General features: G+C 50.5%; 43 protein-coding genes. 14 read left to right on the plus strand and 29 right to left on the minus strand.

Going from position 1 to position 46,989, the window contains the following annotated elements:
* Window positions 1-46: 46 nt before the first annotated feature.
* From rpiA to dnaQ, 4 genes are all read right to left on the minus strand, one after another.
* On the minus strand, window positions 47-718 hold the full coding sequence (rpiA, locus tag HMPREF2726_RS07725) for a ribose-5-phosphate isomerase RpiA (RefSeq protein WP_003756885.1): 672 nt from the start codon (window positions 716-718) through the stop codon (window positions 47-49).
* Between the two features lie 70 nt (window positions 719-788).
* Window positions 789-1,268, minus strand: coding sequence for a 2-C-methyl-D-erythritol 2,4-cyclodiphosphate synthase (gene ispF / locus HMPREF2726_RS07730; RefSeq protein ID WP_045073373.1), 480 nt, complete (start codon window positions 1,266-1,268; stop codon window positions 789-791).
* A gap of 43 nt (window positions 1,269-1,311) precedes the next feature.
* Window positions 1,312-1,998, minus strand: coding sequence for a 2-C-methyl-D-erythritol 4-phosphate cytidylyltransferase (gene ispD, locus HMPREF2726_RS07735; protein WP_070602883.1), 687 nt, complete (start codon window positions 1,996-1,998; stop codon window positions 1,312-1,314).
* A complete protein-coding gene (gene dnaQ, locus HMPREF2726_RS07740; RefSeq protein ID WP_070602885.1) occupies window positions 1,995-2,717 on the minus strand; it encodes a DNA polymerase III subunit epsilon in 723 nt (240 codons plus the stop codon). The genes ispD and dnaQ overlap by 4 nt, the downstream gene beginning before the upstream one ends.
* A 381-nt stretch (window positions 2,718-3,098) precedes the next feature.
* On the opposite strand from dnaQ, the gene HMPREF2726_RS07745 reads away from it, so the two are divergent.
* The gene (locus tag HMPREF2726_RS07745; protein WP_009311747.1) at window positions 3,099-3,581 is read left to right on the plus strand and encodes an NGO0322 family iron-responsive protein; all 483 of its coding nucleotides are present in this window, start codon (window positions 3,099-3,101) and stop codon (window positions 3,579-3,581) included.
* Window positions 3,582-3,746: 165 nt separating this feature from the next.
* Here HMPREF2726_RS07745 and HMPREF2726_RS07750 read toward each other — a convergent pair whose 3' ends face one another.
* A complete protein-coding gene (locus HMPREF2726_RS07750; RefSeq protein WP_070602910.1) occupies window positions 3,747-5,315 on the minus strand; it encodes a YdgA family protein in 1,569 nt (522 codons plus the stop codon).
* 197 nt (window positions 5,316-5,512) lie between these two features.
* Here HMPREF2726_RS07750 and uvrC point away from each other — a divergent pair, with 197 nt between their 5' ends.
* Window positions 5,513-7,348: an excinuclease ABC subunit UvrC gene (uvrC, locus tag HMPREF2726_RS07755; protein ID WP_070602887.1), complete on the plus strand. Its 1,836-nt coding sequence runs from the start codon at window positions 5,513-5,515 to the stop codon at window positions 7,346-7,348.
* 72 nt (window positions 7,349-7,420) lie between these two features.
* Here the strand turns inward: uvrC and HMPREF2726_RS07760 are convergent, their stop codons facing one another.
* The 6 genes from HMPREF2726_RS07760 to nrdA all read right to left on the minus strand — a co-directional run bounded on the left by HMPREF2726_RS07760 (window position 7,421) and on the right by nrdA (window position 12,654).
* Window positions 7,421-7,846, minus strand: coding sequence for a hypothetical protein (locus HMPREF2726_RS07760; protein WP_070602889.1), 426 nt, complete (start codon window positions 7,844-7,846; stop codon window positions 7,421-7,423).
* A gap of 75 nt (window positions 7,847-7,921) precedes the next feature.
* On the minus strand, window positions 7,922-8,224 hold the full coding sequence (gene yfaE / locus HMPREF2726_RS07765; RefSeq protein ID WP_009311751.1) for a class I ribonucleotide reductase maintenance protein YfaE: 303 nt from the start codon (window positions 8,222-8,224) through the stop codon (window positions 7,922-7,924).
* Window positions 8,225-8,343: 119 nt separating this feature from the next.
* Window positions 8,344-9,477: a class Ia ribonucleoside-diphosphate reductase subunit beta gene (nrdB, locus tag HMPREF2726_RS07770; RefSeq protein ID WP_036529320.1), complete on the minus strand. Its 1,134-nt coding sequence runs from the start codon at window positions 9,475-9,477 to the stop codon at window positions 8,344-8,346.
* 100 nt (window positions 9,478-9,577) lie between these two features.
* Window positions 9,578-9,778 (minus strand): hypothetical protein, encoded by a 201-nt coding sequence (locus HMPREF2726_RS13870; protein ID WP_148132494.1) that lies wholly within the window; start codon window positions 9,776-9,778, stop codon window positions 9,578-9,580.
* 2 nt (window positions 9,779-9,780) lie between these two features.
* A complete protein-coding gene (locus tag HMPREF2726_RS07775) occupies window positions 9,781-10,365 on the minus strand; it encodes a hypothetical protein (RefSeq protein WP_009311752.1) in 585 nt (194 codons plus the stop codon).
* A 9-nt stretch (window positions 10,366-10,374) separates the two neighbouring features.
* Window positions 10,375-12,654 (minus strand): class 1a ribonucleoside-diphosphate reductase subunit alpha, encoded by a 2,280-nt coding sequence (gene nrdA, locus HMPREF2726_RS07780; protein ID WP_049224758.1) that lies wholly within the window; start codon window positions 12,652-12,654, stop codon window positions 10,375-10,377.
* A gap of 488 nt (window positions 12,655-13,142) precedes the next feature.
* On the opposite strand from nrdA, the gene HMPREF2726_RS07785 reads away from it, so the two are divergent.
* Window positions 13,143-13,472, plus strand: coding sequence for a stress response protein (locus HMPREF2726_RS07785; RefSeq protein WP_070602891.1), 330 nt, complete (start codon window positions 13,143-13,145; stop codon window positions 13,470-13,472).
* Between the two features lie 416 nt (window positions 13,473-13,888).
* Here the strand turns inward: HMPREF2726_RS07785 and HMPREF2726_RS07790 are convergent, their stop codons facing one another.
* The 4 genes from HMPREF2726_RS07790 to HMPREF2726_RS07805 form a co-directional block, all read right to left on the minus strand.
* Window positions 13,889-15,115 (minus strand): HlyD family type I secretion periplasmic adaptor subunit, encoded by a 1,227-nt coding sequence (locus HMPREF2726_RS07790; protein WP_003756845.1) that lies wholly within the window; start codon window positions 15,113-15,115, stop codon window positions 13,889-13,891.
* A gap of 92 nt (window positions 15,116-15,207) precedes the next feature.
* Complete coding sequence (locus tag HMPREF2726_RS07795; protein ID WP_003767962.1) at window positions 15,208-17,391, minus strand: type I secretion system permease/ATPase; 2,184 nt, start codon at window positions 17,389-17,391, stop codon at window positions 15,208-15,210.
* A gap of 39 nt (window positions 17,392-17,430) precedes the next feature.
* Window positions 17,431-18,732: a TolC family protein gene (locus tag HMPREF2726_RS07800; RefSeq protein ID WP_009311754.1), complete on the minus strand. Its 1,302-nt coding sequence runs from the start codon at window positions 18,730-18,732 to the stop codon at window positions 17,431-17,433.
* Window positions 18,733-18,930: 198 nt separating this feature from the next.
* Window positions 18,931-19,716 carry an inositol monophosphatase family protein gene (locus HMPREF2726_RS07805; RefSeq protein ID WP_070602893.1) on the minus strand — a complete coding sequence of 262 codons (786 nt, stop codon included), beginning with the start codon at window positions 19,714-19,716 and terminating at the stop codon, window positions 18,931-18,933.
* Between the two features lie 176 nt (window positions 19,717-19,892).
* Between HMPREF2726_RS07805 and HMPREF2726_RS07810 the strand changes: the two genes are divergently transcribed.
* A complete protein-coding gene (locus HMPREF2726_RS07810) occupies window positions 19,893-20,708 on the plus strand; it encodes an RNA methyltransferase (protein ID WP_070602895.1) in 816 nt (271 codons plus the stop codon).
* A 284-nt stretch (window positions 20,709-20,992) separates the two neighbouring features.
* On the opposite strand, the gene thrB is transcribed toward HMPREF2726_RS07810, so the two are convergent.
* The 4 genes from thrB to lon all read right to left on the minus strand — a co-directional run bounded on the left by thrB (window position 20,993) and on the right by lon (window position 25,791).
* A complete protein-coding gene (gene thrB, locus HMPREF2726_RS07815) occupies window positions 20,993-21,910 on the minus strand; it encodes a homoserine kinase (protein ID WP_070602898.1) in 918 nt (305 codons plus the stop codon).
* 151 nt (window positions 21,911-22,061) lie between these two features.
* The gene (locus HMPREF2726_RS07820) at window positions 22,062-22,595 is read right to left on the minus strand and encodes an inorganic diphosphatase (RefSeq protein ID WP_009311758.1); all 534 of its coding nucleotides are present in this window, start codon (window positions 22,593-22,595) and stop codon (window positions 22,062-22,064) included.
* 279 nt (window positions 22,596-22,874) lie between these two features.
* Window positions 22,875-23,144, minus strand: coding sequence for an HU family DNA-binding protein (locus HMPREF2726_RS07825; RefSeq protein WP_003677477.1), 270 nt, complete (start codon window positions 23,142-23,144; stop codon window positions 22,875-22,877).
* A gap of 184 nt (window positions 23,145-23,328) precedes the next feature.
* Window positions 23,329-25,791, minus strand: coding sequence for an endopeptidase La (lon, locus tag HMPREF2726_RS07830; protein WP_003756828.1), 2,463 nt, complete (start codon window positions 25,789-25,791; stop codon window positions 23,329-23,331).
* Window positions 25,792-25,991: 200 nt separating this feature from the next.
* On the opposite strand from lon, the gene HMPREF2726_RS07835 reads away from it, so the two are divergent.
* Genes HMPREF2726_RS07835 through lipA form a run of 3 tightly spaced genes read left to right on the plus strand, consistent with a single transcriptional unit; the run spans window position 25,992 to window position 27,863 of the window.
* Entirely contained in the window at window positions 25,992-26,258 is a 267-nt protein-coding gene (locus tag HMPREF2726_RS07835; protein ID WP_003756826.1) for an HP0495 family protein, read from the plus strand.
* Window position 26,259: 1 nt separating this feature from the next.
* On the plus strand, window positions 26,260-26,877 hold the full coding sequence (gene lipB / locus HMPREF2726_RS07840) for a lipoyl(octanoyl) transferase LipB (RefSeq protein WP_009311759.1): 618 nt from the start codon (window positions 26,260-26,262) through the stop codon (window positions 26,875-26,877).
* Window positions 26,877-27,863, plus strand: a complete 987-nt coding sequence (gene lipA, locus HMPREF2726_RS07845) for a lipoyl synthase (RefSeq protein ID WP_003778467.1) — start codon at window positions 26,877-26,879, stop codon at window positions 27,861-27,863. Before lipB ends, lipA begins: the two co-directional genes overlap by 1 nt.
* Window positions 27,864-27,921: 58 nt before the next feature.
* Here lipA and HMPREF2726_RS07850 read toward each other — a convergent pair whose 3' ends face one another.
* Together HMPREF2726_RS07850 and ung are read right to left on the minus strand one after the other, a co-directional pair.
* A complete protein-coding gene (locus HMPREF2726_RS07850) occupies window positions 27,922-28,419 on the minus strand; it encodes a YbhB/YbcL family Raf kinase inhibitor-like protein (protein ID WP_003778466.1) in 498 nt (165 codons plus the stop codon).
* 110 nt (window positions 28,420-28,529) lie between these two features.
* Window positions 28,530-29,189, minus strand: coding sequence for a uracil-DNA glycosylase (gene ung / locus HMPREF2726_RS07855; protein WP_009311769.1), 660 nt, complete (start codon window positions 29,187-29,189; stop codon window positions 28,530-28,532).
* Window positions 29,190-29,369: 180 nt separating this feature from the next.
* Here ung and HMPREF2726_RS07860 point away from each other — a divergent pair, with 180 nt between their 5' ends.
* The 6 genes from HMPREF2726_RS07860 (at window position 29,370) to ruvB (ending at window position 34,395) form a co-directional block, all read left to right on the plus strand.
* The gene (locus tag HMPREF2726_RS07860) at window positions 29,370-29,777 is read left to right on the plus strand and encodes an NfeD family protein (protein ID WP_070602899.1); all 408 of its coding nucleotides are present in this window, start codon (window positions 29,370-29,372) and stop codon (window positions 29,775-29,777) included.
* Window positions 29,778-29,882: 105 nt separating this feature from the next.
* Complete coding sequence (locus tag HMPREF2726_RS07865; protein ID WP_070602901.1) at window positions 29,883-30,842, plus strand: SPFH domain-containing protein; 960 nt, start codon at window positions 29,883-29,885, stop codon at window positions 30,840-30,842.
* Window positions 30,843-31,035: 193 nt separating this feature from the next.
* Window positions 31,036-32,271: a multifunctional CCA addition/repair protein gene (locus HMPREF2726_RS07870; RefSeq protein ID WP_036529325.1), complete on the plus strand. Its 1,236-nt coding sequence runs from the start codon at window positions 31,036-31,038 to the stop codon at window positions 32,269-32,271.
* 10 nt (window positions 32,272-32,281) lie between these two features.
* Window positions 32,282-32,920 carry a hypothetical protein gene (locus tag HMPREF2726_RS07875; protein ID WP_009311772.1) on the plus strand — a complete coding sequence of 213 codons (639 nt, stop codon included), beginning with the start codon at window positions 32,282-32,284 and terminating at the stop codon, window positions 32,918-32,920.
* Between the two features lie 63 nt (window positions 32,921-32,983).
* Window positions 32,984-33,292 (plus strand): hypothetical protein, encoded by a 309-nt coding sequence (locus HMPREF2726_RS07880; protein WP_003756802.1) that lies wholly within the window; start codon window positions 32,984-32,986, stop codon window positions 33,290-33,292.
* 71 nt (window positions 33,293-33,363) lie between these two features.
* The gene (gene ruvB / locus HMPREF2726_RS07885) at window positions 33,364-34,395 is read left to right on the plus strand and encodes a Holliday junction branch migration DNA helicase RuvB (RefSeq protein ID WP_003756801.1); all 1,032 of its coding nucleotides are present in this window, start codon (window positions 33,364-33,366) and stop codon (window positions 34,393-34,395) included.
* A 269-nt stretch (window positions 34,396-34,664) separates the two neighbouring features.
* Here the strand turns inward: ruvB and rpe are convergent, their stop codons facing one another.
* Window positions 34,665-35,348 carry a ribulose-phosphate 3-epimerase gene (rpe, locus tag HMPREF2726_RS07890; protein ID WP_009311773.1) on the minus strand — a complete coding sequence of 228 codons (684 nt, stop codon included), beginning with the start codon at window positions 35,346-35,348 and terminating at the stop codon, window positions 34,665-34,667.
* Between the two features lie 255 nt (window positions 35,349-35,603).
* Here rpe and HMPREF2726_RS07895 point away from each other — a divergent pair, with 255 nt between their 5' ends.
* Window positions 35,604-36,032 (plus strand): Spy/CpxP family protein refolding chaperone, encoded by a 429-nt coding sequence (locus HMPREF2726_RS07895; RefSeq protein WP_003767916.1) that lies wholly within the window; start codon window positions 35,604-35,606, stop codon window positions 36,030-36,032.
* Window positions 36,033-36,209: 177 nt separating this feature from the next.
* Here HMPREF2726_RS07895 and HMPREF2726_RS07900 read toward each other — a convergent pair whose 3' ends face one another.
* The 7 genes from HMPREF2726_RS07900 to HMPREF2726_RS07930 all read right to left on the minus strand — a co-directional run bounded on the left by HMPREF2726_RS07900 (window position 36,210) and on the right by HMPREF2726_RS07930 (window position 46,824).
* Complete coding sequence (locus HMPREF2726_RS07900) at window positions 36,210-37,076, minus strand: ATP-binding protein (RefSeq protein WP_009311774.1); 867 nt, start codon at window positions 37,074-37,076, stop codon at window positions 36,210-36,212.
* Between the two features lie 11 nt (window positions 37,077-37,087).
* Window positions 37,088-37,714 (minus strand): riboflavin synthase, encoded by a 627-nt coding sequence (locus HMPREF2726_RS07905; RefSeq protein ID WP_009311775.1) that lies wholly within the window; start codon window positions 37,712-37,714, stop codon window positions 37,088-37,090.
* Between the two features lie 19 nt (window positions 37,715-37,733).
* Window positions 37,734-38,441: a tRNA (guanosine(46)-N7)-methyltransferase TrmB gene (gene trmB / locus HMPREF2726_RS07910; RefSeq protein ID WP_009311776.1), complete on the minus strand. Its 708-nt coding sequence runs from the start codon at window positions 38,439-38,441 to the stop codon at window positions 37,734-37,736.
* Between the two features lie 373 nt (window positions 38,442-38,814).
* Window positions 38,815-40,599 (minus strand): dihydrolipoyl dehydrogenase, encoded by a 1,785-nt coding sequence (lpdA, locus tag HMPREF2726_RS07915; RefSeq protein ID WP_009311777.1) that lies wholly within the window; start codon window positions 40,597-40,599, stop codon window positions 38,815-38,817.
* An 87-nt stretch (window positions 40,600-40,686) separates the two neighbouring features.
* Window positions 40,687-42,306 (minus strand): dihydrolipoyllysine-residue acetyltransferase, encoded by a 1,620-nt coding sequence (aceF, locus tag HMPREF2726_RS07920; RefSeq protein WP_009311778.1) that lies wholly within the window; start codon window positions 42,304-42,306, stop codon window positions 40,687-40,689.
* Window positions 42,307-42,546: 240 nt separating this feature from the next.
* A complete protein-coding gene (gene aceE / locus HMPREF2726_RS07925; RefSeq protein WP_009311779.1) occupies window positions 42,547-45,210 on the minus strand; it encodes a pyruvate dehydrogenase (acetyl-transferring), homodimeric type in 2,664 nt (887 codons plus the stop codon).
* Window positions 45,211-45,642: 432 nt separating this feature from the next.
* Entirely contained in the window at window positions 45,643-46,824 is a 1,182-nt protein-coding gene (locus tag HMPREF2726_RS07930; protein WP_009311780.1) for an acetylornithine/succinyldiaminopimelate transaminase, read from the minus strand.
* Between the last annotated feature and the right edge of the window lie 165 nt (window positions 46,825-46,989).

The raw sequence follows: 46,989 nt of genomic DNA on the forward strand, positions 1-46,989 counted from the left end.
TTGGGGGCCAGTTCAGTTTTCAGACGACCTTTTTCTTAATGGATGCCTAGTTTTGTCCGGGCTTGATGACTTTGACTCCCTGCTCTGTACCCAAAATCAACACATCCGCGGCGTTGCGGGCGAAGATGCCGTTTTCGAGAACGCCGGTGATGCGGTTAATTTCGTCTTCCATAGTCAGCGGACGGTCGATATGCAAGTCATAGACATCGATAATTTGGTTGCCGTGGAAGGTGGTGTAGTTCAGGCGTAATTCAGGCTGTCCGCCCATTGCCAAAAGTTTGCGCGACACCAGCGAACGCGCGCCGGGCAACACTTCTACGGGCAGCGGGAATTTACCCAAACGCGAAACATATTTGCTCTCGTCGGCGATACAGATGAATTTGTCGGACGCGCTGGCGACAACTTTTTCGTTCAGATGCGCGCCGCCGCCGCCTTTAATCATTTGCAGCATATGGTTCACTTCGTCCGCGCCGTCAACATAGACAGCCAGCCCCATCACATCGTTCAGCGATACTTCAGGGATGTCGTATTGCGCCATCAATTCGCTGGACTTTTTAGAAGTCGAAACCGCGCCTTTGATTTTTTTGCCGCTTTTGCCCAACGCTTCGATAAACATATTGACGGTCGAGCCGGAACCGATGCCGATGTATTCGTTTTCGGGTACGAATTCCACCGCTTTCTCGGCGGCAATGCGCTTCAATTCGTCTTGAGTAGCCATGATTTCTCCTTAATGGGATGTCGGTTGATGGGCATATGTTAACATTTTCATGCCATTTGTGCTTGCCTGCTTACGCTTTTTCCAGCAACACCGCCGCCTGCGCTTCGATGGCTTCCATGCGTCCCAGATAGCCGAGTTTTTCGTTGGTTTTGCCTTTGATATTGACACAGGTCGTCTGAATCCCCAAATCGGCGGCAATGTTGGCGCGCATGGCGGGAATGTGCGGCGCGAGTTTGGGCTTTTGGGCGATGATGGTCGTGTCCACATTCACAACGCGCCAGCCCAATGCCTGCACGCTTTGATACGCTTCGCGCAACAATACGCGGCTGTCGGCATCTTTAAACTCGGCGGCAGTATCGGGAAAATGGCTGCCGATGTCGCCCAGACCCGCCGCGCCAAGTAAAGCGTCAGTAATCGCGTGCAAAAGCGCGTCGGCATCGGAATGGCCGAGCAGGCCTTTTTCAAACGGGATGTTTACGCCGCCGAGTATCAAATCGCGGCCTTCGACGAGTTGGTGGACATCGTAGCCTTGTCCGATGCGGATATTCATGTTTTGTCCTTTTTTCAATGTTGGGTCGTCTGAAAAACGGGTTTCAGACGGCCTGCAACAACAGCCTTACAATCAATTCATCCTGCGGCAGCGTCAGCTTCAAATTGCGCGTATCGCCCTGCACCAGCAGCGGCTGCACACCCAGCTTTTCCACTGCCGACGCTTCGTCTGTAATATCGCTCAAATCCTCTGCCGACAAAGCACGGTGCAATAAGGCCGTCTGAAAAAGCTGTGGGGTTTGCGCCTGCCATAATCCGGCGCGGGAAACGGTTTCGCCGATATGTTTTTTACCATCGGCGCGTTTGAGCGTATCGGCAACGGGTATTGCCAAAATGCCGCCCTGCTCTTGCCCGCCCGCTTCTTCAATCAGACGGGTCAACGCTTCGGGCGGCAGGCAGCACCGGGCGGCATCGTGAACGAGAATGTTGTCCTGCTCCGCCGCCAAACCTTGCGCCAACAATGCGGATACGCCGTTGCGCACCGTTTCGGCACGGCTTGCTCCGCCTACACGAAATACGCATGTTTTGCTGGAAGGGGTCGTCTGAAACGTTTGGTCTTCGGGCGATACGATAACGGCAATCAAATCGATGGCAGGATGGTTTTCAAAAATGGCTATCGTATGCTGCAACACGGTTTTGCCGTTGATTTCAACGTATTGCTTGGGCTTTCCCGCCCCAAAGCGCGTTCCGATACCGGCAGCGGGAATCAGGGCGATATGGCGACGCGTCATGCTTCGGCTCCGGCTGCTTCGGCTTTGCGCCACAGACAGGCTTCGCCCAAACCGTCCAGATATTGTTCGTGTGCGGCGAGTTCCTCTGCGTTGGCTTTGATAACCTTCAAATGAGCCGGACGCTTGGTTTCGGCAATAATGACCGGTTTGACTTCCTCGTCTTCTTCTTTTTCGCCGCCCATTAAATCAAACTGCTGGCGCGTCATGGCGAGATAAACCTCACCCAAAAGCTCGCAGTCAATCAACGCGCCGTGCAGCACGCGCTTGCTGCGGTCGACAGAAAGGCGGTTGCACAAAGCATCCAAACTGGCTTTCTGACCGGGGAACATTTCCCGCGCCATCGCCAGCGTGTCGGTCACGGTACAGCCAAGCTCCTCAATGGAAGGCAGTCCCATACGGCGGAATTCCATGTTCAGGAAGCCGACGTCAAACTTGGCATTGTGGATAATCAACTCGGCATCGCGTATAAAATCGGCAATCTGCCGCCCTACTTCGGCAAACGGCGGCGCGTTTTTCTCTTCCAAAACCTCAATGGTCAAGCCGTGCACCTTTGCTGCTTCTTCAGGCATGTCGCGCTCGGGATGAACGTATAAATGAAGGTTGTTGCCGGTTATTTGGCGGTTGATCATTTCCAGACCGGCAAACTCGACCAAGCGGTCGCCGCCTTCGGCATAAAGGCCCGTGGTTTCGGTATCAAGGATAATCTGGCGTTTGCTCATAGGAATCTTCTGTATAGCGCTCATTGATAAAATGCCTTGAATCATACGCAAGGCTGCTACAAATGTATAGTCGGTAAAGCTCAGGGCCTATGTATTTGAATACAATATTTCTTAGGGCATGAATACTGCCCCGACAAGAGATTTTGCTGACAATTTTTCAAACGTATTGATCTTTACATTCCCTCTAAGGCTCATTTTCTCTAAATTCCGAGTAAATCACTCAAGTTTTATCAATTTCAAAAAATTAATTTCTATAAAAATCATTATCTTATTACCCATTCTCATAATAATAACAATTATCATTTGCAAATTTTGAAATTATCCGTATAATGCATTCCATCGAAACGAAATCAACGCGCCACAGAACGAAAGGAGAAGAAAATGCCTGAAAATATTTTCCAGCAAGTCTCTCTCGACATTCTGAGACTGCACCAACATACCATCCGCTCTCTTTTGGCAACCCAGTGTTGCGATGATTGTGAAGTACATGATGCCGTATATGTTACGCTCGATGGTCGTTATTATGTTTGGCTTCCCTGCATGGGTAAATCGGAGCAGCCGCAAACCGGCATCCTCCTGATTGAAGATGAAGACAGCCATTCCCGTTTAAGCTGGGTCGCCAGCACTCGGGAGGTCAAACAAAAAGACAGTTTGTACAGCCGCGTCGTTTCCGTTTTACAACGCAAAATGCAGAAGGCAAAAGAAAAGTTTATTCATGCGTCTGATGCCCGTTTGCTTGAACTGACACCGCAGCAAGGTCGCTTGACGACCAAAAGCAAAGATTTGTCGCTTTCACCCTATGATTTGATGAAGGCACTTTATCCGGCAACCCATCAACGTCAATTAGAGGAGTTCGCCCTGTAACAGTTTTGGTAGTGGTTTGTGTTCCTTTTGCGCCCCTTAAAATTAAAGGGGCGATTTTTTTGCCTACAACTCAACATGGCTTCTATCAAACCAATCAAAAAAGGTCGTCTGAAATCGGATTCAAACTTCAAATCCGGTTTCAGACGACCTTTTGTCTATTGCCGTTTATTTGCCTGCTTCAGATGAAGACAGATTTTCCGGCAACATGTCCTGCTCGTCAAAATCAGGCTCAGGCTCGTTTTGCAACACCTTGCCATTCAATTTCAATTCGTTGTTTTGCAGGGTCAGATGGGTTTTGATGTTGTTTTCTTCCAAAGTCAGGTATTGCTCCTGCGCCATGCTTTTCACAGTGCTGTCCACCATCAGACGCAGCGTTTCATTGATGTCCTCAATTCCTGCGCGTCCGGCTTCTTCATCCTCGGCATTGACGCTAAACAGGCTGCGCGCTTGGTTGATTGCCATCTGCTCCAACAGTTTTTTCGGAACGCTCACATTGAAATCGGCATGGGTTTTTTTCAACATTTCGCTGAGGCTGTTCAAATCTTTTGCCACCAAGCCTTTAAAGGCTAGTTTACCGCTGACATCCACTTGACCTTGCGGCATGATGAATTTGAATGTCTTGACATTCAGCACCGGATCATTGGTGAATAAACCCGAAGCTTCGTTTTTGGCGGTTTGGAGCAAGGCGTTTTGGATCTCTTCCTCGCTCATTTTCTTATTGGCGACTTCGGCAAGCTTGGATTTCAAAGCCTGCAAACTTTTGCCGTCCAAATGCTCTGCTGCCACATTGATATCCAACGGACCATATTTATCTTCGCCATAAACCAGCTCTTCAAATTGGAACCGTCCTTCGCTGTTGATAAACTTATCAACTTCGTTGGTATTGGTATCAAATTTCAGTTTGCTGACTTCGATTTTGGAAGGCGCGATACTGCCGGTCGGATTGACAAATGCCCCGATCTGCAGATTGGTCACAAGGTTGATCAGCTCGTTCAGCTTGACGTTGTAATCAATATTTTCTTTCCATTGCAGCAGGAATTTATCCAAAGTAATGCTGCTTTTACCCAAGGAAAGCTTGTTGAGTCCGTCTGAAGTTTCAGATTGGAAATGTAGGTTTTCCATCGAAACATCGCCCTTGTCCGCCAGCTTGAGCTGCAAAGACGGAGCGGTATAATCATGACGGTAGCTTTGGAAATCTTTTTCGTAATCGGTGTTGCCGCTCAAGCCTTTCCAGCTGAGCTTGATGCCGGACAACTCTTCATAGTCGAAAGCCGGAACGCTGAGTTGAAGCTTGCCGCTTCCACCGAAATAAATCGTATTGCTCATGGTCAACGGAGCTTGTTGGCCAAAGAAGCGAGACAATACTTTTTCGGTTTCCGGATGGTATTTAAACTCTGTTTCCACATGAGCCTGAGTACCGAAACCGCCAGCAAATGGACCATGGCTGATATGATTCACAACCGTAATCGGCTCTTGCAAGACGGTTTTCAGATTATCGGGCAGATATTGCTGGGTATTTTGAAGCAATGTCGGTTTCAGGCGTATGACCGTAGTTTCGGTCGCACCGAACCAGCCCCGATCATATTGGTGGGATTCTACGGTTAAAAAACCTGATTCCTGCAACAGCTTTTGCTGTGCAGTCAAGGTTTCTTCTGCTTTGATGCCGAAGTAGTAAGGCGCACCGAGGCCGGCGGCGATGGCTACGGCTACGGTCGAAATAAGATACTTTTTCATTGCTACAAACAGATAGGTTGAAAGCGATAAGAATAGCATTTTTTGACCGATTTGTCTTTTGGGTAGCTTAGGCGGTACAAATTAGTCCATATTTGGTACTTTCCCATCCTCATGAACCAGCTGCTTATGTTCCATTATCCCAAGCGTTCTGATTTATAATCGGGTCGTCTGAAAACCTGCCCACTACCACCCGCCCCATGACCACGGACTTCGACATCCCCTTATTCCTCAAAAACCTGCCCAACCTGCCCGGCGTATACCGTTTTTTCGACGAAGGCGGCAACGTTTTATACGTCGGCAAAGCGGTCAACCTCAAGCGGCGCGTGTCCGGCTATTTCCAGAAAAACGACCATTCCCCGCGCATCGCATTGATGGTGAAACAGGTTCACCACATCGAAACCACCATCACCCGTTCCGAAGCCGAAGCCCTGATTCTCGAAAACAACTTCATCAAAGCCCTGTCGCCCAAATACAATATCCTTTTCCGCGACGACAAAAGCTATCCCTACCTCATGCTCAGCGGACATCAATATCCGCAAATGGCGTATTACCGCGGCACGTTGAAAAAACCGAACCAATACTTCGGCCCGTATCCCAACAGCAACGCCGTGCGCGACAGCATCCAAGTCCTGCAAAAAGTCTTCATGCTGCGCACCTGCGAAGACAGCGTGTTCGAACACCGCGACCGCCCCTGCCTGCTGTACCAAATCAAACGCTGCACCGCGCCCTGCGTCGGACACATCAGCGAAGAAGACTACCGCGACAGCGTGCGCCAAGCCGCCACCTTCCTCAACGGTAAAACCGACGAACTGACCCGTACTCTGCAACACAAAATGCAGACCGCCGCCGCCAACCTGCAATTTGAAGAAGCCGCCCGCTACCGCGACCAAATCCAAGCGCTCGGCATCATGCAGAGCAACCAGTTCATCGACAGCAAAAACCCGAACAATCCTAACGACATCGACCTGCTTGCGCTCGCCGTTTCAGACGGCCTCGTCTGCGTACATTGGGTCAGCATACGCGGCGGGCGGCACGTCGGTGACAAAAGCTTTTTCCCCGACACTAAAAACGATCCCGAACCAAACGGACAAGACTACGCCGAAGCCTTCGTCGCCCAACATTATCTGGGCAAAAGCAAACCCGACATCATCATCAGCAACTTCCCCGTCCCCGACGCATTGAAAGAAGCCCTAGAGGGTGAGCACGGCAAACAAATGCAGTTCGTGACCAAAACCATAGGCGAACGCAAAGTCTGGTTGAAAATGGCGGAACAAAACGCACAAATGGCGATTGCCCAACGCCGCCTGCAACAAAGCAGCCAGCAACACCGCATCGACGAGTTGGCAAAAATCCTGAACATGAATTCAGACGACCTCAACCGCCTCGAATGCTTCGACATCAGCCACACCCAAGGCGAAGCCACCATCGCCTCCTGCGTCGTGTACGACGAACAAAACATCCAACCCTCGCAATACCGCCGCTACAACATCACCACCGCCAAACCCGGCGACGACTACGCCGCCATGCGCGAAGTCCTCACCCGCCGCTACGGCAAAATGCAGGAGGCCGAAGCCAACGGCGAGACCGTCAAATGGCCCGATGTCGTATTGATTGACGGCGGCAAAGGACAAATCGGCGTCGCCGTGTCCGTATGGGAGGAACTCGGGCTGCACATCCCCTTGGTCGGCATCGCCAAAGGCCCCGAACGCAAGGCCGGCATGGAAGAACTCATCCTCCCGTTCACCGGCGAGACCTTCCGCCTGCTGCCCAACAGCCCCGCCCTGCACCTCCTGCAAACCGTGCGCGACGAATCGCACCGCTTCGCCATCACGGGCCACCGCAAAAAACGCGACAAAGCCCGCGTTACCTCATCCCTCAGCGACATCCCCGGCGTAGGCAGCAAACGCCGCCAAGCCCTGCTCACCCGCTTCGGCGGCCTGCGCGGCGTCGTTGCCGCCAGCAAAGAAGATTTGGAACAAGTCGAAGGCATCAGCAAGGCATTGGCGGAAACCATTTACGAGCATCTGCATTAAACGATGGGATGAATAAAGCAAGAGGTCGTCTGAAAAGTTTTCAGACGACCTCTTGTTATTTTCTATACCACATCAAAAACAATATTTTTTTAAAACCTTATTAGGAACATATTGATAAATATCCCGAAATTCTTTCTTTACCGCGCCTGAAGCAGGATTCAGCTTCTCATTCCGCACCAATTTTATTTTATCTTTGGTTACTTCCGACAACGATGCAGCGGTATAGCGGTATTCCCGATGCGAACCTGCCGTCAAACGGTCTCGGGTAAATTCATACTGATATTTATCCTGTCCCGTTTCCCCATAAAAATCAACATCCATCCTGCAACGTCCTTGCGGTTGTGCAAACAATACCAACCCGCTTCCCTCCGGACTCAATTCAAAATCCGTCAAATCCCTTTCATAAACTTTTTTCCATTGGGAATGATGACTTTGAGCAGCAAGCAAACCCGAGCTCAAACATAAAACTGAAACCAATAAACCCTTAGCGACATTCATACGATTACACCTAAATTTGAAGAGCCTATTATTAAAGCTAAGAACTGAAAATAATACAACTGGGTTTCAATCGACTCAATCCCGCTCATCAAACAAGCCGACATCGAACAAATCCGGCTCACTCATCCGAACGCGGCAATCAACCTTAATGTCCTCATTTACCCGACAGCAACACGGCAGAATCTCGCCGGGTGCGACAAACGCCAGCGGGAAATCGTCGTAGGACACCCTGCCGTCTAATATTTTGACGCGGCAGGAACCGCAATAACCACTGCGGCACTGGTATTCGACCTCGTGACCGGTGCGCTCCAAGCCCTCCAATAAGGTTTCGCCTTCTTGAAGCTCGAAGGTTTTATCGTGTGTATTGATAAGTGCCATTGTTATCTGTTTAAGCGGAAAAGGCCGTCTGCACGGTGTAACTGAAATCTTTGATTTCGTTTCTACACCTGTTCAGACGACCTCTGATGATGGAAATGCGGAAAAACCGCCGAGTTTGATTACAGTTCGAAATCGCCCAAATCGTCCGCGCTGACTTCCGAATCGATCTGACCGATTAAGTAAGAAGAAATTTCCACTTCCTGCGGCGCAACCTGTACGTTGTCGGACGACAGCCACGCGTTAATCCACGGAATCGGGTTTTGGGTGGCACCTTCGAATCCGGCGGGCAAACCGACCGCCTGCATACGCAGGTTGGTGATGTATTCGACGTATTGCGCCAAAATTTCCTTGTTCAGACCAATCATCGAACCGTCTTTAAACAGATAGGCCGCCCATTCTTTTTCCTGCTCTGCCGCTTTTTTGAAGAGTTTGAAACATTCGTCCTGCAATTCGACGGCGATTTCCGCCATTTCAGGATCGTCGGCACCGGCGCGCATCAGGTTGAGCATATGCTGGGTACTGGTCAGGTGCAGGGCTTCGTCGCGGGCGATCAGTTTGATGATTTTGGCGTTGCCTTCCATCAACTCGCGCTCGGCAAAAGCAAACGAGCAGGCGAATGAAACGTAGAAACGGATGGCTTCCAACACATTGACGCACATCAGGCAAAGATAGAGTTTTTTCTTCAACTCGCGCAAAGACACGGTAACGAGCTTGCCGCCGACATTGTGCGTCCCTTCGCCCAACAGGTTGTAATACTGGGTATATTCGATTAAATCATCGTAATAACAGGCGATATCTTCGGCGCGGGCAATGATGTATTCGTTCTGCACGATGTCGTCGAACACGACCGACGGATCGTTGACGATATTGCGGATAATGTGGGTGTAGCTGCGCGAGTGGATGGTTTCGCTGAAGCTCCACGTTTCAATCCAAGTTTCCAGCTCGGGAATCGACACCAAAGGCAACAAGGCAACGTTCGGACTGCGACCTTGGATGGAATCGAGCAAGGTTTGGTATTTCAGATTGCTGATAAAAATGTGTTTTTCGTGTTCGGGCAAGTTGGCGTAGTCGATACGGTCGCGCGACACATCGATTTCTTCCGGCCGCCAGAAGAAAGACAGTTGTTTTTCAATCAGTTTTTCAAATACTTCGTATTTCTGCTGGTCATAACGGGCAACATTAACAGGCTGACCAAAAAACATCGGCTCTTTAAGCGCGTCGTTTTTGGTTTTGGAAAAGGTGCTGTATGACATGACTAGGTGTTCGCAGGACATTTAACTTTCCTTTGATTAAAATATTACTACTGCAATACTTTAAATAATAAAATTAAATAGCAATTCTAAGACATTTAGTTCATTTTTTATTTTTATCATTATTAACACTATCAAATATTGCCTTTGTCGAACTTCCTTGATTAACAGGATTAAAACTCTCTTGAACTACTCTTACATTTGAAGGCTGAATATTAGCCTGAGTTTTTCGAGTATTCTGAGAAATAGGATTCGATGCTCTAGCCATAGGAGGACCAGGAGGAATTGATTTTTTGTCAGACATTATCAAACGCTTTCTATCATTTTTATAATAAATAAAAATATACAACTCAAAACCGCAAAGACAATAAACAATCTTATTTCTTTGGGTACAGAACTGAGTTTTTGCTGCTTCTTCTCAATAGAGTCTTCTATAAAGTTTATCGCTTCTTGGAAAGAATTGATTAAACATTTTTTATAAAATAGAGAATTCTCTTCAGAAGTTTCATTTAGTTTAGATTCCAAATCAAAAATTCTTCGACTTTCTACGAAAGACAAGCTATTCAATAAATTATTAATTACTATAGAAGCAAATAAGGCAGTTAAAGCACAAGTAATAATAAATATTATTGATAACAAACTAGTAAAGTCTAATGGATTAATATGGAAACGAAGTCCATTAATTAATGCACTTGATACTACAGAAAAAAAACCAGCAATAAAAATAGACACTACAATCAGATATTTATTTGCCTTTTCATCAACATCTTTGAGAGTATTAATATAAAGCAGATACTCTTGCTGCAAAGTAGTTAATGTAATATTGTATTTTTCAAACCAATCATTATCTGAATTGAATTGTTTTTGACTATCTGATTTATCATCTTCCATAAATTTCCCTTAAATCTTACAAGCCCCGCCCGCACAGCCGTCATCCTGAATATCAGTCTGCGTATCGTCCGCGCCGTCGCGGGTGTTGTGGTAGTACAGGGTTTTAACGCCGTATTTGTAGGCGGTCAGCAAGTCTTTGAGCATTTGTTTCATGGAAACTTTGTTGCCTTCAAATTTGCCCGGGTCATAGGCGGTATTGGCGGAAATCGCCTGATCGACGAATTTTTGCATCACGCCGACAAGTTTCAGGTAACCTTCGTTGCCCGGAAGCTGCCACAGGGTTTCGTAGGCGTCTTTCAGAGTTTCAAATTCCGGCACGACTTGTTTCAGGATACCGTCTTTCGATGCTTTAACCGTTACCAATCCGCGCGGCGGCTCGATGCCGTTGGTGGCGTTCGCGATTTGCGAACTGGTTTCAGACGGCATGAGTGCGGTCAGGGTGGAGTTGCGCAGACCGTATTTGACGATGTCGGCGCGCAGGCTTTCCCAGTCGCATAACAGTGGTTCACTGCACACGGCATCCAAGTCTTTTTTGTAGGTGTCGATAGGCAGTTTGCCTTGCGAATAAACGGTTTGGTTGAACAGCGGGCATGCACCGTATTCTTTGGCAAGGTTTACCGATGCTTTGAGCAGGTAATACTGCATGGCTTCAAAGGTGCGGTGGGTCAGGCCGAGTGCGGAATCATCGCTGTAACGGACGCCGTTTTTCGCCAGATAGTAGGCGTAGTTGATGACACCGATGCCGAGGGTGCGGCGGTTCATGGTCGCGGTGCGGGCGGCTTCAACCGGATAGTCTTGATAATCCAGTAAGGCATCGAGTGCGCGCACGGTCAAATCGGCAAGCCCTTCCAGCTCGTCCAAGCTGTTTAATGCGCCCAAGTTGAAGGCGGACAAGGTGCACAGGGCGATTTCGCCGTTCGGGTCGTTGATGTTGTCCAGCGGTTTGGTCGGCAGGGCGATTTCCATGCACAAGTTGGACTGGTGCACGGGCGCGACACGCGGGTCAAACGGGCTGTGCGTGTTGCAGTGGTCAACGTTTTGGATGTAGATGCGTCCCGTTCCGGCGCGTTCCTGCATCAGCGTGGAGAACAAATCGGTAGCCGACAAGGTGCGTTTGCGGATGTTCGGGTCTTGCTCGTATTTCGTGTAGAGACGCTCGAATTCGTCTTGATCGGCAAAGAAAGCGTCGTACAGGCCGGGAACTTCGTTGGGCGAGAACAGCGTGATGTTGCCGCCTTTAATCAGGCGGGTGTACAGCAGGCGGTTGATTTGTACGCCGTAATCAAGCTGGCGGATGCGGTTGTCTTCGACGCCGCGGTTGTTTTTCAACACCAACAGGCTTTCGGCTTCGATATGCCACAAGGGATAGAACAAAGTTGCCGCGCCGCCGCGCACGCCGCCTTGCGAGCAGGATTTAACCGCCGCTTGGAACATTTTGAAAAACGGAATGCAGCCGGTATGTTGCGCTTCGCCGCCGCGGATTTCACTACCCAAACCGCGGATACGTCCGGCGTTGATGCCGATACCCGCGCGTTGGGAAACGTATTTCACAATCGCGCTGGTGGTGGCGTTGATGGAGTCGAGGCTGTCGTCGCATTCAATTAATACGCAGCTTGAGAACTGGCGCGTAGGCGTGCGCACGCCACTCATAATCGGGGTCGGCAACGATACTTTAAACGTAGAAACGGCGTCGTAAAAACGTTTGACGTAATCCAAGCGCGTCTCTTTCGGGTATTTGCTGAAGAGACACATCGCTACCAAAATGTATAAAAACTGCGGCGTTTCATAAATCTGGCGGGTAACTCGGTTCTGCACCAGATATTTGCCTTCGAGCTGCTTCACGGCGGCATACGAGAAGGTCATGTCGCGGCTGTGGTCGATATAGACGTTCAGCTCGTCAAACTCTTCGCGGCTGTAATCTTCGATGATGTGGCGGTCGTATTTACCCGCATCGGTGAGTTTTTTAACGTGGTCAAAGAGATGCGGCGGTTCGAACTCGCCGTAAGCGATTTTGCGCAGGTGGAAAATCGCCAAACGCGCGGCGAGATATTGATAGTCGGGCGTATCCTGCGAAATCAGGTCGGCAGCCGCCTTGATGATGGTTTCGTGGATGTCGTCGGTGCGGATGCCGTTGTAAAACTGGATGTGCGATTTGAGCTCGACTTGCGATACGGAAACGTTTTTCAAGCCTTCCGCCGCCCAAGTAACGACGCGGTGGATTTTGTCTAAGTCGAGATTTTCCAAACGTCCGTCGCGCTTGGTTACTTTCAAATCAGTCGGTGCATTCATCGTGAGCTTTCTCCATCCTGAAACACAAGATACAGTATGTATTAATATCGAGTGGCACAATATAGTGTATTTTTCGTCGCTTATCCAGTCTTGACAAGGCCGCTGTTTTGAAATCGTGCTTTTCCCAATTTTCTTTCAGACGACCTCTTTCCCTATGATTCAAGCCTTACCGCAAAGATGCGTTTTTTAGCATCAAAACCCTCATTCTGCTATGCGCTTATGAAATAAGGCAAATTCGGATTTATGTTAAATTTTGAAAATAAACAGCATGACAACGAATGACATATGCAACACAAGGTCGTCTGAAACGTGATAATTCATGTAGTTTATTATTTTCTCTGTTTGATAATATGTAATGGAAGATGGGTTTCGTCAAAATGCTTTAAATACCCCGCTTGCTTTTTCAGACGACCCATCCTGCCAAATTTCCTTTTTACAAAAGCCATGAATATAATGAAATGCACCCTTTAAATAAACAGGAGTCCGCCATGTTATTGAGAAAAAGCCTTCTGCCCGCCCTATCTGCAGCACTGATACTGGGTTTTGCAACCCAACCTGCCGATGCAGCCGCCCACAAACACCATAAGCCCCACCACACTCAAACCCAAGCCAAACAAAGCAAACTGCATCCTGTCTGCAAAAAATATCTTGACCGTCGAGCTGCATGGTATAAATCCAAAGGCAACAAAGCCGAGCTGAAAGAAAACATCAAAGCCCGGAAAGCCTTCCGCCAACTGCCCTATAAAGAACAACGCATCCAATGCCAAGCGGCTTATGAAGCATTTGATGATTTCGACCACGGCAAATTCCGTCGCTAAAACGGATAAAGGTCGTCTGAAAAAAACAAACTGCACCCAAAAGTTGGATATTCCATCCAAACATACGGGTGCAGTTTTTATGACCAAAGTTACGCTTCAAATAACAAACCGCATCCCATTATTTATACAGTCTCGCAAGACAAACTGGTGGGACAATACGCAAATGGAGAGCTTCTTTGCGGTATTAAACGAAATGCTCCTACCGTTCAGAAGAATTGACGGTGGACGAATATGATTGTATGGATTACTGCATCTGGGAGCGTTACAGTTTGAAAGTGAAAAAAGCTGGGCCCTGTCGTATACAGAACCCAGCTTATATAGAGCGCCTAAATAGGGTTTTATGAACGTCCAAGATTTGGACGCAGCCCAGTTTTTCAGACGACCTTTTGACTGTTAAGCAAGTTTGATTCGGAAAATTAACGCTCGCTCAATGCCTGTTTCATACGGGTAATCGGTTTGATCAGGTATTGGAAGATGGTTTTTTCACCGGTTTTAATGTCCACTGTGGCAACCATGCCCGGAATAATCGGCATGTCTTTACCGTTTTTGTCTTTCAGGGCGTTGTTCTCAGTTTGGACGATGACTCGGTAGTAAACTTGGTTGGGATCGAGCTTCAGATCGTTGGCACGGCTTTGCATGGAGTTGCTGACGGTATCTGCGCCGACAAGGGTAACTTTGCCTTCCAATCCGCCGTAGATGGAGTAGTCATATGCGCTGACTTTGACCAGTGCAGGCTGTCCTGCGCGAACGAAGGCGATGTCTTGCGGACGGATATAGGCTTCGACAAGGAGTTTGTCATCAACAGGGACGATTTGCATGATTTCTTCGCCCGGGTTGACTACGCCGCCGATAGTATTGATTTTGATGTTTTTGACGATGCCGCGCATGGGGGAGCGGATTTGGGAGCGGTCAACCGGGTCGGCGCGCATTGCCATGTTTTCTTTGGATTGCGCCAGCTCGGATTCGGATTGCACGAGTTCGTTGTTGGCATCTGTTCTGTAACGGTTGCGGCGTTCGGCAATTTGCAGGGTCAGATCGCTGGATTCGCGGCGCATTTTGAGGAGTTCGACTTCGGACATGACGCCTTGTGCCACCATAGGTGCAGTAATGGCGATTTCGCGGTCAAGCGCCGCTTTGCTTTGTACCAGGCTTTGTACGGCATCGGTCATGGCTTGGCGGCGGGCGTTATATGCGGCGGTTTCGCGGCGGCGGAGTTCGGGGCTGACGCTGTTGGGGAACGTGAGTTTGCCGCCGTAAGCTTCGGCTTTCAGGCGGGCGATGGTGGCCTCGAGGTTTTGGACTTTGGCCTCGCTCTCGCGCAATACGGCAAGGCTGCGCGTATCGTCGAGCTTCAGCAGGATTTGGTCTTTTTCGACCAAATCGCCTTCTTTAACCATCATTTGGGTAATGACACCGGCGTCCAGGCTTTGGATGACTTGTTCGCGGCTGCTGGGGATGACGTTGCCGTTGCCGCGGGTTACTTCTTCGACGGTGCTGTTGTATGCCCATACGACAAAGACGACGAGCAGCAGGAAAAACAGGATGATGACCCAAAATTGGCCGCTGTGTTTTTCTTTTTGCAAGGCTGCATTCAAATCGTTAATGAGATGCAGGTCTTTGGATTTAACGTTGTTTTCGCTCATAATGATGAATCTTCGGTATCTGTTTGTTGTTTTCAAAGAGGTCGTCTGAAACGCTTTCTGCTTGTGTTTTCAGACGACCTTTTCCCTTTTCGTCATGCTTGCGCCGCTTCGCCGGGACGTTGGTTTTCCTGCGCTTGTTGTGCTGCTTTGACTTTGTTTTGCTCGTTTTGCATCAGTTTTTGCAACACTAAATCGCGCGGGCCGTCCATAACGACTTTGCCGTTTTCCATTACGATGATGCGGTTAACGATTTGTAGCACTTGTGGACGGTGGGTGACCAAGAGCATGGTGCGGTTGCGTCCCCAGTGGGCAATCGCGTTCAATGCCATGCGTTCGGTACCTTGGTCGAGGCTGGTTGTCGGTTCATCCAAAAGAACCACTTTGGGGTCGCGCAGCGTCATGCGTGCTAGGGCGATGATTTGTTTTTGACCGCCGGACAGACCCAAGCCGTCTTCACCCAAAGGCATATCCAAGCCTCTCGGGTGGTTGCGGATGATTTGGTCCAGACCGAAACGTTTGAGTGCAGTCAGTAGGTCTTGGTCGGTCGAGTAGCTGTCGGTACGCGCCAAATCCATGTTTTCGCGCAATGTACCCAAGAAAAGGCGTGGAGATTGGCTGAACAGGAGGACTTGGTTACGCAGGAAATTCGGATCAAGTTGGCGCATATCGACGCCGTCGAGGGTTACGTTGCCTTTTTCGGTATCGTACAGACCGCTCGCCAGTTTCAGCATGGTACTTTTACCGCTGCCGATACGTCCGAGGATACCGACTTTTTCACCGGGTCGGATGTTGATACGCAACTCGTCAACTGCGTTGTTGCTTTCGTTTTTGTATTTGAACGTTACGTTTTCAAAGGCGATATTGCCTTGAACGTTATCCAAGGTAATGTATTTGCGTTCGGGGCTGCGTTCGATCGGACGGGAAACAATGTCGTTCACGCCTCTTAACGCTAGCTTCGCCTGTTGGAAGCGGGTAGCAAGGCCGGCAACTTGGGCCAACGGCGCCAACGCGCGGCCGGACAGGATGACGGAGGCAATCAGCGCACCCATGGTAATCCGTTCCGCATGGTTGTCGGCATGAATCAGATAGGTACCGACAACGACCAAAAAGACAGTATTGAGCTGCTGCATGGCAACGGCGAAGTTGACCATGAAGTTGCTGGTATCTTTTACTTTGATGGATGAAGCGGAGGTTTTGGCGGTGTACTCGTCCCAGCGTTGTTGCGCCCATGAAGTCGCGTTGTTGGTTTTCAGGGTTTCGATGCCTTCGATGGCTTCTACGGCAAGGCCTGAACGTTGCGAGCTTTCTTTCATGGATTCGTTAATGTGGCGCGACAAGGGGCGCTGGACGATGAAGCCGACAATGACGACAATCGGAATAATCGCCAAAGGAACCAATGCCAGTTTGCCGCCGACTATCGAAATAACAAAGATAAACAGCAACAAGAACGGCAAGTCCACCAAAGTCAACAGGCTCGCGCTGGTCATGAATTCGCGTACGGATTCAAATTCGCGCAGGTTGTTGGCGTATGAGCCGGACGAAGCGGGACGGTCGGCAAGGCGCAATGCCATCACGCGGCGGAACAAGGCAGAGCTGATAATCAGGTCGGCCTTTTTACCGGCGATGTCGGTCAAATGGCCGCGTATCATCTTGGCGGCAAATTCGAACAAAATGGCGAGGACAACGCCGATACTCAAAACCCACAGGGTTTCATAGGCTTGGTTGGGAATGACGCGGTCGTACACGTTCATGACATACAACGAGCTGACCAAGGCGAGGAAGTTGATGATGACAGTCGCCAAAATCACTTGATAGTAATAGCTGCGGAAACGCCAAATGACTTTCCAAAACCATGCTTTGGGAAGGTGGTATTCAGGCAGTTCGGAACGCGTGTCCGCTGCCATTTTGGGCTTGATAAACCAGCAGTAACCCAGATACAGACCGGAAAGCTGGTCATGATCAAGCTGCTGCTCCAAGCCATCTACCTGACGGATATGATATTTTCTGTTTCGACCCGAACCTTCGATATTAGTAATAACGGCAGCCTCTTCGTTGTGAAGAATGATCATCACAGGAACGGCAAGCGATGGAATGTCTTCCAGATTGCGCTTGGACAATGTATTTTCAAAGCCGTGGCTGCGCAAGACTTCGACGAGGGAATGATAGTTAACATTGAGTTTTTTATCCCGCACCACCTCTGCCGTCAGCGCGGCTTCTGACACAGGCGCCCCTAAGAGACGGGTAACCAACACAATATGTTCAATAATTGCTTTCATGATAATTCGCGTAATGAGTAATGATGTTAAGATTTTATGTTATTGCTTCAAGCCTGCCCAATTCGCCATTTGCGCCTGCGCAGCCAGATAATCCAACGCGGCATCGCGGAAGTCATTGCGCGCCGAAATGTTTTCCTGCTCAATGCTGGACAATTCGTTGTATGCGCCCAAAACGTCGGTCAGCGTGCGGCGGGCGATTTTAAATTGCAGCTCGTAAGTTTTAACCACGTCCTTTTGGGCGGCAATATGTTGCGCGGCAATATCAGCACGGCGTTCGCTCTCGCGCATGTCGATTTCGGCGGTTTGGGTTTTTTCGGTGATATCGCGCATAATCTGCTCGGATTTCGATTCGGCGGCAATCAGTGCATCGGCATTTTTCTGCACATTATGGCGCGCGGCAACGTCCAAGACATTCCATGCCACATTTAAATAAAGCTGTCTGTTGTCGCGGTTCGCATTACCTTCCAGATTCACGGCGGGCAGGCGTTCTGCTTTGGAAACGTCCAAATCTGCCTTCACGCTGTCGCGTTCTGCCACCTGCGCCCGATAGGAAGGATTGGTATTGTTATCGGCGGTTTTGAAACGGCGGACCAATGATTCCGCGCTGTCGTTGGCAAACGGATCTTCCAAATCCTCTGCCGTCAACTGCTGTCCGGTGTAGCGGGACAAACGGCTCAACGCCAACTCCATCGTACGTTGTTGTTGCGCGATGGATGACTCGACCTGCAACAGGCGCGCACGCGCTTCAATGAGTTCGGAACGGCGGCCGCTGTCGTATTTCACAATAATGTTCAAATCCTTCAGAAGATTATTGTGTCGGACCAAGCTCTGACGGTTGATGCGCAGGATTTCTTTCGCGCGCAATGCGGTCAAATAGAGTTTGCCGATGTCGCTGCCCAGACGTTCCTGATTTTCGAAATAACGATGATGGTAGTATTGCTCTCTGTTTTTATCGCGCCGTACTGCCGCATTGATGGCGCCCCATGAATATACATTCAAAGTTCCGCGTATGCCGACACCGTCATTCATATCGTTGCTGGAATATTTGTTTTTCTGCGCCAAAACTTTGGTACCCGTCAGCGTCAATACGGGATAATGGCGCGCACGGGTAGCCTTCGTCGTACTTTTGGCCGAATCTTCGGTTGCTTTCGCTTCCTTCACAATCGGGTCGGACACCATGGCATCCCTTAAAATAGCCTGCAAAGGATAAGCCTGCGCCATTGCCGCGCATACTGCCGCGCACACCGCGGCAGCAATTTGTCCGGTGCGGAAAACGGATGTCTTGGGACGATTCAAAAAAGATTTTTTCTTCATATTATTCACAACAATACGGTTCGTCATTTATCAGATTGGCAGAGGGGTTGCCTGTTGCAAATCAATTCTTTGAGCATATTATCATTAATCGGAATCCCTGTTTTCAGATTGCGATAAAAGGTAGTTATCTGCTCCTGAAAGTAACACAGATGATATTCCTACCATTGCTAAATCACGACACCGTATTAAAAACGAGCAAAAGGTCGTCTGAAAACGACCTCCTGTTTACAGATGTCCGCTAATGATTTGCAACATTTGCGCCAGCACTTTCGGATTGGCTGCCACAATATCGCCGCTTTCCAGCCAGCCTTCATTGCCGGACATATCGGTAACGATACCGCCGGCTTCCTGCACAATCAGCGCGCCTGCGGCAATATCCCAAGGTTTGAGGTTGAACTCGAAGAAACCGTCCAAACGGCCGGCCGCCACGGCGCACAAATCCAACGAAGCCGCGCCTTCTCTGCGGCCTCCGGCCATTTTTGCCAAAAAGTCTTTCAAAATAGCCAGATACTTGTCCATCATGCTTTGGTCGACAACAGGGAAGCCGGTACCGATCAAGCAGCGGTTCAACTCAATGAGGGAAGAAACGCGGATACGGCGGTCGTTGAGCAACGCGCCTTTTCCGCGCGAAGCCATGTAAACATCGTTGCGTTCAGGTGCGTACACCAAAGCTTCCTGCAACACGCCTTTGTGCAGCAGCGCCATAGAAATCGCGTATTGGGGATGGCCGTGTAAGAAGTTGGTCGTGCCGTCGAGCGGATCGATAATCCATTCGTATTCTGCGGAGGCTTTGCCGTGAGAACCGCCTTCTTCGCAAGTGATTTTGTGATGCGGATAGGCTTCTTTAAGCGCTTCCACCAAAATCATCTCGGAATTGCGGTCAACGTCGGAAACGAAGTCGTTGAATGCCTTGCTGTCAACTTTGACGGCATCCAGATTGCCGCTTGCGCGGATCATCATCTGCCCGGCTTTACGGGCGGCTTTGAAAGCGGTATTTAAAAACGGATTCATGGGTTTTCTTTCTAAATCAGGTAAAATACCGTCCGGCGCATCTGCACCGAACGCAACGTTTGTACGTTTCCGACGTTGTTAAAGAACATTTCAGACGACCTCTAAAGGCGAAAGGTCGTCTGAAAACAAAAAGATGGCGTATTATACCCGATTCCCGAACAAACCGAAAACAAAACATGACTTCAGCCAAGCCCGAATTGCCCGACTATCTCGGCAACATCCGCATCATCCTCACCCGCACCAGCCATCCTGCTAATATCGGCTCTGCAGCCCGCGCCATGAAAACCATGGGGCTGCATAAACTCACCATTGTCGCCCCGAATTTGATGTCCACGCCGATGACCGGGCAACCGCCCGTTTTCAACCCCGAAAACCCGCAAGATTTCCAACTGCCGGAGGAAAGTTTCATCCTCGCTTCCGGCGCGGCAGACGTATTGCACAACGCCGTAATTGCCGCCACACTCGACGAAGCCCTCGCCGACACCACGCTCGCCTGCGCCCTTACCAGCCGCCGCCGCGAAATCACCGCGCCGCTGCAAACCCCGCGCGAACTGGTTCCCGAATTATTGCAGGCGGCACAACGGGGAGAACAAGTTGCCCTCGTCTTCGGCAACGAAACCTTTGGCTTGAGCATCGAAGAAGTGCAGGCATGCAACCGTCTGATGACCATCAACGGCAACCCCGACTATTTCTCGCTCAACCTCGCCCAAGCCGTTCAGGTCGTGTGTTACGAAATCTTCAGTCAGACCGATATACCCATGACCCACCTGCAACAGGAAGACCACGCCGCCACCCACGAGCAAATCAAAGGCATGGTCGCCCACATGGAAAGCGTCATGGACGATATAGGCTTCTTCAACCGTCGCAACAGCGAACGCCTGATGCGCCGTATGCAAAGCCTGTTCGGCCGCGCTAACACGCAAACCGAAGACATCGACATCCTGCGCGGCTTTTTCAATACCGTCAGCCATCGCTTGAAGAAGAAAGACTGAAAAAGGTCGTCTGAAAAATAAAACTGCACCCTAAAAGTCAGACATACCATCCAGCTTCGGGTGCAGTTTTAAGACCAAATATATAGTGGATTAAATTTAAATCAGGATAAGGCGACGAAGCCGCAGACAGTACAGATAGTACAGAACCGATTCACTTTGGTGCTTCAGCACCTTAGAGGAATCGTTCTCTTTGAACTAAGGCGAGGTAACGCCGTCGGTTTAAAGTTAAGCCACTATATATTACATTTCAAATACCAAGTATTAATTCACTACCTGCATATGTATCAATTCAAACTCAGCAACAAATCTCTAAAAGCATTGGGATCTTTAATAAACGTCATTTCACCGGTTTGCGGAAAGTGAAAGTCTACAAGACGCGACACCCAAAACCGGATACAACCCGCTCTTTGGGCAATCGGGAAATATTCGCGTTCTTCATCAGACAAAGGCCTGATGCTTTCATACCCCCTGATAAAAGCATCTTGCAAGGAACTATCCAGCTTATTCTCCGCTGTTCTTGCCCAGTCATTGACAGCAATAGCCAGGTCGTACATAAAATTTCCGTTGCAGGCATAGTAAAAATCGATAAAGCCCGCCACCTTCTCCCCATCCAATAAAACATTATCCTTAAACAAATCGGCATGGATAATGCCTGAAGGCAGATGATTACCCAGATTACCATCTAAATCAGTAATCTCCTTTTGCAGCAAAGCCGCGTCATCTTCGCTCAATACCGGCAAAAGCTGACTGCAAGCATCATGCCACCAACGGTCGTAACGCGGATTAGCCATTTTTTGCGGGAAACTTTGTCCGGCAATATGCATTTTTGCCAACATGGCCCCTGTATTGAAGCATTGCATTTCCGTTGCCCAGCCGGTATCCGAGCCATTCAGACAAGTAACCAGACAGGCAGGTTTGCCCACCAAGACGGAATCCAGCCTACCATCCTTGCGCACAATCGGAGCAGGACAAGCCACGCCATTGCTACTCAGATGCCGGCTCAATTCCAGAAAAAACGGCAACTCCTCTTGCTTCAATACCTCGAATACCGTTAAAACGTAACGCCCCGTCGTGGTGGTCAAAAAATAATTGCTGTTCGTGATCCCCTGCGCAATTCCCTGCAACGATACAAAACCGCCCAAATCGTATTGGGTCAAAAACGCCCGCATTTCCTCATCAGAAACACTTGTATAGACAGACATAGTGCAAACCTATCAATAGAAAATATAAGGGGCAATCATACCAAAAAATTCCCCTGCCAAACAGGCAAACGCCAAGCTCGCGCCATAGTCATAAAAAACAAAAAGGTCGTCTGAAAATATTTTCAGACGACCTTTTGCTTGTTGATCTCAATTAAGCTTGTTTATTCCAACGCTCAATCGATTCTTTAATGACTTGTTTCGCTTCTTCAACATCACCCCAGGATTCGACTTTGGTCGTACCTGCTTTTTTCAAGTCTTTGTAGTGGTTGAAATGGAATTCGATTTGCTTGATTAATTGTTGCGGCAAATCAGACAATGTTTTGTACACATTGCCATTGTTGCGGTCGTCGGCAGGAACGCAAACGATTTTATCGTCAACCTCACCATCATCAACAAATTTCATCACGCCGATGACGCGCGCTTCCAGAAAAATGCCGGTAGCCAATGGCTGCTCTGTCACCAACAAGACATCCAATTCATCGCCATCTTCGTCTAAAGTCTGAGGGATAAAACCGTAGTTTGTAGGTTTGGAAAAAATTGCAGGTTCAACACGGTCGAGTTGGAAAGCCGCTAATTTGCGGTTCCATTCGATTTTATGATTGCTGCCCGCAGGAATTTCGTTCACAACATTAATAATGCCGCTATCGACATCACCCGGCGTCAAGATTTTATTAAAATCTGCCATTTTGCGCTCCTTATAAACAATTGCAAAAGTTAAACGCCGAAAGTATAACAAACAAAAGACATTTCTGGAAATGTCTCGCTTTCCGCCTAATTCATGACGGCAAAATTCTTCCGAACATCTCAAAACCATGAACATAACGGCACAAGGCAGCATTGCTCACAAATTTTATTCGATTTATTTCTAGATTTATTTCTATGTTAAATGTACAAAAACAGCACAAAATAAAAATCGACTCCTATATCAGAGTCGATTTTTATCAGGCTTAATGCCTATCTATGCTTACAGGGCATCTTTCAATGCTTTACCGGCACGGAATTTAGGAGTTTTAGCAGCAGCGATGGTCAGAGGCTCGCCGGTTTTAGGGTTGCGGCCTTGACGTTCTGCGCGTTCGCCAACGTAGAAAGTACCGAAACCGACCAGAGTTACGGTGTCGCCTTTTTTCAGAGCGTTGGTTACAGCATTGGTAGTGGCATCCAGAGCTTTTTGGGCGGCAGCTTTAGAAATGCCGGCTTCTTGAGCAATTGCTTCGATCAATTCAGACTTATTCACAATCAGTCCCTTCCTATCGTTGAAAATAATGAAATGCCCGAATACTCGGGGCTTCGTACTTTTGAGTACCTTTGCGCTTTATAGCAATTCTGAAAATACCGTGTCAAGCAAAAAATGCGGAATTGCCCTATTTTACAGGCTTTCAAGGCAAACCCGCATCTTTTGCAACACATTTTTTACAAAATCAGTGTTTGGTCGCTTTCGCCCTTGACTTAGGCTTGGCGGCTTCAACCTGCGCCTCTTCGGTACTTAAAGGCGCAACCCAAGGTGTCGGCTGGCTTTCCAAGCCCAAAGCAAGGACTTCGTCTATCCATTTGACCGGATGGATGGTCAGGCCGGTTTTCACGTTTTCAGGGATTTCTTCCAAGTCTTTGACGTTGTCTTTCGGAATCAGGACGTGTTTGATGCCGCCGCGCAAAGCAGCCAACAGTTTTTCCTTCAAACCGCCGATTGGCAAAACTTCGCCGCGCAGAGTGATTTCGCCTGTCATCGCCACATCGGCGCGCACCGGAATTTTGGTAAAGGCAGACACCATCGCCAAAGTCATAGCAATACCTGCGCTCGGACCGTCTTTCGGCGTCGCACCCTCGGGAACGTGAACATGGATGTCTTTTTTCTCGTAAAAATCAGGAGCCAAACCCACTGATTCTGCACGGGAACGGACAACAGACCATGCCGCGGACACAGATTCCTTCATCACGTCGCCCAACTGGCCGGTACACTGGATCACGCCCTTGCCCGGCAACGCCACGGCTTCGACAGTCAGCAATTCGCCGCCGACTTCCGTCCACGCCAAACCGGTAACCTGTCCGATGCGGTTTTCACTTTCGGCAACGCCGTAATCGAAGCGGCGCACGCCCAAGTAGTCATGCAGGTTTTTCTCATTGACTTTAACCGCCTTAGGCTTGGCTTTGCTGGTTTTTTTGGTTTCAGACGACCTCTTCTTATCTTCGTTCAAGGTAATCTGCATCACCACCTTGCGGCAGATTTTGGCAATCTCGCGATCAAGCGAACGCACACCGGCTTCACGCGTGTAATAACGGATAATATCGCGCACCGCGCTTTCTTCGACGACCAATTCGCCTTCTTTCACGCCGTTGCGTTTCATTTGCTTCGGCACGAGATACTGCATGGCGATATTGATTTTCTCGTCTTCGGTATAGCCGGACAAACGGATGATTTCCATGCGGTCGAGCAACGGGGTCGGGATGTTCAAGCTATTAGATGTGGCGATAAACATCACATCGCTCAAATCGTAGTCCACTTCCGCATAATGATCGGCAAACTTGTTGTTTTGCTCAGGATCGAGCACCTCAAGCAACGCGCTGGCAGGATCGCCTCGGAAGTCGCTGCCCAATTTGTCGATTTCGTCGAGCAGGAACAGCGGATTCTTCACGCCTGCCTTAGCCATGTTTTGCAGGATTTTGCCGGGCATAGAGCCGATATAGGTACGGCGATGGCCGCGGATTTCGCTTTCATCGCGCACGCCGCCCAAAGCCATACGGACGTATTGACGGCCTGTCGCCTTGGCGATGGATTCGCCCAATGAGGTTTTACCCACCCCCGGAGGACCGACCAAACACAGAATCGGACCTTTGAGCTTGTCCATACGTTTTTGGACGGCAAGGTATTCCAAAATCCGTTCTTTGACTTTTTCCAAGCCATAGTGGTCGGCGTTCAATACCAAATCGGCTTTGGCGATGTCTTTGCTGACGCGGGATTTTTTCTTCCACGGCAACTCAAGCAAAGTATCGATGTAGTTGCGTACCACGGTAGATTCCGCAGACATAGGCGGCATCATTTTGAGCTTTTTCAGTTCGGACAGGCATTTCTCTTCGGCTTCTTTGGTCATGCCCGCTTCTTTGATTTTTGCTTCCAACGCATCCAGTTCGCCGCGTTCGTCTTCTTCGCCCAATTCTTTCTGAATCGCTTTCACTTGCTCGTTCAGATAATACTCGCGCTGGGATTTTTCCATCTGGCGTTTGACACGGCCACGGATGCGTTTTTCGACCTGCATGATGTCCAGTTCGGATTCCAACTGGGCAAGCAGAAACTCCATACGGCCGATAATGCCGAAGGTTTCCAAAATCTGCTGACGCTGCTCCAGTTTCAACTGCAAATGCGCCGCAATCGTGTCCACCAAACGGCTGTTATCATCGATGCCGTTGATGGTATTGATGATTTCGGCAGGGATTTTTTTATTCAACTTGGCGTATTGGTCAAACTGGGTAAGCAGCGTGCGGCGAATGGCTTCAATATCGGGATTGTCCGCATCCGCATACTCATCGACAGCTTCGACATGGGACAGGAACAATCCGCCACTCTCTTCAATGGTCAACACTCTGCCGCGCCGGATACCTTCGACCAACACTTTTACCGTACCGTCAGGCAGCTTCAACACCTGCAAAACCTGCGCAACCGTACCCGTACGGTGCAAATCGGACGCTGTCGGATCTTCGGTGTTCGGGTCGATTTGCGCCAGCAAAAACACCGGATCGTCATTCGCCATTGCCGCTTCCAATGCCGCAATGGATTTCGGGCGGCCTACAAACAGCGGCAGCACCATGTGCGGATAAACGACGACATCGCGTAAAGGCAGGGTTGCCAGTGCGCTGTATTCCTCAAAATGTTTTTCTTTTGTCGGCATATTGTTCTCTACTTGGTAATAAATTCGGAATGTGGCTTAAATTGGGATGGAAAAGCGTATTTCAAGACTTGAAAAAGCCGATGTACGCTTCTATTTTTATCGGCAACTTTTTGCGATAAAATACACGCCGTTCGAGGTCGTCTGAAAGGCTGGAAACTTTTCAGACGACCTCTCGGCATACAGCACATCAGGAGTCAGCCATGACCGACCAAACCTCACTCATCGAATTCCCCTGCCAATTCCCCATCAAAGTCATGGGCAACGCGCATCCCGAATTTGAAAAAAATATCTTGGAAACCGTCCGCCAGCACGCGCCCGATACCGAACCCCACCACATCACCACCCGTCAAAGCAGCAAGGGCAACTATACCGGCGCGACAGTTAAAGTAAACGTCGAAAGCAAAGAGCAACTGGACAAAATCTACCGCGCCCTGACCGATCACGAAATGGTGAAAGTGGTGTACTGATATGAAAATCGTGCAGAAAGGCATGGTCGAGTACCAACCGACTTTCGAAGCCATGAAAGCGTTCAACGCAGCCCGCGACGAACATACCGAAGACGAATTATGGGTGGTCGAGCATCCGCCCGTCTTTACACAAGGGCTGGCAGGCAAACCGGAGCACCTTCTGATTCGCGACGACATACCCGTCGTCCAAATCGACCGGGGCGGGCAAATCACTTATCACGGTCCCGGTCAGTTGGTCATCTACACCATGATCAACTTCAAACGCCGCAAAACCAGCGTCCGTAATATCGTCTCCGCGCTTGAAAACAGTATCATCGCCACTTTGGCGGAATACGGAATCGAAGCGGCGGCAGACCCGAAACGCCCCGGCGTTTATGTTGGTGAGCGCAAAATCGCCTCACTCGGCTTGCGCATCAAAGACGGTTCCGTCTATCACGGCCTGGCATTAAACGTAAACATGGACTTAAGCCCGTTTACCCACATCAATCCCTGCGGCTATGCCGGCATGGAAATGACACAAATCGCGGATTTTGTCCAACCCTGTCCCACCTTGGACGAAGTTGCGCAAAAACTGACCGCACACCTCGAGACACAACTCACACCGAAAGCGAACAATTAATGAGCGAAATCAAAGTTGACGATCCCAAACGCGGCGTCAAACTCAAAGGCGCGGACAAAACCGCCCGCATCCCTATCAAAGTCGTCCCCCTTCAGGAAAAACTGAAAAAACCCGAATGGATACGCGCCAAACTGCCGTCACGCAAATTCTTTGAAATCAAAGACATTTTGCGCGAACAAAAAATGCACACCGTTTGCGAAGAAGCCTCCTGCCCGAATATCGGCGAATGTTTCAGCAAAGGCACAGCGACCTTCATGATTATGGGCGATATTTGTACCCGACGCTGCCCGTTCTGCGACGTGGGACACGGCCGTCCGAATATGCTTGACCCCGACGAACCGAAACACCTCGCAGAATCCGTCAAAGCCATGAACCTGCGTTACGTCGTCATCACCTCCGTTGACCGCGACGATCTGCGCGACGGCGGCGCACAGCATTTCGCCGACTGCATCAAAGCCATCCGCGAAACCAGTCCGAACACCAAAATCGAAATCCTCGTTCCCGACTTCCGCGGCCGCTTGGACATCGCGCTGAAAATCCTTGCCGAAACCCCGCCCGACGTGATGAACCACAACTTGGAAACCCATCCGAGCCTGTACAAAAAAGCCCGTCCGGGTGCCAACTATCAGCACTCCCTCGACCTGCTGCGCCGCTACAAAGAAATGATGCCGCACATCCCGACCAAATCCGGCATCATGGTCGGCTTGGGCGAGACAGACGAAGACGTGCGCGAAATCATGCGCGATATGCGGGCGCACAATATCGAGATGATTACCATCGGCCAGTACCTTCAACCTTCAGACGGACACCTGCCCGTCTTGCGCTATGTCACGCCCGACCAGTTCAAAATCTTTGAAAAAGAAGCATACGAACTGGGCTTCACCAACGCCGCCATCGGCGCCATGGTCCGCTCAAGCTACCATGCCGACGAGCAGGCTGCCGAAGCATTACGCGAAAGTCATGGCGGCGGTTGCGGCCATCATTGATAACAAAAGGTCGTCTGAAAATTTTCAGACGACCTTTTGTCAAACAAGCGGTTTGGGCTTATACGTCATACGTTCCCATTACGCTTGCGCTGTCCAAGATATGCCCCTGCATGGCGAAATGCAGGTCGTTGAAGCGGAAGCCGCGCGGCAGGTTTAATACGGTGTCGAGTGCGTAAACGATGAGTTCGTAGCGGTGGCGGCAGTTGGGCGGATACATGCCGCCGTAACCCGTGGCTTCTTCGATGTCCAACTTGCCCAACAGGCTCGCCCAACTGTTTGCGCCTTGCGTGTAGTCGGTGGCGGTCAGGCTTTCGTTTTCGGCAACGGAGGTGCGCTTGAGGTCGGCAATCAGCCAGTGTGTCCACACGAATCCGCTGGCGGTAATGGCGTCTTTGTCTTCCAAAACGACGGCAAAGGATTTCGTACCTTCGGGCGCGCCGCTGATTTCAAAGGGGATGGAGTAAGTCGGCATATTGTTCGGACTGAACTGGCTGCCGCGCTTGCCGTATTTGTCTTCAAATTCGCCGTTGACAATGGCTGAAGTCGTTACCTGCATAGTGTTCTCCTGTGGGGTTGGGAAAGGGGTCGTCTGAAAAAGGAAGGCTTGTTCAGACGGCGGGTGGATTGTCCGGTTTGCTATGGCTGCTGTTTTCAGACGACCTGTTTTTATACCTGCCAGTCTATCGGCGTTATCCCGTTTTCCTGCAAATAGGCATTGGCGCGGGAAAAGTGTTTGCAGCCGAAGAAGCCGCGATAGGCGGACAACGGCGAGGGGTGTGGCGCGCTAAGGACGAGATGGCGGCTGCGGTCAATAAATGCGCCTTTTTTCTGCGCGTGGCTGCCCCAAAGCATGAAGACGACGTGTTCGCGGTTTTGGTTGATTTGATTGACGACTTCATCTGTAAAGCGTTCCCAGCCCAAAGTGGCATGGGAATGCGCCTGCCCCGCACGGACGGTCAGGACGGTATTCAGCAGCAAAACGCCTTGCTCCGCCCAATGTTGCAGATAGCCGTGTTGCGGGATTTGGAAACCTTCGATGTCGTCCGCCAGCTCTTTGTAAATATTGACCAATGAGGGCGGGACGGCGATGCCTTCGCGGACGGAAAACGCCAGCCCGTGCGCCTGCCCTGCGCCGTGATACGGGTCTTGCCCCAAAATCACGACTTTGACGTTACCGAATTCGGTTGCTTTAAAGGCGTTGAACACGTCTTCGGCAGGCGGATAGATAATCCGCCCCATGCCGCGCTCTTTTTTGACGGTTTCAATGATGTGTTGGAAATAGGGTTCGGACTTTTCCGAGCCGATTGCTTCGTGCCAAGTTTGCATATTGATGCCTTCATGATCGTGAAAAATGATTATAACGCAGCAAAATGGAGATGACGCCTTTTCTGCCGACCTTCTATTTCCTCCGGACGCATCAAATAAAATATTGTCATGATTGAATTGTCAGTCAGCCGTTGTGCCGTTATGATTGAGTCTGTACCACCCGAATCTTAAGGAATCTATATGACTGCTTGGTTTATCGTTGCCGCCGCCGTCCTGATTGTCGAGCTATTCATCGGCACCGTGTATCTCTTGGTTGTCAGCGCGGCTTTGTTCGGCGCGGGATTGGTGTATTGGCTGACCGGTAATAATTCGATTGCCGTTGCTGCGGCAGCCGTTTTGTCCGCCGTCGGTATCTGGGTGGTACACAGTAAATTCAAAAAAACTGCGCCCCGCCAAGAATTGAACGATGATTTGGACATCGGACAGACCGTTCAAATCCTCCGCCGCCTTCATGGCGATTGTTATGAAGTTTCTTATCGGGGAACGCACTGGCAGGCACAGGCTGAAAATGCCGACGCCGTTCAGACGACCTCCACCGCCGTTATTACCGGTAAAAACGGTAATGTTTTGCTGATTCGTTTAAATTGATCGATACGATCGAAAGGAGCATTCATTATGGGCGAATTAATCACCCTTCCTGAAAATATTCATCTATTAATATTAATTTTTGCTCTAACAGCATAAGGAAAAACAATGGAATTTCTATACAGCTTCCCCGTCATCCTGCTGATTGTCGTCGTGATTTTCGGCTTCAAGTCGTTTATCGTCGTACCGCAACAGGAAGTTTACGTCGTCGAACGTCTCGGCAGATTCCACAATGCGCTGACTGCCGGTCTGAACATCCTGATTCCTTTCGTTGACCGCGTCGCCTATCGCCACTCGCTCAAAGAAGTGCCTTTGGACGTTCCCAGCCAAGTTTGTATCACCCGCGACAACACCCAGCTTACCGTTGACGGCATCATCTACTTCCAAGTAACCGACCCGAAACTCGCGTCTTACGGCTCCAGCAACTACATCATGGCAATCACCCAGCTTGCCCAAACCACGCTGCGTTCGGTTATCGGCCGCATGGAGTTGGACAAAACGTTTGAAGAGCGCGACGAAATCAACAGCATCGTCGTTTCCGCGCTCGACGAAGCGGCAGGCGCATGGGGCGTGAAAGTATTGCGTTATGAAATCAAAGACTTGGTTCCGCCGCAAGAAATTCTGCGCTCTATGCAGGCGCAAATTACCGCCGAACGTGAAAAACGCGCCCGTATCGCCGAATCCGAAGGCCGCAAAATCGAGCAAATCAACCTTGCCAGCGGTCAGCGTGAAGCGGAAATCCAACAGTCCGAAGGTGAAGCGCAAGCCGCCATCAACGCGTCAAACGGTGAAAAAATCGCCCGCATCAACCGCGCACAAGGTGAAGCCGAAGCCCTGCGCCTGGTTGCCGAAGCCAACGCCGACGCCATCCGTAAAATTGCCGAGGCAGTCCGCGCAGAGGGCGGCTCCGAAGCCGTTAACCTGAAAGTTGCCGAGCAATATGTCGCCGCCTTCAGCAATTTGGCAAAAGAAAGCAACACGCTGATTATGCCTGCCAACGTCGCCGACATCGGCAGCCTGGTTTCAGCCGGACTGAAGATTATCGACAGCAACAAAGCGGCAAAATAAACCTTACGTTTTGCCACAAGGTCGTCTGAAAACGAGTGCAACGCGTTTCGCTACCATAAACAGCGGATTTCGCCAAACCGTTTTTCAGACGACCTTTATTCACATGATGGCAGACAGGATGCCCACCTGATCAAGCTTCAAGACATTCTGATTGTTACCAAAGACCAATTCAATGACTCAGAAAACACACACCATCAAAACCTACCTCGTCGGCGGCGCCGTCCGCGATTATCTTTTAGGTTTGCCCGTCAAAGACCACGACTGGGTGGTCGTCGGCGCTGACGCACAAACCATGCTGGCGCAAGGCTTCCAGCCGGTCGGCAAAGATTTTCCCGTGTTCCTCCACCCCGAAACCCACGAAGAATACGCCCTCGCCCGCACCGAACGCAAAACCGCCAAGGGCTATGCCGGTTTCAGTTTCCACGCCGACAAAGACGTTACGCTGGAACAGGATTTGATGCGCCGTGACCTGACCATCAACGCGATGGCGCAGGATTCAGACGACCTCATCATCGACCCCTTCGGCGGGCAACAGGATTTGGCGGCGGGCATTTTGCGCCACGTCTCGCCCGCTTTTGCCGAAGACCCCGTCCGCATCCTGCGCACCGCCCGCTTTGCCGCGCGCTACGGATTTGAAATCGCTGAAGAAACCATGAAACTGATGCGGCAGATGGTAGAAAACGGCGAAGCGGACGCTTTGGTTGCCGAACGCGTCTGGCAGGAGTTGGCGAAAGGTTTGATGGAAAAAAATTCGCGCAGGATGATTGAAGTGTTGCGCGAATGCGGCGCACTCAAAGTCTTGCTGCCCGAAGTCGATGCCCTCTTCGGCGTGCCGCAACGCGCCGACTATCATCCCGAAATCGACAGCGGCATCCATACCCTGATGACGCTGCAACGCGCTGCCGATATGGGACTGAGCCTGCCCGAACGCTACGCCGCCCTGCTTCACGACTTGGGCAAAGCCAAAACCCCGCCCGACATCCTGCCCAAACACCACGGGCACGACCTCGCCGGCGTCGAACCCGTACGCGAAGTCAATCAGCGGCTGCGTGCACCGAGACACTGCGCCGAGCTTGCCGAACTTGTCTGCCGTTGGCACATCATGTTCCACCAAGTCGAGCAGTTCAAAAACAAAACCATCTTAACCGTCCTAAAAAAAACCGACGCTTTCAGACGACCCGAACGCTTCGCCGCCGCCTTAAACGTCTGCATTGCAGACAAACAAGGTCGTCTGAACCGCGAAAATGCCCCCTACCCGCAACGCGCGCACTGGCTCGCCCTACTCGAAGCCGCCAACCAAGTGGATTCAGGCAAAATCGCCGCCGAATGTCGCGCGCAGGAAAAAGCGCACCTAATCGCCGAAGAAATCGACCGGGCGCGGCTGGCAAAAATTGCTCCTTTGCAAAAAGCGTATCAGACAGAAAAATAGGAAGCTCTTAATGACATCCTCACGTTATAAAATCGAACGCGCGCCCGACGGCATTACTGTGTCTGCGCGTGTTATACATGACTCTCAGGAAATCGGTTTTACCGCTCTATTTCTTATATTTTCCTTTGCTATTACATGCATCGCGCCGTTTTACCTTGAAGAGCATTATTTCACTGATCCAATAATAATTCTTATCCATATACTTTTTACTTTCTACCTAGTCGGCTCACTGGTTTACAGCCTTCTCTGGCAACTTTTCGTACGTGAAAACATCAAGATCCGTAACCATACCCTGTCTCATGGATACACCTTGTTCTCCATTGGACGTTGGCGTAGTTTTCCGCTATCAGAAATTTCCGAATGGCAGTTTCGTGACAATATTCCCAAAGCTCCTGTTGCAAGAGGAAGGGAAGCTGAGTACCCAAACAAAAACTACTACCAAAATGGTATAAAACAACCAAAAAACGATATCCCCAATATCTTACATATCCAAAAATGCAAACAAGGCGCATGGTCTTTCGATTATCAGGAAAAAACCATACTTATCGGCGATTTTTTTGACAGCCGTGATGCTCAGATAATCAATACTGAATTGAACAGGTTTATCCCAGCATCCGCTAAAGCCCGTCAACTTTCAGACGACCTTTGAAACAGCCGCCGCCATATCCGCTATAATCTGCCTCTCAGCTATTTCGTTACACCCATAAAAATCATGACCATTCAGACCGATTTATTGCCCAAAATCAACAACGAAGATTACCAACGCCTCATCCTCAAACACAGCGTAGAATTCAGCGAAGGCGAAATCCGCCTGCTGAACGAAATCCTCGAAAAATTCACCTTCGACGTCGTTCAGGCGCAGGCATTGGCGCAGGCGGTGATGCAGCAGGTGCGCTTCGACCCCAACGCCTACCACATCGACAGCGACGACGAAGACACCACAGGCATCTGCCCCCACTGCATCAACCCGCCCATGCCGCCCCTGCGCGATTACCTCGTTTGGCGCGAAACACGCGGCTAAACCCCTTTCAAAAAGGTCGTCTGAAAACGGCAAACCGCTTTTCAGACGACCCCGAACCCATCGGAAAACCCATGCTGCAAACCGACAACCTGACCGCCGCCCAACCCCAGCGCATCATCACCGCCCAAAGCATCTCCTCGCAGGAAGAGTTGCTTGAGCGCGCCCTGCGCCCTAAAACGCTGGACGACTATATCGGGCAAGACAAAGCCAAAGAACAGCTCGCCATCTTCATCCAAGCCGCCAAAAAACGCGGCGAAGCCCTAGACCACACCCTGCTCTTCGGCCCGCCCGGACTGGGCAAAACCACATTGGCGCACATCATCGCCAAAGAGCTGGGCGTCAACCTGCGCCAAACCAGCGGCCCCGTCCTCGAACGCGCCGGCGACCTTGCCGCCCTTCTGACCAATCTCGAGCCGCACGACGTATTGTTCATCGACGAAATCCACCGCCTCAGCCCCGTCGTCGAAGAAATCCTCTACCCCGCGCTCGAAGACTACCAACTCGACATCATGATAGGCGAAGGCCCTGCCGCCCGTTCCGTCAAAATCGACCTGCCGCCCTTCACCCTCGTCGGCGCAACCACCCGCGCAGGTATGCTGACCAACCCACTGCGCGACCGCTTCGGCATCGTTGCCCGCTTGGAGTTTTATCAAAATCAAGACCTTGCCACCATCGTCAGCCGTTCCGCGCAATTACTGCAACTCGACATGGGCGAAGAAGGCGCGATGGAAGTCGCCAAACGCAGCCGCGGCACGCCCCGCATCGCCAACCGCCTGCTGCGCCGCGTCCGCGATTTTGCCGATGTGAAAAACAACGGCGTAATTGATGCCGCCATTGCCGATGCCGCTTTAAGTATGCTGGATGTGGACGCGCAAGGTTTGGACGTCATGGACAGAAAATTCCTCGAAGCCATCCTGCACAAATTCAGCGGCGGTCCCGTCGGCCTTGATAATGTTGCCGCCGCCATCGGCGAATCCACGGACACCATCGAGGACGTTATCGAACCCTACCTCATCCAACAAGGCTTCCTGCAACGTACCCCCCGCGGCAGAATGGCCACCGAACGCACCTACCTGCACTTCGGCTTGAAAATGGAAAAATAATCGTATTGAAATGAAGAAAGGTCGTCTGAAACCGGATTTTTGGTTTTCAGACGACCTTTTGTTATCAGCGTAGTTGGGGCGGATAGGCTTCAAGGCAGAGCAAGGCAATCAAGCCTGGAATGATATATAGTGGATTAAATTTAAATCAGGACAAGGCCGATGAAGCCGCAGACAGTACAGCTAGTACGGCAAGGCGAGGCAACGCCGTACTGGTTTAAATTTAATCCACTATAAAAATTGGGAAACGATTTGCCAAGCAGTTCAGCACATTAGGCCACAGAAGCCAATTCTTTCCTCATGGCATCAATCACCGCCTTATAGTCCGGCTTGCCAAAGATGGCGGAACCTGCCACAAAAGTATCGGCACCTGCTGCCGCGACGGCGGCGATATTGTCGGTTTTGATGCCGCCGTCCACTTCGATGGCGATGTGCCGCCCGTTTTGTGCTTCGTACCGATCCAACATCGCCCGCACTTGACGGATTTTTTCAAGGGTATGCGGAATGAAGCTTTGTCCGCCGAAACCGGGGTTGACCGACATCAACAATACCATGTCCAACCTGTCCAATACGTTTTCCAAAACGTAGGCGGGAGTGGCCGGATTCAACACCAATCCTGCCTGACAGCCCGCATCTTTAATCAGGCTGAGGCTGCGGTCGATATGGCGGCTGGCTTCGGGATGAAACGTGATAATCGACGCCCCTGCTTTGGCAAATGCCTGAATCAGATCATCAACAGGTTCGACCATCAGATGCACATCAATCGGCACGGTGGCATAAGGCTTCAACGCTGCGCAGACCATAGGGCCAAAAGTCAGGTTCGGCACATAATGATTGTCCATCACGTCGAAATGAATCAAATCGGCTCCCGCTTCGATAACTTTCGTTACTTCCTCACCCAAACGGGCAAAATCGGCGGATAAGATGCTGGGCGCAATACGGAAATTGTGGTTCATAGAAATCCAGTCGGATGGTATGGTTTGATAAACGGATAATTTTTCATATTCTACCACCAACGCCTCATGCAACACTAACTATGCATTGTTAATATTTAACAAAAGTAAGCATATGCATAAATAATTATAGGTTAAGGATATGTTTTGTCAGAAATAAAATAAAGATATGAAGTTAACAAAAGTTAACTGGAGGGATACTGCCTTTCACACGCTAATCGGGTATATTTGCGCGGTTACGGAAACTAGGAAAACGCTGTGTCTGTCGGATTCAAATCTTATTTACCCCTCTGTGCATTATCGGTTGCGCTGCTGACGGCTGTCGGTCAAGCGCACGCCGGCCCCCAATATATCAAGCTGGACGATTTTCAAGCCAATTGCGACATCCGCTCCCTTAATCTGACGCAAGACCAACACAATGCTTTGCGCCGTATCCGTAATGATTACAAACAGGCATCGGACAAAGCATACCGTAAACTCGTCCGCACAGACCGTAACCGCCGCCAAGTCATTATGAAAATCCTTGCGGCAGATAATTTCGATCAAAACAACGCCCGCGATTATGTCGAAACCCGCTACTTGTCGAGCATGGATTTCGCCGTGGAAGAATTGGAAATCCAACACCGCTTCTACCACCTGCTCAATCCGCGCCAACGCCAGATTTGGCTCTCTTCCTGCCTTCGCTGACATCTCGCTTTCCTGATTGGTCCGTACAAAAAGGTCGTCTGAAATCCTGTTTCAGACGACCTTTTAAACGATATGGCGATTCAAAGTGATGCGGCCGGAAGCAATTGAACCGGAAAAGGCTTTCCCTACCCTTATCCTCCCGCAGATTTCAGTACGGCAGACCTATTTCCCAAAAACTCAATCCAAAACCCGTTGTTCCGGCAAATGCCCTGCCCAATCACACGCAAACTGCCAAGCCGAACGCCCAGAGCGGTTGCCGCGCATTTGTGCCCATTGCAATGCCGCCTTGCGTGCCGTTTCATCAAAATCCACGCCGAGGTCGCCCAGCCAATTTTCAACCGCTTGGAGGTAGTCGTTTTGATCGAACGGATAAAAACTTAACCACAAACCGAAACGGTCGGACAGGGAAATTTTTTCCTCAACAGCTTCTTTTTGATGAATTTCGCCGCGTATGCCCGTTGTTCCAATATTTTCGTCCATATATTCGGGCATCAGGTGGCGCCGGTTGGACGTCGCGTACACCAACACGTTGCTGCATCTTTGCGACAAACCGCCGTCCAATGCGGTTTTTAGTGCTTTGTAGGTTTCATCACCGGTTTCAAACGACAGGTCATCGCAGAATACGATGAATTTTTCGGGACGGTCTTTCAGCAAAAAAAGCAGCGCGGGCAGGCTGACCAAATCGCTCTTATCAACTTCAATCAGACGCAGCCCTTGTTCGGCATATTCGTGCAACAGGGCTTTGACCAGCGAGGATTTGCCCGTTCCACGCGAACCGCTCATCAAAACATTATTCGCGGAGCGGCCTGCCAAAAACTGCTCGGTATTGCGTTTCAGTTTTTCGGTTTGCGTCCCGACGGCAGCCAGACGGTCAAGCGGGAATGTATGCGGGTTTGGCAGACTCTCCAAAATCCCTTTTTTACCGACGCTGTGCCAACGGTAAGCCAAAGCGTTCCAGTCGGTTTTACCGGGTTTTTCGGGCAACACCAAATCAAGACGGTCCAAAACGGAATAGGCTTTTTGTAAAAAGGCGGCGAGTTTCATATGTGCTCCTATTATCCTGATATAACAGGATTTTGCTGCGCCATCACGCGCATCACGGTATCGACAACGGCTTGGGTTTGTGGATCGATTTCGATATTGATGACGTCGCCCTCTTTCCGGCTGCCGAACAAAGTGCGCGTCAAAGTTTCCGGAATCAGGTGGACATTGAATTCCATATCGGTAACGTCGCCTATGGTCAGGCTGCAACCGTCCAAGCCGACAAAGCCTTTGCTCAAAATATAAGGTTTGAGCTCGGGTGGCAGTGCAAACCATACCGTGCGGTTAAACTCGCTGCGCTCTATCCGCGTAATCCGCGTAGTCGTCATGATATGCCCGCTCATGACGTGTCCGCCGATTTCATCACCGAAACGGGCGGCACGTTCGAGATTGACGGCATCTCCCGTTTTCAGACGACCCAAATTGGTCTTTTCCAAGGTTTCTTTCATCAAATCAAAGCTGACCGTATCGCCGTCAATTTGGGTAATGGTCAGGCAGCAGCCGTTGTTGGCGACGGATGCGCCGATTTGCAGATGCTCGGTCATCCCATCGGGCAGCTTGACGACATGGGTACGGAAATCGGCGGACGGTTCGCGGATAGCAATGATTTCGCCGACACCTTGGACGATACCTGTAAACATGGGAGATTCTCCAATCGGTTTATTTGATGCGTTTGAAAACCAAATCCCAAACGCCGTGCCCCAAACGTTTGCCGCGGGCTTCAAATTTCGTTTCGGGACGGTAGTCGGGCGTAGGCGCGTAATCAGCGGCGGTATTTTGCAAATTGTCAAAACCGCTCAACACTTCCAGCATCTGCTGCGCGTATTCTTCCCAGTCGGTCGCCAGATGGATATAACCACCGACTTTCAGCTTGGGCAGCAGTTTCTGCACAAACGGCGTTTGCACCAAGCGGCGTTTGTTATGGCGTTTTTTGTGCCAAGGGTCGGGAAAGAAAATGTGGATGCCGTCGAGTACGTCGTTTGAAAGCATATTTTCGACCACTTCGACCGCATCGTGCCGCATCACGCGGATATTGCCGATGCGTTCTTCTTCAATCAATTTCAAAATGTTGCCGACGCCAGGACCGTGCACATCAATCGCCAAAAAGTCGGTATCAGGCAGGCGCTTGGCAATTTCAACAGTCGCCACACCCATGCCGAAACCGATTTCCAACACCTTGGGACGGTCGCTGCCGAAACGCTGATTCAAATCCAACACGGAATCTTGGTAATCGATGCCGAATTGCGGCCACATCGTATCAATGGCACGCTGCTGCGCCGCAGTCATATGCCCTTGACGCAACACAAAGCTGCGGATGGAGCGTTTGTGCGCTTCAGGAACGGTGGAATCTGGAGTTATTTCGTTCATAAATCATTTCTTGTATCTGATAAAACTGGGGAAAGGTCGTCTGAAAATCTGCGATATGGTTTCAGGCGACCTCTGAATGTATGGGGTCAACCGTTAAACGGTTTGTTTTTATTGTTGATAGATAAGCATGAAACAAGCCGCTGACAGTATCAATCCTGCCGAATTTGTTTGCTTGCTGTTTTAAAGCATGACTAAATGGCTCACTTGGAGCTTAGGCACGCATTCTTGTTCATCCACTATAATCCACTATATCGTTAATGAAATCACTATCACTGACAATATTCTGTTTGACGAAAAGGTCGTCTGAAAGATTCAGACGACCTTTGACTGATAAATGCAATATCAGCAGTTTAATTCAACTGACTGAATACACTTATTTTTTCTTTTGAGCCGGCAGGTCGGTACAAGTACCCAGCGCCACTTCGGCAGCCATACCGATGGATTCGCCCAAGGTCGGGTGCGGGTGGATGGTTTTGCCGATGTCTTCAGCGTCGCAGCCCATTTCGATGGCCAGACAGATTTCGCCAATCATATCGCCGCCGTTCGGACCAACGATACCGCCGCCGATAATACGGCCGGTCTCGGCATCAAAAATCAGCTTGGTGAAGCCGTTATCGCAACCGTTGGCAATCGCACGGCCGGAAGCCGCCCATGGGAAGTTGGCTTTGGTGATTTTGCGGCCGGATGCTTTGGCAGACAATTCGGTTTCGCCAACCCATGCCACTTCGGGAGCGGTGTAAGCCACGCCCGGAATCACGCGTGCGTCGAAGTAAGCTTTGTGTCCGGCGCAGTTTTCAGCGGCAACGTGGCCTTCGTGAACGGCTTTGTGCGCCAACATAGGCTGACCGACGATGTCGCCGATGGCGTAGATGTGCGGCACGTTGGTACGCATTTGTTTGTCGACTTCGATGAAGCCGCGGTCGGTTACGGCAACGCCTGCTTTTTCGGCGCTGATGAGTTTGCCGTTAGGCGCACGGCCGGCGGCAACCAATACGGCATCGTAGCGTTGCGGCTCTTTCGGCGCGTTTGCACCTTCGAAGGTAACGTAAACGCCGTCTTCTTTCAGCTCGACTGCGACGGTTTTGGTATTGATCATGATGTTGTCAAAACGGTATTCGTTTTGTTTCTGCCATACTTTCACCAAATCGCGGTCTGCACCTTGCATCAGGCCGTCCATCATTTCAACGACGTCGAGGCGTGAACCCAGCGTGCTGTAAACCGTACCCATTTCGAGACCGATAATACCGCCGCCGATAATCAGCAGCTTGCCCGGTACTTCTTTCAGAGCCAGAGCGCCGCTGGAATCGATGATGCGCGGATCTTCAGGGATAAACGGCAACTTGGTTACGCGGCTGCCCGCTGCGATGATACAGTTTTTGAACGCAACGATTTTTTTCTCGCCGGTAGGCGTAGCCTGCTCGTACACGTCGCCGGTAGTCAGCGACACTTCCAAGTGGTGCGGATCCAAGAATTGACCTTCGCCTTGGATAACGTCCACTTTACGGCCTTTTGCCATACCTGCCAAACCAGTAGTCAGGCGGGAAACCACGCCTTCTTTGTAGCCGCGCAACATGTCGATGTCGAGTTCAGGCTCGGGGTATTTGATGCCGTTGGCAGCCAAGTGGCGCACTTCATCAATAACGGCAGCGTTGTGCAACAAGGCTTTGGAAGGGATACAGCCGACGTTCAAGCAAACGCCACCCAAAGTTTTGTAACGTTCAACGATGGCAACTTTCAAACCTTCGTCAGCAGCGGCAAATGCAGCGGAGTAACCGCCGGGGCCGCCACCCAATACGACTACGTCGTACTCTGCATCGGCAGAACCGCCGAATTGCGCCGCTTGCGGTGCAGGAGCGGCAGCTTTAGGGGCTTCTTGCGCAGGAGCAGCAGGTGCTTCGGCTTTAGGAGCGGCAGCCGCGCCTTCGGCTTCAACGACTACAATCAAGCCGCCTTCGGAGATTTTATCGCCGACTTTGACTTTGACTTCTTTGACCACGCCCGCAACTTCGGCAGGCACGTCCATCGTCGCTTTGTCGGTTTCCAAGGTAATCAGGGTATCATCAACGGCGATAGTGTCGCCTACGTTCACTTCAACCGCAATAATATCTACATTTTCGTGTCCGCCAATGTCGGGCACTTTCAATTCAACTAAGCTCATGTCTAATCTTTCTGAATGATATTCGGACTTCTGTTTTCAGACGACCTGTCGGGTTGTGTGCCGAAGGTCGTCTGAAATATGCTCGGATTACAGGGTAATGCGGCGGAAGTCTTTCAACAGGTTCGCCAAGAATACGGTGAAGCGCATACCGGCGGCACCGTCGATGACGCGGTGGTCGAAGGACAGGCTCAACGGACACATCAGGCGAGGAGCGAACTCTTTGCCGTCCCAAACCGGTTTGATTTGGGATTTGCACACACCCAGAATAGCGACTTCAGGTGCGTTCACAATCGGAGTGAAGCCTGTACCGCCGATGCCGCCCAAGCTGGAAATGGTAAAGCAGGCGCCTTGCATTTCTTGCGGTTTGAGCTTGCCTTCGCGGGCTTTCTTAGACAATTCGGTCAGCTCTTGGCTGATTTCTTTCAGACCTTTTTGATCCACGTCTTTGATTACGGGAACAACCAAGCCGTTCGGCGTATCGGCTGCGAAACCGATGTTGAAGTAGTTTTTCAGAACCAGATTGTCGCCGTCCAAAGAAGCGTTGAACTCTGGGAAGGCTTTCAGCGCGGAAACGGAGGCTTTGATGATGAATGCCAATGGAGACAGTTTCACGCCTTCGCGTTCCCATTCTTTGTTCAGCTGTTTGCGGAATTCTTCCAACTCGGTCATGTCCGCTTCTTCGTGAACGGTAACGTGCGGGATAACTACCCAGTTGCGAGACAGGTTTTGACCGGAAATTTTCTTAATACGGGACAATTCTTTAACTTCGACATTGCCGAATTTGGAGAAGTCCACTTTAGGCCACGGCAGCAAGTCTAGACCGCCGCCCAAAGATGCGCCGGCAGCAGCAGGTTTCGCCGCACCGCCTTGCATTACAGATTTCACAAAGGCTTTAATGTCGTCGCCCATGATACGGCCTTTCAAGCCGGTACCTTTGACTTGACCCAAATCCACGCCCAATTCGCGCGCCAGTTTACGAGCGGAAGGACCCGCGTGTGCTTTGGCAAAAGCAGCTTCGTCGATTTTGGCTGCGGCAGGTGCAGGAGCGGCAACAGGAGCCGGAGCGGCGGCAGGCGCGGCAGCAGGAGCAGGTGCAGCTGCCGGGGCTGCGGCTTGAGCAGGCGCGGGAGTGGGAGCGGCGGCAGAACCGGCGGTTTCCACTTCGATAATGGCAGTACCTTCGGATACTTTGTCGCCGACTTTCAGGAATACGGCTTTAACGACACCGGCGGCAGTACAAGGTACGTCCATAGTCGCTTTGTCGGTTTCCAGAGTAATCAGCGTGTCGTCTTCGGCAACGGTGTCGCCAACTTTAACTTCAACGGCGATTACATCTACATCAGTATGACCGCCAATATCAGGAACGGCTACTTGAACGGTTGCGCCGCCTGCGGGAGCGGCAGCGGGTGCAGCGGCAGGCGCAGGTTGTGCTTCAGCGGCAGGAGCCGGAGCGGCTTCAGCAGCGGCAGCACCGGTTTCAACGGTCAGAATTACGCCGCCTTCGGAGATTTTGTCACCGACTTTGACTTTTACTTCTTTCACAACGCCTGCTGCATCGGCAGGTACGTCCATAGTGGCTTTGTCGGTTTCCAGTGTAATCAGGGTGTCGTCAACGGCGATAGTGTCGCCCGCTTTGACTTCTACGGCGATGATATCGACGTTTTCATGACCGCCGATATCGGGTACTTTGATTTCTACGATACTCATTTGAGTTCCTTTGATGATTTCGGTTTGAGGTCGCCTGAAAAACAGTTTCAGACAACATCACTTATGTTTTCCGGCACGGATAACCATTTCCAAGACAGCTTTTCTGCACTTCGAACCTTTTGCACGACTTGCGCCCACTGCCCGGTAATTCAAGGTTTATCCGTTATACAAACCGTCAACGTATTCTTGATTCAGACGACCCCGTAAGCAAATTGACTTTGAGGTCGTCTGAAAACAGGATTAGCGTTTCCAGCTTGGCGCCACGTCGGCATTGATGCCGTATTTTTCGATGGCTTGTTGAACGGTTTCTTTGCTGACTTTGCCTTGTTCTGCCAATGCGCTCAATGCTGCCACGGCAACGTTGTAGCGGTCCACTTCGAAGAAGCGGCGCAGGTTGGCACGGCTGTCGGAACGGCCGAAACCATCGGTACCCAAGACATGGTAGTCGTTCGGGATGTACGCGCGGATACGGTCGGCATAGCTGCGGATATAGTCGGTAGCGGCGATAACCGGACCGTCATGACCTTGCAGTTGTGAGGTAACGAAAGGCACTTTTTCAGCTTCCAACGGATGCAGGCGGTTGAAACGTTCTACTTCGATGGCATCGCGGTGCAGCAGGTTGAAGGATGGGCAAGACCAAATGTCTGCTTCTACGCCGAAGTCGGCTTTCAGCAATTCGGCACCGGCAATCACTTCTTGCAGGATGGTACCGGAACCCATCAATTGAACTTTCTTGTCGCCTTTACCGCCGGCTTTCAGCAAGTACATACCTTTCAGGATGTCTTGTTCCACACCTTCGGGCATGTCCGGATGAGTGTAGTTCTCGTTCATCAGGGTGATGTAGTAGAACACGTCTTCATGGTTGACGTACATACGGCGCAGGCCATCATGTACGATAACGGCCACTTCATATTGGAAGGTCGGATCGTATGTTACGCAGTTCGGTATCAAATCAGCTTGAATGTGGCTGTGGCCGTCTTCGTGTTGCAGGCCTTCACCGTTCAAGGTCGTACGGCCGGCAGTACCGCCCAAAAGGAAGCCGCGCGCGTGCATATCGCCGGCTGCCCATGCCAAGTCGCCGACGCGTTGGAAACCGAACATAGAGTAGTAAATGTAGAACGGAATCATCGCGAAGTCGCTGTTGGCATAGCTGGTCGCCGCAGCAATCCAGTCAGCCATCGCGCCTGGCTCGTTAATACCTTCTTGCAGGATTTGACCGTCAACAGACTCTTTATAGAACATCAGTTGGTCTTTGTCTTGCGGGGTATATTGTTGGCCTTTCGGGTTCCAAATACCGTATTGGCGGAACATGCCTTCCATACCGAAGGTACGGCTTTCGTCAGGAACGATAGGTACGACGCGTTTGCCGATTTTTTTGTCTTTCAACAGAGTAGACAGAATGCGGACAAATGCCATAGTGGTCGAGAATTCACGGTCGCCGCTGGATTTCAGTTGAGTCTCAAATGCTGACAACTCAGGTACTTCCAGAACTTCTTGGGTAGGCTTGCGTTGAGGCAGGTAGCCGCCCAAAGCTTCGCGGCGTGCGTGCAGGTATTTGTACTCTTCGCTGTCGGGAGCGAAAGTCAGGTAAGGCAGATCGCCACTGTCGATTTGCTCATCGGTAACAGGAATGTCAAAGCGGTCGCGGAATTGTTTCAGAGACGCCTTATCCATTTTTTTGGCTTGGTGGGCAACGTTTTGACCTTCACCGGATGCACCCATACCATAACCTTTAATGGTTTTTGCCAAAATTACGGTAGGTTTGCCGTCTGCATGGTTAGCTGCGCGGTCATAAGCGTTGTACACTTTTTGAGGGTCGTGGCCGCCACGGTTCAATGCCCAAATTTCGTCATCGGTCATATCGGCAACCAATGCTTTCAATTCAGGGGTATTGAAGAAATGTTCGCGGACGTACGCACCGTCTTTGGATTTGTAAGTTTGGTAGTCGCCGTCCAAACATTCTTCCATGCGTTTGCGCAGGATACCGTCTTTGTCTTTTGCCAAGAGGCGGTCCCAACGGCGGCCCCAAATGACTTTGACAACATTCCAGCCTGCGCCGGCAAAGTTGCCTTCCAATTCTTGGATGATTTTGCCGTTACCGCGGACAGGACCGTCCAAACGTTGCAGGTTACAGTTGATGACGAAAATCAGGTTGTCCAAACCTTCGCGTGCGGCCAATGCGATGGCGCCTTGTGATTCAGGTTCATCCATTTCGCCGTCGCCGCAGAAACACCATACTTTACGGCCTTTGGTTTTTGCCAGGCCGCGGGATTCCAAGTATTTCAGGAAACGGGCTTGGTAAATCGCCATGATCGGACCCAAACCCATAGATACGGTCGGGAATTGCCAGAAATCAGGCAGCAAGTGCGGATGCGGGTAAGAAGGCAGACCATGTCCGTCCACTTCCTGACGGAAATTGTTCAGTTGGTCTTCAGTCAGACGGCCTTCAACGAAAGCGCGGGCATAGATGCCTGGAGAAACGTGGCCTTGGAAGAATACCAAATCACCTTCTTCGCCTTCGCCTTTAGCCTTCCAGAAGTGGTTGAAACCCACTTCGTACATGGTTGCTGCGGATTGGAAAGATGCGATATGACCACCCAGCTCCAAATCTTTTTTACCGGCGCGCAATACGATGGCGGCGGCGTTCCAGCGCACGAATGCACGGATGCGGTGTTCGATGTTTTGATCGCCCGGAATGCCTTTTTCGTCTTCAACCGAAACGGTATTCAAATACGGGGTGGTTGTGCCGTGAGGCATACGGACGCCTTTGTCGCGGCTGTATTTAACCAGATGCTCCAACAAGTATTGTGCGCGTTCGCTGCCTTCGTATTCTAGAACTGAGCTTAACGCGTCCAACCACTCTTGGGTTTCAATCGGGTCAACATCGTGTAATTGGGTGGACATAGTATCTATCCTTATGTTGAGTGTTATTCAATGACAGAGGGTTATACCCCTAATGTTTTCGTTTGCGAAAATTGATATACAAAAACGAAAAATCCTAAAATTAAATCAAACGCAAAACCACAATTACCCTAATATTATCAATTAATTAAAAATAAAATTGAAAATAAAGGGCGCAATGAGTCATTTATTTGAATTTATTCCGCCGCAAATCGTATCAGTAATTGGAATAACTGGCAAATTACAATTTATAACATCGGTTTTATTCTGAACAATGGGCATATGGATTTGATTAAATTCTGCTCGTTTTTAAACAAAAAAGAAAATTTTTAGATTGATTATTTTCCAAAACCAACAAAGGGTCGTATTTTCCATTATCAGCTGAATAGAAATACTTCATCAAATTTGTTAACAGTTAAATAAAATCAATCAAATTCAGACGAGCCATTCCGTTAATGCAGCCTCCAAGCGTTTCAGACCTTCCGCCATATCTTCATCGTTTAGCAGCAGGCTGGGGGCGAAACGCACGACATCGGCTCCGGCAACCAATACCATCAGGCCGTGTTTCAGCGCGGCGGCGGTAATTTCCGAAGCGCGGCCTTTGTATTGGTCTGCCAGCACGCAGCCGATGAGCAGACCCATGCCGCGGACTTCTTTAAATACGCCGGTTTTCTCGCCCAACTCCCGCAAGGTCGTCTGAAATTTTTTTCCTTGTTTTTCCACATGTGCCAAAGTTTCGGACGCATTGATGATGTCGAACGCGCGGCTGCCGACGGCACACGCCATCGGATTACCGCCGAAAGTCGAGCCGTGCGTCCCCGGCCCGAAGGTCGGCGCGATTTTATCGGTGGTCAGAATCGCACCGATGGGAAAGCCGCCGCCCAATGCTTTGGCGGAGCTGATGATGTCGGGCGTAATGCCGTAATGCTCGTAGGCAAACAGTTTGCCCGTATGCCCCATACCGGTTTGCACTTCGTCCAAAATCAGCAATGCGCCGTGTTCGTCGCACAAACGGCGCGCGGCTTGCAGATATTCCTGCGTGGCAGGCAGGATGCCGCTTTCGCCTTGAATCGGCTCGATGATTACGGCGCAAGTGTTTTCGTTGATGGCAGCTTCCAATGCGGCAATATCGTTGAACGGAACATGGGTAATGCCTTGCGGCAGCGGCGCGTAGTCTTTGCTGTATTTGGGTTGGCCGCCGACCGATACGGTAAACAACGTACGGCCGTGGAAGCTGTTCAGGCAGGAGATGATTTCGGTTTTGTGTCCGCCAAAATGATCGCGCCCGTATTTTCGCGCCAGTTTCAGCGCGGCTTCGTTGGCTTCCGCGCCGGAATTGCAAAAGAATACTTTGTCGGCGAAGGTATGTCCTACCAGCTTTTGCGCCAATTCCTGTGCGGGTTTGGTGGTGTAGATATTGGAAATGTGCCACAATTTTTGCGACTGCTCCGCCAGCGCGGCAACCAAATCGGGATGGCAGTGTCCCAACGCGTTGACTGCTATACCGCCCGACAAGTCGATGTATTCACGGCCTTCGGTATCCCAGACGCGGCTGCCAAGGGCGCGTTCGGGAATCATGGGGGCGAATGAAAAATTGGGGGTCAGGTAGTTTTGCATCCGATTTCCTTTGCGGTTTTAAGTCTGATGTATAGTCAATGAAAGGCGTTGCTTCGTATGGTCTCGTCCGACAGGGTATGAGACATTTCCTATCTGGATTGTCTTTGAACCGAATACAACAACGCCGTTGCAGATATAGTGGATTAAATTTAAATCAGGACAAGG

Source organism: Neisseria sp. HMSC074B07, from assembly GCF_001810355.1.
In the GTDB taxonomy this organism is placed as follows: domain Bacteria; phylum Pseudomonadota; class Gammaproteobacteria; order Burkholderiales; family Neisseriaceae; genus Neisseria.

Excerpts from the sequence above, each read along its gene's own strand:
- HMPREF2726_RS07795 (WP_003767962.1), bottom strand. The coding sequence starts at position 17,391 with ATGAAAGCAATTATTGAACATATTGTGTTGGTTACCCGTCTCTTAGGG.
- HMPREF2726_RS07930 (WP_009311780.1), bottom strand. The coding sequence starts at position 46,824 with ATGCAAAACTACCTGACCCCCAATTTTTCATTCGCCCCCATGATTCCC.
- aceE (WP_009311779.1), bottom strand. The coding sequence starts at position 45,210 with ATGTCCACCCAATTACACGATGTTGACCCGATTGAAACCCAAGAGTGG.
- yfaE (WP_009311751.1), bottom strand. The coding sequence starts at position 8,224 with ATGGCACTTATCAATACACACGATAAAACCTTCGAGCTTCAAGAAGGC.
- HMPREF2726_RS07820 (WP_009311758.1), bottom strand. The coding sequence starts at position 22,595 with ATGGCAGATTTTAATAAAATCTTGACGCCGGGTGATGTCGATAGCGGC.
- HMPREF2726_RS07850 (WP_003778466.1), bottom strand. The coding sequence starts at position 28,419 with ATGCAGGTAACGACTTCAGCCATTGTCAACGGCGAATTTGAAGACAAA.
- rpiA (WP_003756885.1), bottom strand. The coding sequence starts at position 718 with ATGGCTACTCAAGACGAATTGAAGCGCATTGCCGCCGAGAAAGCGGTG.
- thrB (WP_070602898.1), bottom strand. The coding sequence starts at position 21,910 with ATGTCTGTCTATACAAGTGTTTCTGATGAGGAAATGCGGGCGTTTTTG.
- lpdA (WP_009311777.1), bottom strand. The coding sequence starts at position 40,599 with ATGAGCTTAGTTGAATTGAAAGTGCCCGACATTGGCGGACACGAAAAT.
- HMPREF2726_RS07775 (WP_009311752.1), bottom strand. The coding sequence starts at position 10,365 with ATGGAAGATGATAAATCAGATAGTCAAAAACAATTCAATTCAGATAAT.
- aceF (WP_009311778.1), bottom strand. The coding sequence starts at position 42,306 with ATGAGTATCGTAGAAATCAAAGTACCCGATATCGGCGGTCATGAAAAC.
- HMPREF2726_RS07805 (WP_070602893.1), bottom strand. The coding sequence starts at position 19,716 with ATGAATCCGTTTTTAAATACCGCTTTCAAAGCCGCCCGTAAAGCCGGG.
- HMPREF2726_RS07810 (WP_070602895.1), top strand. The coding sequence starts at position 19,893 with ATGACTTCAGCCAAGCCCGAATTGCCCGACTATCTCGGCAACATCCGC.
- HMPREF2726_RS07785 (WP_070602891.1), top strand. The coding sequence starts at position 13,143 with ATGTTATTGAGAAAAAGCCTTCTGCCCGCCCTATCTGCAGCACTGATA.
- nrdB (WP_036529320.1), bottom strand. The coding sequence starts at position 9,477 with ATGTCATACAGCACCTTTTCCAAAACCAAAAACGACGCGCTTAAAGAG.
- HMPREF2726_RS07865 (WP_070602901.1), top strand. The coding sequence starts at position 29,883 with ATGGAATTTCTATACAGCTTCCCCGTCATCCTGCTGATTGTCGTCGTG.
- lon (WP_003756828.1), bottom strand. The coding sequence starts at position 25,791 with ATGCCGACAAAAGAAAAACATTTTGAGGAATACAGCGCACTGGCAACC.
- ung (WP_009311769.1), bottom strand. The coding sequence starts at position 29,189 with ATGCAAACTTGGCACGAAGCAATCGGCTCGGAAAAGTCCGAACCCTAT.
- dnaQ (WP_070602885.1), bottom strand. The coding sequence starts at position 2,717 with ATGAGCAAACGCCAGATTATCCTTGATACCGAAACCACGGGCCTTTAT.
- lipA (WP_003778467.1), top strand. The coding sequence starts at position 26,877 with ATGAGCGAAATCAAAGTTGACGATCCCAAACGCGGCGTCAAACTCAAA.
- HMPREF2726_RS07905 (WP_009311775.1), bottom strand. The coding sequence starts at position 37,714 with ATGTTTACAGGTATCGTCCAAGGTGTCGGCGAAATCATTGCTATCCGC.
- nrdA (WP_049224758.1), bottom strand. The coding sequence starts at position 12,654 with ATGAATGCACCGACTGATTTGAAAGTAACCAAGCGCGACGGACGTTTG.
- HMPREF2726_RS07860 (WP_070602899.1), top strand. The coding sequence starts at position 29,370 with ATGACTGCTTGGTTTATCGTTGCCGCCGCCGTCCTGATTGTCGAGCTA.
- HMPREF2726_RS07880 (WP_003756802.1), top strand. The coding sequence starts at position 32,984 with ATGACCATTCAGACCGATTTATTGCCCAAAATCAACAACGAAGATTAC.
- uvrC (WP_070602887.1), top strand. The coding sequence starts at position 5,513 with ATGACCACGGACTTCGACATCCCCTTATTCCTCAAAAACCTGCCCAAC.
- HMPREF2726_RS07800 (WP_009311754.1), bottom strand. The coding sequence starts at position 18,732 with ATGACGAACCGTATTGTTGTGAATAATATGAAGAAAAAATCTTTTTTG.
- ispF (WP_045073373.1), bottom strand. The coding sequence starts at position 1,268 with ATGAATATCCGCATCGGACAAGGCTACGATGTCCACCAACTCGTCGAA.
- HMPREF2726_RS07790 (WP_003756845.1), bottom strand. The coding sequence starts at position 15,115 with ATGAGCGAAAACAACGTTAAATCCAAAGACCTGCATCTCATTAACGAT.
- ispD (WP_070602883.1), bottom strand. The coding sequence starts at position 1,998 with ATGACGCGTCGCCATATCGCCCTGATTCCCGCTGCCGGTATCGGAACG.
- lipB (WP_009311759.1), top strand. The coding sequence starts at position 26,260 with ATGAAAATCGTGCAGAAAGGCATGGTCGAGTACCAACCGACTTTCGAA.
- HMPREF2726_RS07835 (WP_003756826.1), top strand. The coding sequence starts at position 25,992 with ATGACCGACCAAACCTCACTCATCGAATTCCCCTGCCAATTCCCCATC.
- ruvB (WP_003756801.1), top strand. The coding sequence starts at position 33,364 with ATGCTGCAAACCGACAACCTGACCGCCGCCCAACCCCAGCGCATCATC.
- HMPREF2726_RS13870 (WP_148132494.1), bottom strand. The coding sequence starts at position 9,778 with ATGTCTGACAAAAAATCAATTCCTCCTGGTCCTCCTATGGCTAGAGCA.
- HMPREF2726_RS07875 (WP_009311772.1), top strand. The coding sequence starts at position 32,282 with ATGACATCCTCACGTTATAAAATCGAACGCGCGCCCGACGGCATTACT.
- HMPREF2726_RS07750 (WP_070602910.1), bottom strand. The coding sequence starts at position 5,315 with ATGAAAAAGTATCTTATTTCGACCGTAGCCGTAGCCATCGCCGCCGGC.
- trmB (WP_009311776.1), bottom strand. The coding sequence starts at position 38,441 with ATGAACGAAATAACTCCAGATTCCACCGTTCCTGAAGCGCACAAACGC.
- HMPREF2726_RS07900 (WP_009311774.1), bottom strand. The coding sequence starts at position 37,076 with ATGAAACTCGCCGCCTTTTTACAAAAAGCCTATTCCGTTTTGGACCGT.
- HMPREF2726_RS07760 (WP_070602889.1), bottom strand. The coding sequence starts at position 7,846 with ATGAATGTCGCTAAGGGTTTATTGGTTTCAGTTTTATGTTTGAGCTCG.
- HMPREF2726_RS07745 (WP_009311747.1), top strand. The coding sequence starts at position 3,099 with ATGCCTGAAAATATTTTCCAGCAAGTCTCTCTCGACATTCTGAGACTG.
- rpe (WP_009311773.1), bottom strand. The coding sequence starts at position 35,348 with ATGAACCACAATTTCCGTATTGCGCCCAGCATCTTATCCGCCGATTTT.